This is a genomic window from Litchfieldia salsa (assembly GCF_900104555.1).
Classification (GTDB): domain Bacteria; phylum Bacillota; class Bacilli; order Bacillales; family Bacillaceae_L; genus Litchfieldia; species Litchfieldia salsa.
In genome coordinates, this window is record NZ_FNJU01000001.1 from 57,672 (window position 1) to 115,342 (window position 57,671).

General features: G+C 36.5%; 56 protein-coding genes, 1 tRNA gene, 1 riboswitch and 3 other annotated features (2 of these 61 cut by a window edge). Of the genes, 7 read left to right on the top strand and 50 right to left on the bottom strand.

Features of this window, described 5'->3' with window-relative positions:
• The 17 genes from ilvC to BLQ56_RS00335 form a co-directional block, all read right to left on the bottom strand.
• A protein-coding gene (gene ilvC / locus BLQ56_RS00255; protein WP_090849016.1) for a ketol-acid reductoisomerase crosses the window boundary here: on the bottom strand, positions 1-442 show its 5' portion. The gene continues 590 nt to the left of window position 1, outside the view; 442 of the gene's 1,032 nt are visible here — the first part of the coding sequence; it begins with the start codon at positions 440-442; the stop codon falls past the left edge of the window.
• 86 nt (positions 443-528) lie between these two features.
• A complete protein-coding gene (ilvN, locus tag BLQ56_RS00260) occupies positions 529-1,044 on the bottom strand; it encodes an acetolactate synthase small subunit (RefSeq protein ID WP_090849018.1) in 516 nt (171 codons plus the stop codon).
• Positions 1,041-2,759, bottom strand: a complete 1,719-nt coding sequence (gene ilvB, locus BLQ56_RS00265) for an acetolactate synthase large subunit (protein WP_090850008.1) — start codon at positions 2,757-2,759, stop codon at positions 1,041-1,043. The genes ilvN and ilvB overlap by 4 nt, the downstream gene beginning before the upstream one ends.
• Positions 2,760-2,843: 84 nt before the next feature.
• Positions 2,844-3,106: a binding site (T-box leader), on the bottom strand.
• Positions 3,107-3,146: 40 nt separating this feature from the next.
• Complete coding sequence (gene ilvE / locus BLQ56_RS00270; protein ID WP_090849020.1) at positions 3,147-4,052, bottom strand: branched-chain-amino-acid transaminase; 906 nt, start codon at positions 4,050-4,052, stop codon at positions 3,147-3,149.
• A 528-nt stretch (positions 4,053-4,580) separates the two neighbouring features.
• Positions 4,581-4,657: transfer RNA gene (locus tag BLQ56_RS00275), tRNA-Arg, on the bottom strand.
• 208 nt (positions 4,658-4,865) lie between these two features.
• Positions 4,866-5,378 carry a metallophosphoesterase family protein gene (locus tag BLQ56_RS00280; protein ID WP_090849022.1) on the bottom strand — a complete coding sequence of 171 codons (513 nt, stop codon included), beginning with the start codon at positions 5,376-5,378 and terminating at the stop codon, positions 4,866-4,868.
• 61 nt (positions 5,379-5,439) lie between these two features.
• On the bottom strand, positions 5,440-6,036 hold the full coding sequence (locus BLQ56_RS00285) for an XTP/dITP diphosphatase (RefSeq protein ID WP_090849024.1): 597 nt from the start codon (positions 6,034-6,036) through the stop codon (positions 5,440-5,442).
• Between the two features lie 11 nt (positions 6,037-6,047).
• Positions 6,048-6,794 (bottom strand): ribonuclease PH, encoded by a 747-nt coding sequence (rph, locus tag BLQ56_RS00290; protein WP_090849026.1) that lies wholly within the window; start codon positions 6,792-6,794, stop codon positions 6,048-6,050.
• A gap of 109 nt (positions 6,795-6,903) precedes the next feature.
• Positions 6,904-7,977 carry a GerMN domain-containing protein gene (locus tag BLQ56_RS00295; protein ID WP_090849027.1) on the bottom strand — a complete coding sequence of 358 codons (1,074 nt, stop codon included), beginning with the start codon at positions 7,975-7,977 and terminating at the stop codon, positions 6,904-6,906.
• A gap of 355 nt (positions 7,978-8,332) precedes the next feature.
• Positions 8,333-9,127 (bottom strand): glutamate racemase, encoded by a 795-nt coding sequence (racE, locus tag BLQ56_RS00300; protein ID WP_090849029.1) that lies wholly within the window; start codon positions 9,125-9,127, stop codon positions 8,333-8,335.
• Positions 9,128-9,136: 9 nt separating this feature from the next.
• Positions 9,137-9,595: a MarR family winged helix-turn-helix transcriptional regulator gene (locus tag BLQ56_RS00305; RefSeq protein ID WP_090849032.1), complete on the bottom strand. Its 459-nt coding sequence runs from the start codon at positions 9,593-9,595 to the stop codon at positions 9,137-9,139.
• 424 nt (positions 9,596-10,019) lie between these two features.
• Positions 10,020-10,244 carry a spore germination transcription factor GerE gene (gene gerE / locus BLQ56_RS00310; protein ID WP_078545247.1) on the bottom strand — a complete coding sequence of 75 codons (225 nt, stop codon included), beginning with the start codon at positions 10,242-10,244 and terminating at the stop codon, positions 10,020-10,022.
• Positions 10,245-10,581: 337 nt separating this feature from the next.
• A complete protein-coding gene (locus BLQ56_RS00315) occupies positions 10,582-12,258 on the bottom strand; it encodes a glycerol-3-phosphate dehydrogenase/oxidase (protein ID WP_090849034.1) in 1,677 nt (558 codons plus the stop codon).
• A gap of 81 nt (positions 12,259-12,339) precedes the next feature.
• Positions 12,340-13,830: a glycerol kinase GlpK gene (glpK, locus tag BLQ56_RS00320; protein WP_090849036.1), complete on the bottom strand. Its 1,491-nt coding sequence runs from the start codon at positions 13,828-13,830 to the stop codon at positions 12,340-12,342.
• A gap of 166 nt (positions 13,831-13,996) precedes the next feature.
• Positions 13,997-14,758: a succinate dehydrogenase iron-sulfur subunit gene (sdhB, locus tag BLQ56_RS00325; protein WP_090849038.1), complete on the bottom strand. Its 762-nt coding sequence runs from the start codon at positions 14,756-14,758 to the stop codon at positions 13,997-13,999.
• 2 nt (positions 14,759-14,760) lie between these two features.
• On the bottom strand, positions 14,761-16,521 hold the full coding sequence (gene sdhA / locus BLQ56_RS00330) for a succinate dehydrogenase flavoprotein subunit (RefSeq protein ID WP_090849040.1): 1,761 nt from the start codon (positions 16,519-16,521) through the stop codon (positions 14,761-14,763).
• Positions 16,522-16,622: 101 nt separating this feature from the next.
• Complete coding sequence (locus BLQ56_RS00335) at positions 16,623-17,231, bottom strand: succinate dehydrogenase cytochrome b558 subunit (RefSeq protein WP_090849042.1); 609 nt, start codon at positions 17,229-17,231, stop codon at positions 16,623-16,625.
• Between the two features lie 395 nt (positions 17,232-17,626).
• Between BLQ56_RS00335 and BLQ56_RS00340 the strand changes: the two genes are divergently transcribed.
• The gene (locus tag BLQ56_RS00340) at positions 17,627-18,067 is read left to right on the top strand and encodes a YslB family protein (RefSeq protein WP_090849044.1); all 441 of its coding nucleotides are present in this window, start codon (positions 17,627-17,629) and stop codon (positions 18,065-18,067) included.
• 152 nt (positions 18,068-18,219) lie between these two features.
• On the opposite strand, the gene BLQ56_RS00345 is transcribed toward BLQ56_RS00340, so the two are convergent.
• A complete protein-coding gene (locus BLQ56_RS00345) occupies positions 18,220-19,458 on the bottom strand; it encodes an aspartate kinase (RefSeq protein ID WP_090849046.1) in 1,239 nt (412 codons plus the stop codon).
• Between the two features lie 141 nt (positions 19,459-19,599).
• Positions 19,600-19,777, bottom strand: a riboswitch (Lysine riboswitch).
• Positions 19,778-19,851: 74 nt separating this feature from the next.
• Complete coding sequence (uvrC, locus tag BLQ56_RS00350; protein ID WP_090849048.1) at positions 19,852-21,624, bottom strand: excinuclease ABC subunit UvrC; 1,773 nt, start codon at positions 21,622-21,624, stop codon at positions 19,852-19,854.
• Positions 21,625-22,063: 439 nt separating this feature from the next.
• On the opposite strand from uvrC, the gene BLQ56_RS23775 reads away from it, so the two are divergent.
• Positions 22,064-22,591, top strand: coding sequence for a hypothetical protein (locus BLQ56_RS23775; RefSeq protein ID WP_238457125.1), 528 nt, complete (start codon positions 22,064-22,066; stop codon positions 22,589-22,591).
• A 133-nt stretch (positions 22,592-22,724) separates the two neighbouring features.
• Here the strand turns inward: BLQ56_RS23775 and trxA are convergent, their stop codons facing one another.
• From trxA to zapA, 11 genes are all read right to left on the bottom strand, one after another.
• Positions 22,725-23,039 (bottom strand): thioredoxin, encoded by a 315-nt coding sequence (gene trxA / locus BLQ56_RS00360; protein WP_090849052.1) that lies wholly within the window; start codon positions 23,037-23,039, stop codon positions 22,725-22,727.
• A gap of 172 nt (positions 23,040-23,211) precedes the next feature.
• On the bottom strand, positions 23,212-24,189 hold the full coding sequence (locus BLQ56_RS00365) for an electron transfer flavoprotein subunit alpha/FixB family protein (RefSeq protein WP_090849054.1): 978 nt from the start codon (positions 24,187-24,189) through the stop codon (positions 23,212-23,214).
• Between the two features lie 124 nt (positions 24,190-24,313).
• Positions 24,314-25,087, bottom strand: coding sequence for an electron transfer flavoprotein subunit beta/FixA family protein (locus tag BLQ56_RS00370; protein WP_090849056.1), 774 nt, complete (start codon positions 25,085-25,087; stop codon positions 24,314-24,316).
• A 60-nt stretch (positions 25,088-25,147) separates the two neighbouring features.
• The gene (locus BLQ56_RS00375; RefSeq protein WP_090849058.1) at positions 25,148-25,921 is read right to left on the bottom strand and encodes an enoyl-CoA hydratase; all 774 of its coding nucleotides are present in this window, start codon (positions 25,919-25,921) and stop codon (positions 25,148-25,150) included.
• 52 nt (positions 25,922-25,973) lie between these two features.
• Complete coding sequence (locus BLQ56_RS00380) at positions 25,974-26,570, bottom strand: TetR/AcrR family transcriptional regulator (protein ID WP_090849060.1); 597 nt, start codon at positions 26,568-26,570, stop codon at positions 25,974-25,976.
• 209 nt (positions 26,571-26,779) lie between these two features.
• A complete protein-coding gene (locus tag BLQ56_RS00385) occupies positions 26,780-28,471 on the bottom strand; it encodes a long-chain-fatty-acid--CoA ligase (RefSeq protein WP_090849062.1) in 1,692 nt (563 codons plus the stop codon).
• 277 nt (positions 28,472-28,748) lie between these two features.
• Positions 28,749-29,156 carry a DUF350 domain-containing protein gene (locus tag BLQ56_RS00395; protein ID WP_090849065.1) on the bottom strand — a complete coding sequence of 136 codons (408 nt, stop codon included), beginning with the start codon at positions 29,154-29,156 and terminating at the stop codon, positions 28,749-28,751.
• A gap of 12 nt (positions 29,157-29,168) precedes the next feature.
• Positions 29,169-31,526: an endonuclease MutS2 gene (locus tag BLQ56_RS00400; RefSeq protein WP_090849067.1), complete on the bottom strand. Its 2,358-nt coding sequence runs from the start codon at positions 31,524-31,526 to the stop codon at positions 29,169-29,171.
• A 325-nt stretch (positions 31,527-31,851) separates the two neighbouring features.
• Entirely contained in the window at positions 31,852-33,567 is a 1,716-nt protein-coding gene (gene polX / locus BLQ56_RS00405; protein WP_090849069.1) for a DNA polymerase/3'-5' exonuclease PolX, read from the bottom strand.
• Between the two features lie 247 nt (positions 33,568-33,814).
• Entirely contained in the window at positions 33,815-34,357 is a 543-nt protein-coding gene (locus BLQ56_RS00410) for a CvpA family protein (protein ID WP_090849071.1), read from the bottom strand.
• Positions 34,350-34,655: a cell division protein ZapA gene (zapA, locus tag BLQ56_RS00415; RefSeq protein ID WP_090849073.1), complete on the bottom strand. Its 306-nt coding sequence runs from the start codon at positions 34,653-34,655 to the stop codon at positions 34,350-34,352. The genes BLQ56_RS00410 and zapA overlap by 8 nt, the downstream gene beginning before the upstream one ends.
• 272 nt (positions 34,656-34,927) lie before the next feature.
• On the opposite strand from zapA, the gene rnhC reads away from it, so the two are divergent.
• Positions 34,928-35,878 (top strand): ribonuclease HIII, encoded by a 951-nt coding sequence (rnhC, locus tag BLQ56_RS00420; protein WP_090849075.1) that lies wholly within the window; start codon positions 34,928-34,930, stop codon positions 35,876-35,878.
• A gap of 55 nt (positions 35,879-35,933) precedes the next feature.
• On the opposite strand, the gene BLQ56_RS00425 is transcribed toward rnhC, so the two are convergent.
• The 6 genes from BLQ56_RS00425 to BLQ56_RS00450 form a co-directional block, all read right to left on the bottom strand.
• Positions 35,934-36,188, bottom strand: a complete 255-nt coding sequence (locus BLQ56_RS00425; protein WP_090849077.1) for a hypothetical protein — start codon at positions 36,186-36,188, stop codon at positions 35,934-35,936.
• Positions 36,189-36,216: 28 nt separating this feature from the next.
• On the bottom strand, positions 36,217-37,107 hold the full coding sequence (locus BLQ56_RS00430) for an acyl-ACP desaturase (protein WP_090849079.1): 891 nt from the start codon (positions 37,105-37,107) through the stop codon (positions 36,217-36,219).
• Positions 37,108-37,575: 468 nt separating this feature from the next.
• On the bottom strand, positions 37,576-39,990 hold the full coding sequence (pheT, locus tag BLQ56_RS00435) for a phenylalanine--tRNA ligase subunit beta (RefSeq protein ID WP_090849081.1): 2,415 nt from the start codon (positions 39,988-39,990) through the stop codon (positions 37,576-37,578).
• An 18-nt stretch (positions 39,991-40,008) separates the two neighbouring features.
• Positions 40,009-41,043 (bottom strand): phenylalanine--tRNA ligase subunit alpha, encoded by a 1,035-nt coding sequence (gene pheS, locus BLQ56_RS00440; RefSeq protein ID WP_090849083.1) that lies wholly within the window; start codon positions 41,041-41,043, stop codon positions 40,009-40,011.
• Between the two features lie 85 nt (positions 41,044-41,128).
• Positions 41,129-41,389, bottom strand: a binding site (T-box leader).
• A 55-nt stretch (positions 41,390-41,444) separates the two neighbouring features.
• Positions 41,445-42,173, bottom strand: coding sequence for a YwaF family protein (locus BLQ56_RS00445; RefSeq protein WP_090849085.1), 729 nt, complete (start codon positions 42,171-42,173; stop codon positions 41,445-41,447).
• Between the two features lie 23 nt (positions 42,174-42,196).
• Positions 42,197-42,955 (bottom strand): TrmH family RNA methyltransferase, encoded by a 759-nt coding sequence (locus BLQ56_RS00450; RefSeq protein ID WP_090849088.1) that lies wholly within the window; start codon positions 42,953-42,955, stop codon positions 42,197-42,199.
• Between the two features lie 147 nt (positions 42,956-43,102).
• Between BLQ56_RS00450 and sspI the strand changes: the two genes are divergently transcribed.
• Positions 43,103-43,312, top strand: a complete 210-nt coding sequence (sspI, locus tag BLQ56_RS00455) for a small acid-soluble spore protein SspI (RefSeq protein WP_090849089.1) — start codon at positions 43,103-43,105, stop codon at positions 43,310-43,312.
• Positions 43,313-43,614: 302 nt separating this feature from the next.
• Here sspI and BLQ56_RS00460 read toward each other — a convergent pair whose 3' ends face one another.
• Positions 43,615-44,700, bottom strand: coding sequence for a M42 family metallopeptidase (locus tag BLQ56_RS00460; RefSeq protein ID WP_090849091.1), 1,086 nt, complete (start codon positions 44,698-44,700; stop codon positions 43,615-43,617).
• Between the two features lie 81 nt (positions 44,701-44,781).
• Complete coding sequence (locus BLQ56_RS00465) at positions 44,782-45,270, bottom strand: dUTP diphosphatase (RefSeq protein WP_090849093.1); 489 nt, start codon at positions 45,268-45,270, stop codon at positions 44,782-44,784.
• A gap of 202 nt (positions 45,271-45,472) precedes the next feature.
• Here BLQ56_RS00465 and dcd point away from each other — a divergent pair, with 202 nt between their 5' ends.
• From dcd to BLQ56_RS00480, 3 genes are all read left to right on the top strand, one after another.
• Positions 45,473-45,997 (top strand): dCTP deaminase, encoded by a 525-nt coding sequence (gene dcd / locus BLQ56_RS00470; RefSeq protein WP_090849095.1) that lies wholly within the window; start codon positions 45,473-45,475, stop codon positions 45,995-45,997.
• Between the two features lie 25 nt (positions 45,998-46,022).
• Positions 46,023-46,664 carry a dCTP deaminase domain-containing protein gene (locus tag BLQ56_RS00475; protein ID WP_090849098.1) on the top strand — a complete coding sequence of 214 codons (642 nt, stop codon included), beginning with the start codon at positions 46,023-46,025 and terminating at the stop codon, positions 46,662-46,664.
• Positions 46,665-46,799: 135 nt separating this feature from the next.
• On the top strand, positions 46,800-47,192 hold the full coding sequence (locus tag BLQ56_RS00480; protein WP_386756452.1) for a sigma-w pathway protein ysdB: 393 nt from the start codon (positions 46,800-46,802) through the stop codon (positions 47,190-47,192).
• Positions 47,193-47,324: 132 nt separating this feature from the next.
• On the opposite strand, the gene BLQ56_RS00485 is transcribed toward BLQ56_RS00480, so the two are convergent.
• From BLQ56_RS00485 to BLQ56_RS00540, 12 genes are all read right to left on the bottom strand, one after another.
• Positions 47,325-47,918, bottom strand: a complete 594-nt coding sequence (locus tag BLQ56_RS00485) for a TVP38/TMEM64 family protein (RefSeq protein ID WP_090849100.1) — start codon at positions 47,916-47,918, stop codon at positions 47,325-47,327.
• A gap of 111 nt (positions 47,919-48,029) precedes the next feature.
• Positions 48,030-48,308, bottom strand: coding sequence for a DUF1294 domain-containing protein (locus tag BLQ56_RS00490; protein ID WP_338011829.1), 279 nt, complete (start codon positions 48,306-48,308; stop codon positions 48,030-48,032).
• 75 nt (positions 48,309-48,383) lie between these two features.
• Positions 48,384-48,740: a 50S ribosomal protein L20 gene (gene rplT / locus BLQ56_RS00495; RefSeq protein ID WP_090849104.1), complete on the bottom strand. Its 357-nt coding sequence runs from the start codon at positions 48,738-48,740 to the stop codon at positions 48,384-48,386.
• 38 nt (positions 48,741-48,778) lie between these two features.
• Entirely contained in the window at positions 48,779-48,979 is a 201-nt protein-coding gene (gene rpmI, locus BLQ56_RS00500; protein ID WP_090849106.1) for a 50S ribosomal protein L35, read from the bottom strand.
• 21 nt (positions 48,980-49,000) lie between these two features.
• A complete protein-coding gene (gene infC / locus BLQ56_RS00505; RefSeq protein WP_078545182.1) occupies positions 49,001-49,519 on the bottom strand; it encodes a translation initiation factor IF-3 in 519 nt (172 codons plus the stop codon).
• A 99-nt stretch (positions 49,520-49,618) separates the two neighbouring features.
• Positions 49,619-49,754 (bottom strand) — a sequence feature (ribosomal protein L20 leader region).
• A 338-nt stretch (positions 49,755-50,092) separates the two neighbouring features.
• On the bottom strand, positions 50,093-52,024 hold the full coding sequence (gene thrS, locus BLQ56_RS00510; RefSeq protein ID WP_090849108.1) for a threonine--tRNA ligase: 1,932 nt from the start codon (positions 52,022-52,024) through the stop codon (positions 50,093-50,095).
• Positions 52,025-52,606: 582 nt separating this feature from the next.
• The gene (gene ytxC, locus BLQ56_RS00515) at positions 52,607-53,470 is read right to left on the bottom strand and encodes a putative sporulation protein YtxC (protein ID WP_175490136.1); all 864 of its coding nucleotides are present in this window, start codon (positions 53,468-53,470) and stop codon (positions 52,607-52,609) included.
• Between the two features lie 157 nt (positions 53,471-53,627).
• Positions 53,628-54,416, bottom strand: coding sequence for an ATP-binding protein (locus BLQ56_RS00520; RefSeq protein ID WP_090849112.1), 789 nt, complete (start codon positions 54,414-54,416; stop codon positions 53,628-53,630).
• A gap of 13 nt (positions 54,417-54,429) precedes the next feature.
• The gene (locus BLQ56_RS00525) at positions 54,430-55,125 is read right to left on the bottom strand and encodes a hypothetical protein (protein WP_090849114.1); all 696 of its coding nucleotides are present in this window, start codon (positions 55,123-55,125) and stop codon (positions 54,430-54,432) included.
• A gap of 187 nt (positions 55,126-55,312) precedes the next feature.
• Positions 55,313-56,701 (bottom strand): replication initiation and membrane attachment family protein, encoded by a 1,389-nt coding sequence (locus tag BLQ56_RS00530; RefSeq protein WP_090849116.1) that lies wholly within the window; start codon positions 56,699-56,701, stop codon positions 55,313-55,315.
• A gap of 216 nt (positions 56,702-56,917) precedes the next feature.
• A complete protein-coding gene (nrdR, locus tag BLQ56_RS00535; RefSeq protein ID WP_090849118.1) occupies positions 56,918-57,376 on the bottom strand; it encodes a transcriptional regulator NrdR in 459 nt (152 codons plus the stop codon).
• 117 nt (positions 57,377-57,493) lie between these two features.
• A protein-coding gene (locus BLQ56_RS00540) for a cytosolic protein (protein ID WP_090849120.1) crosses the window boundary here: on the bottom strand, positions 57,494-57,671 show its final stretch. The gene runs 203 nt beyond the window's last position; the window shows 178 of its 381 coding nt (coding positions 204-381); the start codon falls outside the window, past its right edge; it ends in the stop codon at positions 57,494-57,496.

Sequence of the window (57,671 nt, forward strand, 5' to 3'; positions counted from 1 at the left end):
GAACACCTGCTCCTTCAACAAACGTACGACGAACTAAATGACCAGGACCCTTTGGTGCAACAAGGAAAACATCAACGAAATCTGGTGGAACGATTTGGTTGAAATGAATATTGAAACCATGAGCAAATACTAAAGAATTTCCTGGTTTTAATCCTGGCTCAATTTCTTCTTTGTAGATTTTCGGTTGATATTCGTCTGGTAATAACACCATCACTACATCTGCTTGCTCAGCTGCTTCTTTTACTGAATAAACATCTAATCCGTCATTCTTTGCTTGATCCCAAGACTTCCCTGGTCTTAATCCTACAATTACATCTATTCCACTTTCACGCATATTTAAAGTGTGTGCATGACCTTGAGAACCATAACCAATCACAGCTACCTTTTTATTTGTTAGTGCGAAATCATTTGCATCACCGTTATAATATACTTTTGTTGTCATAATTACTCTCTCCCCTAATTGTTTTCTTTTTTTGTTTTATAGTTTTATATTTTTAAAGCGAGTCCGTTTTATAACAGACTTGCAATTTAAACAATTGAATATGGCTTCAATGAAGCATGTTTTTGTGTACCACGTGTGAATGCTGTTGTTCCAGTTCTAGCAATCTCTTTTATTCCATATGACCTTAATAGATCTATTAAAGCTTCTACCTTTTCTGATTCTCCAGTTACCTGGACAACTACACTATCTTTACTAACATCAATAATTGTGGCGCGAAAAGGTTCAATCAATGTATAAATTTCATTTCGATTGGAAGGTGTTGAAACAACTTTGATCAACGCAAGTTCTCTTGCAACAATTGCTTGATCTGTAATATCCATTACTTTTAGAACATCAATTTGTTTATTTAACTGTTTCGTAATTTGTTCTACAACAGCTTCATCATCAGTATGAATAACAAATGTCATTCTAGAAACACCTTCTATCTCGGTGTGACCCACTGTGATACTTTCAATGTTATAGTGACGTTTTGTAAATAACCCTGTAATTCGATTTAATACTCCAGCACGATTATTAACTGTTAAAGTGATAATTCGCTTCAAAATTTAACACCTACCATTTCATGAAGACCTTTGCCTGGTGCTACCATTGGATACACATTCTCATCAGATGTAACCCGGAAATCCATTAGCACTGGACCATCAAATTCAATTGCTTCTTTTAACACCTGGTTTGCTTCTTCTTCAGTTTGTGCCCTAAATGCCTTAATTCCATATGCTTCAGCAAGCTTGATAAAATCTGGCTGATTAGGGATTAGAGAATGTGAATATCTTCCTTCATAGAAGATTTCCTGCCACTGTCTTACCATTCCTAATGATTGATTGTTTACAATCATCACTTTAATTGGAAGTTTTAGTTCATGAATAACCGATAATTCCTGTAAAGTCATTTGGAACCCGCCATCACCAACCAATGACACAACTGTTGCACTTCGATCTGCTAACTGAGCACCAATACTTGCTGGTAATCCGAAGCCCATCGTTCCTAGCCCACCTGATGTAACCCAGTGGTTAGGTTTTTTGAATTTATAATATTGTGCTGCCCACATTTGATGCTGACCAACATCTGTAGTGACGATTGCTTCTCCGTTTGTATATTCATAAACTAGTTCAATTAGTTTTTGCGGCTTTAATGTTTCACTAGATGCTTGATAACATAGTGGGAATTCTTGTTTCCAACCTGAGACCTTATCTCTCCACTCTTGATTATCACCAGGCTTACCGTCTTGATGAATAAGCTGACTCAAAACTTCCTTAGCATCTCCGACAACTGGAATTTTCGTTGTCACTACTTTACCAATCTCTGCGGGATCGATATCAATGTGTGCAATCGTTGCATTTGGAGCAAAATGAGCAAGATTTCCAGTTACACGGTCATCAAATCGTGCACCAATACTTATTAAAAGATCACTTTCGTAAATAGCCATATTAGCTGTATAGGTACCATGCATTCCTGCCATCCCTAAGAATAGAGGATGATCAGCTGGAAAACCGCCTAATCCAAGTAAAGTATGGATGACCGGTACGCTTTGTTGCTCAGCGTATTCTTTTAATTCCTCAGCTGCGTTCCCGTGTAGAATCCCTGCACCAGCTAATATTACTGGCTTTTTCGCGTGGCTTACAGCCTCCACTAACTTGCGAATTTGCAAATGATTAGGCAACACTGTTGGTTGATAACCAGGCAAATTAATTTCTTTGCTGTAATCAAATTCTCCCTCGATAATTGCCAAGTCTTTAGGAATATCGATTAGTACTGGACCTGGACGACCTGTTGTCGCGATATAAAATGCTTCTTTGATAATATTTGGTATCTCACTTACTTCTCGAACTTGATAACTATGCTTGGTTATTGGCATTGTGATTCCTAAAACATCTGCCTCTTGAAACGCATCAGTACCAATCACTGAAGATGCTACCTGCCCAGTAAATACTACTAATGGAAGGGAGTCTATCATTGCATCTGTTAACCCTGTAACAATATTTGTTGCTCCTGGGCCGGATGTAGCAATAACAACCCCTGGCTTCCCTGAAATTCTTGCATAACCTTCTGCAGCATGTATTCCACCTTGTTCATGTCTAGTTAATACATGAAAGATTCCTGCATCATAGATTTTGTCATAAATAGGTAGGACCGCTCCACCGGGATAGCCAAAGATGACTTCAACATTCTCTCTCTTTAGTGATTCTAAGAGCATTTCAGCCCCACTCATTTTAGTTGAAGCTTCTACTTTGCCTTCCACATTCGCTTTTATAGCCATTCCCCTTCTTCCCTTCCTTTGTTTATTTTTTCCAGTTAAAAAAACAAAAGTCTCCTCACCCATAAGACTTAAGTTTCCTTAAGTCAAAGGGGTGAAAAGACTTCATAACACTTTTCACGGTACCACCCTTGTTCATAGCTACATTACTGTAACTACCTTTAGAACAACATAATGTTGCTCGTTTTGATAACGGGTGAGATTACCGTAACACCCGGTCAGTTCTACTCGAACACTTTCAAACTGACACTCGGAGGTGAGTTCATCATTGGAGATATCACCGGCTTCCAGCAACCCGGCTCTCTGAAGATATCAAATCAAAGACTACTTATCCTCTTCTACGTTTTTAAATTTATAAGGCTACTTATCAGCCTATTTTTCAAGCTTTCGTTAAACAGCATTTACATTATCTTGTAGTTCATAGACTTTAACACCGTCTTGAACCACCTTTTCTCTAAATCCTTTTAGGAGTGTTTTAGTATGTTCACCAGGAACTCCTTCTCCTATTACTCTGCCATCCACCTTGATAACTGCAATCACTTCAGCTGCAGTTCCTGTAAGGAATACTTCTTCTGCAGTGTATACATCGTGTCTTGTAAATGGTTCTTCATACACTTCATAATTTAGCTCTCTAGCAATTTCCATGATTGCGTTACGAGTAATTCCTTCAAGTGCACCAACATAAGCTGGTGGAGTGTATAGCTTGCCGTTTTTAATAATAAATACGTTGTCAGCAGATCCTTCTGCAACATATCCTTGGTCATTTAACATTAGAGCTTCACTAACATTTGCTAGATGGGCCTCTATTCTAACTAATACGTTATTCAAATAATTCAGTGATTTTACTTGTGGACTTAGTACATCAGGACGATTTCTACGAGTAGCAACCGTAATAATTTCTAATCCAGTATCGTATAGGTGTTTAGGGAAAATTGCTAGTGGTTCGACAATGATGACCACATTTGCTTTTTTACACTTATTTGGATCTAACCCTAGGTCACCTACACCCCGTGAAATGACTACACGGATATAAGCATCTTTATGATTATTTTTCGCTACTGCTTCACAAATAATATTTGTCAATTCCTCTTGTGTATGAGGAATGGTTAATAAAATTGACTTTGCGGAATTATACAATCGTTTCATATGGTCTTCCATCTTAAATATGTTTCCATCGTAAACGCGTATTCCTTCGAAAACTCCGTCTCCGTATAGAAAACCATGGTCATAGACCGAAATTTTCGCATCTTCTTTTTTAACAAATTGGTCACCTAAGTAGATCCATTGATCACTCACTGATAGACACCCCTTTTTTCCCCTTCGCCGTTAAGACGCTTTAAACTATTGAATTATTAAGGTGCAAAAGATTAATCCTTAACCTATAGCGAACATCAATCATTTGATGTATGAAAAGCGATGGATCCTATTGGTTGCTTTTCGCTTGCTGTTTACCAATTTCTCTTTGCTTTTTTATTATTATTGAGCCTTATATTACGCTCATTTTTGATAAGAGTCAACACCATTTTTTTAATTATTTGATAATTTAGACGAATGGTACAATTTGTATCCGCTTACAATGTTGATTTGTTAGGATTTCTTACTAACAAAAAAATTTCATAATTTTTAAACACGGCTTAAAGCCTTGATGCATCTAGGTATTGAACTGATACGTTATAATTAAGTTCAGGAAATAATTTCTGAAAAAATCCTATTTGATCGAGGTGAATTTTTGAAAATTTCATGAAGGAAATGGTAAGTCTTGGAGTTAAAGTAAAAAATAAAAAAACCTTTCTTCAATTGAAGAAAGGATAGTGTATGTATGAATGGCGTCCCAGGAGAGATTCGAACTCCCGACCGTACGCTTAGAAGGCGTATGCTCTATCCGGCTGAGCTACTGGGACATTTTATGTTTTTATTTTCGCGTTGTTCCCTTAGCGACTTTTTAATTATATAAGCTTAACAACATAAAGTCAACACTATTTGTAAACTTTTTTTAAAAATATAAAAAACCCGATAATGTGTTGATTTTATTGAGGTTGAAGCCCTTTATAGATCAGTGTTCCCGGTCTGAAAAGGGCATATTAAGTAATCCTCACACAAAAAATAGCATTATTCTAACTTAAAATCAGCTGCTAATGTATCAATCAAAGTTCCGTCAAGCTCAAAAAAATCTACTTTCAGGCTATTATCATTCATCTCAAGTATGGCATATGTTCGTTCTTTTCTCATCCTAGGCAAACGTATACTCCCTGGATTAATAAATAATATTCCGTCGATTACCTCAGCCCCTGCTACGTGGGAATGGCCAAAACAAACAATAGTTGCCCCCAGTTCTTCTGCACGATATTTCAGATTCAATAAGGTCATCTTACAATTATAAAGATGTCCATGTGTAACAAACACCGTTCGATTACCAAAGGATTCTGTAATGTCTTCTGGAAAGTTTCGATCAAAATCACAATTTCCTCTTACTTTTGAAAATCCCTTTAATGGTTCAGAAGTATACTCTAATTCTGAATCACCACAATGAATCATTAAGTTAACTTGCTTTTGGTGACGCTCTTTGATCATATTCACTTCATTAGTGAAACCATGACTATCACTTACTATTAATGCTTTCATCCACAAAAACCTTCTTTACTTAAGTTTCCTACTATACATCTCTCAGTTGTTTTCTTAGGTATTAGTTAAACAAATCATTTATCGTTACTTGTAGTTTTTTTAATGCATTTGCACGATGACTAATCTTATTTTTCTCTTCACTCGATAGCTCTGCCATTGTTTTGTTTTGTTCAGGAATGTAGAAGATAGGGTCATATCCGAATCCATTCTTCCCTTCTGGCTTAGTCGTTATAACCCCTTCACATGTACCCTCAACTACATATGTTTCCTGATTTGGAACGGTTACTGAAAGTGCACAGTGAAATCTAGCTGTTCGTTTATCCTGTGGAACACCTTCGAGCCGGTCTAATACTTTTTCAATATTTGATCCATCATTTTTTTCCTCTCCTGCATACCTCGCGGAATATATGCCAGGTTCACCATTAAGAGCATCAATTGATAATCCAGAATCATCTGCAATTACGATACGATTAAATAATGTTGAGATTTGTTGAGATTTTAACTTTGCATTTTCAGCGAACGTTTCCCCAGTTTCCTCAACATCTGTTATTTCGGGGTAATCCAAAAGTGATTTAACAACAAATCCTTTTGTCTTAAAAAGCTGCTCAAAATCCTTTACTTTCCCTTTATTCTTTGTCGCAATTATAATCTCTTTCATGCCATCACCCTCTATTTATTAGCACTGATGAAATTCACCAAATCCCCTAGTGCTTCTTTTTGCTTTGTAACGATTTCAGCAATACCTTTTTCTCCTAAGTCTATCATTTGATCCAATTGGGCCCGTGAAAAGGTTGCTTCTTCACCGGTACCTTGAATTTCTACAAGATTACCTGTACCTGTCATCACAATATTCATATCTACAGCAGCTTTAGAATCCTCAATATAATTTAAATCTAAAATCGCGCCATGCTCTTCATCAATCCCAACAGAAATCGCTGCTAAGTAATTTTCTATGGGAAACTTTGAAATCTTTTGTGTATGATGTAATTTTCCACACGCTAGGACAAGCGCAACAAATGCACCGGTAATAGAAGCAGTTCGAGTCCCACCATCTGCCTGAATCACATCACAGTCTATCCAGATTGTTCTTTCTCCTAGATCCTCTAATTTTACGATTGAGCGAAGAGCACGTCCAATTAGACGTTGAATTTCCATTGTTCTTCCAGTAACCTTACCCTTACTTGATTCACGTATATTCCTCTGTTCAGTTGCTCTTGGAAGCATAGAGTACTCCGCATTAATCCAGCCTTTACCTTGTCCACGCATAAAAGGAGGGATCCGCTCTTCGATACTTGCATTGCAAATTACCTTTGTATCTCCGACATTCACTAATACAGAACCTTCAGGGTGTTTAACATAATTTATTTCAAAATGGATGGGTCTAAGCTCATCTTTTTTTCTTCCATCAACTCGCATACCATTCTCCTATCTTTGATTTTTTTGGTTCCTACAATAATAAAGAAGAGGTGGGCTATTATAGCCTACCTCTTTACCTTTACTTATAGTATATCAAATATGAAATTGATTAAAAACTACCAGTATTGACTTTTTCTGGGCGATTTACAGGCTCAGAAACTGATGTACCAGCTTCATTTACAATTCCTTTTTCACCTTCAACCGTAATCGATACACTTTCGATCCCAGTTTGCTCTGTAAGTGATAATACAATCGTATTTAATACATGTGTTGAAATCATCTTTTCTTCAAAGCTTCCAAAGATTGCCTCATTAAAATCAAGTGTTACTTTTCCATCTGCATAGGATGAACCTAACAATTCTACTTCTCCATGAATATCATTAAATAAATTTCCTGCTAAACCAGGTCCTTTTATCAATTCATTCACAGCTGCGACTACATTATCTTTCTCCGCTGTATCTATTCTTTTCGTAATTGGAACATAATACTCATTTCCATCACTTTCAGCAATAAAATAAACAGTTAGTGGTTTTGTGCTTGTGATGTCAGCTACATCTGAGTTGTCAATATTTATTCCATTTGCACGACTTAACTTTTCTGTAATCGGAGTACCATTTACAGGCATCTCTTCTAACTTATGACCATTTACGCTAATTTCTACATCTTCAATATTTTCAAACTGAGTTAATGTCCAAGTAATGGCTTCTAAAATCTTCTGCTCATCCTCTGCTTTATACTCTGTAAATTCTTTTGAAAAGTCAACAAGTACTGTTGTCCCTTCCATATTTACAGACACCTCAGTATCACGTGGAATTACCGCTCTGAAGCCAGTTGGTAGAATCTCACTGACAGGTCCTCCATCAACAAGGTATTCCACTACTTGTTTTGCTACCCCATCTGTTTTAGGAAGGTCGACCGCTTGAGAAACAACATAACCATTTGCATCGATTAAGTACAATTCTCTAGAAATCGTTTCTTGTGCGGCTTCTTCATCATTCGTTACATCAGTGTTTCCTTCTGTTTTTTCTTGATCAACTGTTTCTACATCATCTGTATAGGACTCATTTTGCGGGGGATCGATCTCCTCCATTGTTTGATCTCCACCAAACAATCCACATCCTGAGAGTAAGACAGAAGATGCGATTACCGTTGAAGCTATTGTATATTTTGTTTTATTACGCATACATATTCCCTCCTAAGCAAGTTTGTACTAATATGTATACGAGCTATTTTTGTTTTTTAGACCAACTTTCAATTTATTTAGGACAAATCCTTTTTTATTGCATTTATAATTACTTAACTTTAACAAGTAAACTTTATTGCCAATTAACTTATTTAGGTTGATCTGCACTCCAGGTGTGTGCTTTCCGCGGGGCAGGTGATGAGCCTCCTCAGAGCGATGCTCCTGCGGGGGTCTCATTCTCCCTGCACATCCCGCAGGAGTCACACATCTTCCGTTCCAATCAACGAACTATACCTATTAAAAATGCAAAAAATCTACTGCTCTCTCTTTGGTAAGAAAGCCAGTAGATTTAGATTTACAGAATAACAGATTTTATATTATTAATTGGTTGTTCGAACCATTTGCTTGCAATTTTGTGAAAAATTTCTTTATCACCTGTAGTTAAAAACAGATGATCTTTTGGTTCATGTGTTTCGTTTAATATAGAGCTATACGAAAGAATTGTACTTACCTCTCTTGCGGTTTCATCCCCAGAACAGATTAACTTGATTTGTCCTCCTAAATAATCCTGGATTGTTTCACGTAATAAAGGATAGTGAGTACAACCCAATATTAAGGTATCTAGTTTCTTTGCCTTAAGTATTACTAATGATTCCGCAACCACTTTGGCCGCTTCCTCTCCTTCGTATTCTCCACTTTCTACAAGAGGTACAAATTTAGGACATGCAAGGCTCTCTACGTTAATTCTTCGGTTAATTGCTTTTAAGGCTTGCTCATATGCACCACTATTTATGGTGCCTACAGTACCAATCACACCTACATGCTTATTTTGGGTGATTTTTAAAGCTGTTCTGGCACCAGGATTAATAACCCCAACCACTGGGATACTTAGCTCATTTTGTATTTCTTCCATTACAAATGCCGTGGCGGTATTACAAGCAATTACTAGCATTTTTATATCATAAGACAATAAATAGTTCGTCAATTCCCATGTGAATTGACGAACCTCTGATTTTGGTCTTGGTCCATATGGACATCTTGCTGTATCACCTAAGTATATAATTTCTTCATTTGGTAATTGTCTCATAATCTCTTTAGCTACAGTTAAACCACCAACACCAGAGTCAATTACTCCAATTGGTCTATCCAAGAAATCCCCTCATTCTTCCTTCATTTCATGATGTAATTTTGATAGGTATTTTTCAAACAGTTGAATATCCTCTTTGCTAAAATCAGTTAACACATCAGAAAGGTAGTCTTGTCGTTTTTTAATAACTTCTTCAATAATGCGCTCTCCTTCTTCAAGTAGATGAATTCTAACAACACGTCGATCATTCGGATCCTTAACTCTCATGACAAGAGTGTTTTTCTCCATACGGTCGACTAAATCTGTCGTAGTACTGCATGCTAAGTACATTTTATTAGATAATTCTCCAATTGTCATGTCTCCATCTTCTAACAACCACTGTAGAGCTATGAATTGAGGAGGTGTAATTGTATAATTACTTAGAATTTCTCGACCTTTTTGCTTAATAATAGCAGAAATATAACGCAATGATTTCTCGATATCTGCAACGACTTTTTTGTCATTTAATATTGTTTCTTCTTGTATCGACATAGCAACCACTCCTAGTTAAAAAATTCTTCTTTTGATGACGTAAGATCCGATGATTAGTACACCCAAGTTGAACGCAACTCACAATCTATTAATTGATCAACAATTGATGTGGAAGCCTCTCATGTGAAAAAAAATTAAATTCACGCCACTTTAATCAGGAGTAAAGAGAGTTTCACTTATCCAATAGGTATATTTACTTTTTAATCTGACCCTAGTTAAGTAATAATGACAAGTAAATAGATATATTATCTTATATTTTCTACTTTTTTCAACAAAATTGCAAGTTTTGTTTTCCTTCTCAAAAATAGTTTGTCTTACCACAACTCCCTTTGCATAGCCCTAGTGTCAAAAACCAGCCATCATTGAAAAGGCACTATAAATAAGCAACCGACTAGCCTAGAAAAAGGATAGTCGGTATAATTGCTTAAAGTTCAAGTTCTCCCATACGAAGGAGCTCTACAACTGCCTGAGAACGCCCCTTAACTCCCAGCTTTTGCATTGCATTCGATATGTGATTACGAACAGTTTTTTCGCTTATGAACAAATCACTTGCGATTTCTTTTGTTGTTTTGTCTTGGACAAGTAATTCGAACACTTCTCTTTCTCTTTTTGTTAGTAATGGTTTAGGTTGAAATTCTTTCTCCTTCAAGTATTGTAACCCTCCTTGCTAAGGTCCGAGCTGAACTACTGGATGGGTATATATTTAGTCAACATATAGTATGTAGCTACCGCTACTACTGTGACTGAAATCAAACACTTTCGGTAACTTATTTATAGTACCTCCAAGTAAAATCAATTCCCTCGGTCACTAAGATTCATCGCTACATGTATTGATATCATATTTAATCTTTAAGGAAATGTGACAAATCTTTAGGAAATCTAATTATTTAATTTATAACAAAAAAAGCATGAATCCCTAATAACGATTCATGCCTAATAAACGATTATTCTAACAAACAACTTATTTTTTAAACTCACCACTCCCATCACCTGATGTTTATTCGTTTATCCATTTTCTGAGTTAAAGCTGCTAGCTCTAAAGCCTTTTCTAATTCGCTTTCATAACATTGCTTTGTTTCTCTTGACCACTTGTAATATGACACCATATAACGTATCACAGGTTGTTTCCATTTTTGAACCCATTCATAATCGAAATAGATGGCTCCTGTTCTCCTTATAAAAAAGTCCACTGGTTTTATTGTCATTTCACATTCAATCGAATACCTAATCATCGCTATTATATATGGGGGCATTCCCACACCTCGTATTTTAGGTACTTCATCCATCATTCTTATAATTTCTGTTATATTGGAACCATACAAACGAACAAGCTTCATAGCAACCTCTTTATCAAGATTAAACTCGACCAATTTTGTGACTTGTTCCGTTTGGAAAGCGTTAAACCCTTGTGATCCTCCTACGTCACCGCCTGATATTGCCAAGTTCTTTGTTTGAGAGCGCTTGTTTATAATTTTAATCTCATCTTTAGATAATGACGCAAGTTGGTCAACCACCATTTCCGCCATTTTTCTGTATCCTGTTAACTTTCCTCCAGCAATCGTAATTAATCCTGAGTCTGATTTCCAGATCTCATCTTTTCTTGAGATTTCTGAAGGATCCTTTCCTTCCTCATGGATCAGTGGACGAAGTCCTGCCCAACTCGACTCAACCTCATCCTCACTAAGGCGAATGCTAGGAAACATATCATGGATCGTTTGAAGCAAATATGTGCAATCTTCTTTTGTAACAGTTGGAGTAGAGATATCCTCTTTGTAAAAAGTATCTGTTGTTCCTACGTAAGTCTTACCATCCCTTGGAATCGCAAATACCATTCGACCATCCTTCGTATCATAATAGATTGCTTGTTTTAACGGAAAGTTTTTCTGATCAATAACAATGTGAACACCTTTCGTTAATCTTAACGTTTTCTTACGTAAGGATTGGTCTTGCTCTCTCAAAGCATCTCCCCATGGACCTGTTGCATTAACTACATTCTTTCCGTATACTGCGTATTGCTCTTGAGTCAACATGTCAATTACATTTACCCCTTTTACCTTCCCATTTTCATAAATTAAGGACTCTACCTTTGTATAATTTAGTGCAGTTACCCCCTTCTCGACACTTTTTTTTATCACTTCAATCGTGAGTCTTGCATCATCTGTACGATATTCAACATAATATCCTCCACCCAATAGTCCTTCACGCTTTATAAGTGGAGCCTTTTCAATCGTTTCTTTTACACTTAGCATCTTCCTTCGTTCTGTTTTCTTCACACCAGCTAAAAAATCATAAACTCTTAACCCAATAGATGTTGTAAATTTACCAAAACTACCACCCTTATGAATAGGTAATAACATCCACTCCGGGGATGTAACATGTGGACCATTTTCATAAACAATTGCTCTTTCTTTCCCTACCTCTGATACTAGTTTAATTTCGAATTGTTTAAGATATCGCAATCCACCATGAATGAGTTTTGTGGATCGACTTGATGTTCCTTCTGCAAAGTCTTGCATATCGAACAATACGGTTTCGAATCCTCTTGTCGTTGCATCTAATGCAATTCCTGCACCTGTAATCCCACCGCCTATAATGAGTAGATCAATTTCTTTTTTTTGAATGGATTTGATGATCTCTGAACGTTTTTTTCCCGAGAAATTCATATCAATCCCTCCTATTGTAGAAATGAAAGAGACCACAAATGACATATTTTTTTCTAGAATGTCGTGTGGCCTCGTTATTCTTTATTTAAATGCCATAGCTGCATTTACGGCTTTTTTCCACCCATTGTACAATTGATCTCTGTTTTCCTCGTCCATCCTAGGCTCAAATCGTTGATCTATATTTCGCTGTAAAGCTATTTCAGAAATATCATTCCAGTAACCAACTGCTAGACCAGCAAGATATGCGGCACCCAATGCCGTTGTTTCCTCAACAACAGGTCGCTCAACTGGCACATTTAGTAAATCACTTTGAAATTGCATTAGAAAGTTATTCTTAACAGCTCCACCATCGACACGTAAGTCTTTAAGAGTAATTCCTGAATCGGCTTCCATTGCCATCAATACATCCTTCGTTTGATATGCAAGGGCTTCTAGAGTCGCTCGAACAAAGTGCTCCTTTCGTGTGCCTCTTGTTAATCCAAAAACAGCTCCTCTAACATCACTATCCCAATATGGTGTACCTAAACCCACAAACGCAGGAACAACATAAACGCCCTCACTTGATTCAACAGCTGCTGCATATGTTTCACTATCACTCGCATGACGAAATAGTCTTAGTCCATCACGTAACCACTGTACAGCAGATCCAGCTACAAAAATGCTACCTTCAAGAGCATATGTTACTTTCCCATTTAATCCCCATGCAATCGTAGTTAATAATCCATGATTGGATGATACTGCTTTTTCACCTGTGTTCATTAACATAAAACATCCAGTACCATATGTATTTTTAGCCATACCTGGATCAAGACATACTTGCCCGAACATTGCAGCTTGCTGATCACCTGCAATCCCTGAAATTGGTATTTGATAGCCAAAAAAGTGTTGTTGCGCTGTTGTCGCATATATTTGAGAGGATGAATGAACCTCAGGAAGCATACTCTTAGGCACTGTCAAGTAGTCTAATAGCTCTTTATCCCATTCCAATTCATGAATATTAAATAATAATGTTCTAGAAGCATTGGAATAGTCAGTAACATGTGCCTTTCCTCCAGAAAGCTTCCAAACAATCCATGTATCAATCGTACCAAACATTAACTTTCCCTTTTCAGCCTTTTCTCTTGCTCCATCAACATGATCTAATATCCATTTTATTTTCGTACCTGAAAAGTATGCATCGATGAGCAAGCCAGTTTTTTTTCGGAAAATTTCATTCAACCCTTTTTCCTTTAAGTCTTCACATATTTTAGTTGTTTGGCGAGATTGCCAAACAATCGCATTATAGATAGGTTGCCCTGTTTCCTTGTCCCAGATTACCGCTGTTTCTCGTTGATTTGTGATACCAACTGCAGCAATTTGTTTTGGCTTCACATTTGCCTCATTTAGGACAGACGCAATCACAGAAAGAATCGAACCCCAAATTTCATTCGCATTGTGCTCGACCCATCCTGGCTTCGGAAAAATTTGCTTAAACTCCTTTTGAGCAGAGTGAACAATTTGTCCTCTCTTATTAAATATGATTGCTCTTGAACTAGTTGTTCCTTGGTCTAAAGATAAAATGAAATTCTCCACATCCATTCCCCCTATGTAGGTGATTTAAATCGTTTCTATGATAACGCTTTTATTTCCAATTCAATTCTACATATACTCTATGAGTCATTATACTTAGAATAGTATAAAAAAACGCTCGGTTCAATAAAATGAAACCGAGCATTTTCTATACTATTTATATGATTTATTACGCTTGATCACTACCAAAGAAATTTCTAAATGATTGAATGGTTGTGTCACGGTTAAGTGCTGCAATAGATGTAGTCAATGGAATACCTTTTGGACAGGATTGAACACAGTTTTGTGAGTTACCACAGTTCGTAAGTCCACCATCGTCCATAATTGCATCTAAGCGTTCAGCTTTATTCATAGCACCTGTTGGATGAGCATTGAATAATCTAACCTGCGATAACGGAGCAGGCCCAATGAAATCTGATTTGCTATTTACATTTGGACAGGCCTCTAAACATACACCACATGTCATACATTTTGAAAGTTCGTATGCCCACTGACGTTTTGTTTCAGGCATACGTGGTCCAGGACCTAAATCATAGGTTCCATCAATTGGAATCCAAGCCTTTACTTTCTTAAGTGAATCAAACATTCTCTTTCTGTCAACTTGAAGATCTCGGACAACAGGGAATGTCTTCATAGGCTCAAGACGAATTGGTTGTTCTAGTTGATCAATCAAAGCTGTACAGGATTGACGCGGTTTGCCATTTATCACCATCGAACAAGCTCCACATACCTCTTCAAGACAGTTCATATCCCAAGAAACTGGTGCAACCTTCTTTCCAGTAATATCAACTGGGTTTCTTCTAAATTCCATCAGTGCCGAGATAACATTCATATTCGCACGGTATGGGACTGCAAATTCAAGGGTGTAAGGGTCAGAATCCGGGCTGTCTTGACGAGTAATAATAAAACGTACTGTTTTATTTTCAGCCATAATTAATTTTCCCCCTTCTTCTTAGAATAGTCACGTTTACGTGGTTGAATAAGTGATGTGTCAACTTCTTCATAATGAAATGCTGGCGCTGTTTTCTCACCAGTAAATTTGGCCATCGTTGTTTTTAAGAAGTCTTCATCATTTCGATCTGGAAAATCTGGTTTATAGTGTGCACCACGGCTTTCATTACGATTTAATGCACCGATCGTTACCACACGTGATAAGTGAAGCATGTTTTTAAGCTGTCTTGTGAACACTGCACCCTGGTTACTCCATTTAGCAGTATCATTTATATTAATTTTACCAAATCTCTCTAACAGCTCTTCGATTTTTTGGTCTGTTTGTTTCAATTTTTCATTATAACGTACTACTGTTACATTATCAGTCATCCATTCTCCAAGCTCTTTATGAAGAACATATGCATTCTCTGTACCGTCTAATGTCATGATTGAATTCCATTTATCTTGCTCTTCTTTCACATGGCGATCAAAGACAGATGATGAAATTGAATCTACACTCTTCGATAGTCCGCTGATATATCTAACAGCATTTGGACCTGCAACCATTCCACCATAGATAGCTGATAATAATGAATTAGCCCCAAGTCGGTTTGCACCATGTTGAGAATAATCACACTCACCTGCAGCAAACAGTCCTGGAATATTTGTCATTTGATCATAATCAACCCATAGTCCACCCATTGAATAGTGAACAGCTGGGAAAATCTTCATTGGTACCTTACGTGGATCATCACCCATGAACTTCTCATAGATTTCAATAATTCCACCGAGCTTAATATCTAATTCCTTTGGATCTTTATGTGATAGATCTAGGTAAACCATATTTTCACCGTTAATACCTAGCTTCTGCTCTACACAGACATCAAAGATTTCACGTGTTGCAATATCACGCGGAACAAGGTTACCATATGCTGGATATTTCTCTTCTAAGAAATACCAAGGCTTCCCATCTTTATACGTCCAAACACGGCCACCCTCACCACGAGCAGATTCACTCATTAGACGAAGCTTATCATCCCCAGGAATTGCTGTAGGGTGAATCTGAATAAATTCTCCATTTGAATAATAGGCACCTTGTTGATACACAATCGATGCTGCCGAACCTGTGTTAATAACTGAGTTCGTTGATTTTCCGAAGATAATTCCTGGCCCACCTGTTGCCATAATAACAGCATCAGCAGGGAACGTTTTAATCTCCATTGTTGATAGGTCTTGTCCTGTTATTCCACGACAAACTCCTTCATCATCAACAACAGCTCCAAGGAATTCCCATCCCTCGTATTTCGTTACAAGTCCTGCTACTTCAAAGCGACGAACTTGCTCATCTAATGCATACAATAACTGTTGTCCAGTGGTCGCACCTGCAAAAGCTGTACGGTGATGTTGAGTACCACCAAAACGTCTAAAGTCAAGTAAACCTTCAGGGGTACGATTAAACATTACACCCATACGGTCTAATAAATGAATAATACCTGGCGCTGCTTCACACATCGCTTTTACAGGTGGTTGGTTTGCAAGGAAATCTCCCCCATATACAGTGTCATCAAAGTGCTCATATGGAGAGTCTCCTTCACCTTTTGTGTTAACTGCACCGTTAATTCCGCCCTGTGCGCAAACCGAATGAGATCGTTTTACTGGAACAAGTGAAAATAAATCAACCTGTACACCAGCTTCTGCTGCTTTAATAGTTGCCATTAAGCCGGCTAATCCACCACCGACAACAATAATTCTTCCATTACTCATGGTAAGTCACTCCCCTATAAAGTGAAACTATAAATAGTGGTTTCCCACGTTATCAATTAGTTTTAATTCAATTTTAATTAAACATATAAGTCTACTGGTAATTAAACAAACGCAAAAATTGCACGTACCCCTACAATTGTTAAAGCAACAAATATACCAAGTGTTACATATGTTGAGATCTGTTGTGAACGAGGTGAAACTGTAAGCCCCCAACTAACACCAAACGACCATAAACCATTTGCAAAGTGGAAGATCGTTGAAATAACACCTACCAAATAAAATCCTATCATAAATGGTGAAGCGAAAATATTAGCCATCATATCATAGTTAACTTCAGCACCAAATGCTGCAGCGATCCTAGTCTCCCAAACATGCCATGTAATAAAAATTAATGTAATTACTCCAGTAATACGTTGTAAGATGAACATCCAGTTACGGAAGAAACTATATTTGCTTACATTGTTTCTCGCTGTAAAAGCAATATAAAGTCCATAAATCGCATGAAATAAAATAGGAATAAAGATAATAAATGTTTCAAGTAAATAACGAAATGGAAGACTTTCCATAAAATGAGCAGCTTCATTAAACGCTTCAGGGCTCTTAGTTGCAAAATGGTTTACAACTAAATGCTGAACTAGGAAAATCCCTACTGGAATTACTCCTAATAACGAATGAAGTCTGCGGTAAAAAAACTCTCGATTTCTTGCCATTGTTTACCCCCCTTAATAATAACCAGTCCCAATTTTTGCCCATTAATATATTCATATTTTTGACTGATAAATGAAAACCTTTGCAAACCGAATTGGTAGTCTAGTAAAAACCATCTATTATACTTATATTCATTAAGACTAACAATCATGAGTTCACAATTTTTCTTTTATCAGTATAACGTAACAAGTTCATTTTACTCTCATAAGTTTTGAGCGTCAAGAAAACGCGTACACAAATTGTTCATTAAAATTTAAATTTTGCAACAATTTTCTTTTAGTCGTGTATTTTAACTACATACTCCTTATAAAATATTTTCCGAAAAATATAGTAAGAAATTCATGTGTTACCCTCTCATTGTTGTTATATAATATATAAATGGAAAGAGGGGATTGCCTTGAAACAAGTATTATCTGACGAATCTGCAACAGAAATTGAGAACCTAACCGTGTCCGCATTTGGGTACGAACTTATACGAGAAGACGTTCTAACTGATCTACTAGGTAAAAATGCCTCACAACTGCTTTATTGGGCAGGTAAGAACCTCGCAAGGAAGCATCCTTTACATTCGGTAGAGGATATTATCTCTTTCTTTGAAAAGGCTGGTTGGGGCTCACTTACAGTAGATCGAATTAAAAAAAATGAAATGGAGTTTCATTTAACAGGTGAACTTGTTGCAGTTCGAATGAAGAAAAAAGAAGAACATTCATTTCAACTTGAAGCTGGATTCTTGGCCCAACAAATTCAACAACAAACCGATCAATTAACAGAGTCATATGAGCAGCATAAGAAAAGAGCTTTTCAAGTCATATTCACTGTTAAATGGGATAAAGCATAGTATAAGTGTTTGTGAAAAAGGATGACTCAAACATAGTTTAACCTGCAACTCTTCTTACTATGAGACGCAAGAGATCTAGTGAGAGCCATCCTATCTTTGCAGATGAACGGCCAGACGGTCAATTTCAAATGGATTGACCGCTGAGTTATAGTTTAAACAGTTACTTCGTTATTTTCCACTACCGAAAGTTGGAAAGCATCGTGTAAAGCTTCAACAGCCTTTACCATACTACCTTTTTCTACTACAGTAGAAACTTTAATTTCCGACGTACTCACCATTTTCACATGAATGTCATGATCTGCTAGTACTTTGAACATCTCTGCTGCTACTCCTGGGTTTGAAATCATCCCGGAACCAACGATTGATACTTTTGCCAGTCCATCTTCCTTTTCAATTCTGTCAAACTTTAAAGCATCCTGATTCTCTTCCAAAACACGTACTGTATCATTTAAATCCGCTGTCTTCACTGAAAATGAGATATTTGTTGTATCCTGATCTGTAGTGCCTTGTATAATAATGTCCACATTTAGTCCATTACTAGCTAATGTTGTAAAAATAGTAGAAAGAGTACGAAGTCCGTTTGGTAGTCCACACACCGTTACCCTTGTCACTTGATCTTCAAACGCAATTCCTCTAACAACTAAATTCTTTTCCATTGATACTTCCTCCTCAATAATCGTTCCACGTTCATTTTCCATACTTGAACGAACTTCTAATGGCATTGAATAATTTTTGGCGAATTCAACCGCTCTTGGATGGAGAACACCGGCTCCAAGGTTAGCTAACTCAAGCATTTCATCATATGATACAGAGTGTAATTTTCTAGCCGTGTTCAGATAACGAGGATCCGTTGTAAACACACCTGTTACATCTGTATAGATATCACATTTATCAGCTTGTAATGCTGCAGCGATCGCAACTGCAGTTGTATCAGAGCCTCCACGACCAAGTGTTGTTATTTCTCCGTCAACTGTAGCGCCTTGAAATCCTGCAACTACAACAATCTTACCTTCATCAAGACTTGCTTTTAACTTAGTTGTTTCAATGTTCGTAATCCGAGCATTACTATGTATAGCCTCTGTCTGAATACCAGCTTGCCAGCCTGTATAGGAAATAGCATCATACCCTTTTTCTTTAATGGCTAACGAAAGTAATGCAATCGTCACTTGTTCACCAGTTGTTAATAACATATCCATTTCACGCTTACTAGGATTCGAGCTAATTTCTCCTGCAAGTCGAACAAGTTCATCAGTTGTTTTCCCCATTGCTGAAACAACAACGACTACTTGATTACCCGCTAGAACTTCTTGACTTACTCGATTAGCAACATTCATAATTCGTTCGACAGAACCTACCGATGTACCACCAAATTTTTGCACAATAATTCCCACGATAAACCACCCTTTTCATTCTATTCATGTGCTCATTCATTCCTGAGTTTAGATCACTATTCACTGTAAATTGGCATTAAAAAAAGCAATGAGAAAAATCTCATTGCTGTGATTAACGAAAATAAATTCATCATATTCACATCGTGAGATAGCTCTCCAAGATATAATACCTTGACAATTCTGCATTTCTTAAACACAGAACCAGCAAAGAATGTAGTGAGTCATCCTTTACTTCGGCAATCTCCCCTTTAGGCAATCGTCATCGGAGCTCATCCTCCTCATATTGCTTACTATTGAAGCTTGCACCTCTATCTTCACTTCAATAGTAATTGAAGTGTATTAAGTTGTTTAAAATTATAACGTGTTATTTTACATAGTGCAAGGATAATATTCTTACTCCTGTAGTTTATGATAAATAAGTTCTGCAGTTTGTCTAGGAATTTTTGCTTCTTGGATTTCCTCGATTGTTGCTTCTTTTAATTTCTTGACTGAACCAAAATATTTCAACAATGCCTTTTTTCGCTTTTCTCCTACTCCAGGGATATCATCAAGAACAGATTGAAAAACAGATTTACTTCGCAATTGGCGATGGAATGTAATCGCAAATCGGTGTACCTCGTCTTGAATACGTTGAAGTAAATAAAATTCCTGACTATTTCGCTCAAGACTTGCAACCATTAATGGTTCACCTATTAATAATTCAGAAGTTCGATGTTTTTCATCTTTTACTAACCCTGCTACTGGAATCTCTAAGCCTAGCTCGTCCTCCAGCACTTCCTTAACAGCAGCTAAGTGTCCTTTTCCCCCATCAATAATAATTAAGTCCGGAAGAGGAAGCTGCTCTTTTAATGCCCTACTATACCTACGCCGAACAACTTCACGCATTGAATCATAATCATCTGGACCGACAACTGTTTTGATTTTATACTTACGATAGTCATTCTTACTTGGCTTACCATCCACAAAAACGATCATTGCTGATACTGGGTCAGTTCCCTGAATATTAGAGTTGTCAAAGGCCTCAATTCTGTATGGTGTCGCAATACCAAGCTGTATTCCAAGATTTTCAGTCGCCTTTATCGTTCTTTCTTCATCACGCTCAATTAATGAAAATTTCTCAGTTAATGCAATCTTCGCATTCTTCGTAGCAAGTTCAATTAAGTCTTTCTTTTTTCCACGACTTGGTTGTGAAACATTAACTTCTAAAAGCTGTTCTGCTAGTTCCTTTTCAATTGAAGCTGGAAGCAAGATTTCCTTGGGCTTAAAATGATTCGTTTTCGTATAAAATTGACCTAAAAATGTTAAGAAATCTTCCTCTGGTTCATTATAAATGGGAAAAAGTGATACATCTCTTTCAATCAATTTTCCTTGGCGAATAAAAAAGACTTGTACACACATCCACCCTTTATCATATGAATACCCAAACACATCACGATCAATAAAATCTGTCATTGTCATCTTTTGTTTTTCCATCGTTGTTTCAATATGTGAAATTTGATCACGGTATTCTTTGGCCCGCTCAAAATCAAGTTCCTCTGAGGCTTTCAACATTTTTTCTGTTAACTCAACTTTAATATCCTTGTACCCACCATTTAAGAACTTGATAATATTATCAACAATTTGTTTATTTGTTTCATCGGTTACTGGTTGTATACACGGAGCAAGACACTGACCTATATGATAGTATAAACAAACCTTATCAGGTAAGGTTGTACATTTGCGCAATGGATAGACTCGATCTAGCAACTTTTTTGTTTCAGTTGCTGCTTGGGCATTCGGATATGGACCAAAGTATTTGCCTTTATCCTTTTTAACATTACGAGTAATGATTAAGCGTGGCTGTTTTTCTGCAGTCACTTTAATAAACGGATAGCTTTTATCATCTTTTAGCATGATATTATACTTCGGATCATACTTCTTGATTAGGTTCAACTCTAAAATAAGTGCTTCTATATTTGAGGAAGTTACAATATATTCAAAGTCAACAATCTCATTTACAAGTCGTAATGTTTTTCCATCATGTGAGCCTGTAAAATAAGATTTCACACGGTTTCTTAATACTTTTGCTTTACCAACATAAATAACTGTTCCTTGACGATCCTTCATTAAGTAACAGCCTGGCTGAGCAGGTAATATGGACAACTTTTCTTTGAGGTGATCATGCATAGTAACAACTCCTTACATCATCAAAATAGCTACCCTTGATTGTATCATGATTTAAGGGAAACTTCCCTGTAAAATAGTTCTATAATACAAAAACAAATCAATATATTATTTAGAAACGTTGTGAAAAAAAATCCAGAATTTATTCTTTAAATACCACCCAATTAACCCCTTTGTTAATAACTAAGCTATTTTTGAAGAAGGTATTATTTGTCTAACTAAAGTAAGTAACAGTAACCCATAATAAACTCGTCTACTTGAAGCTTCACCAGGTAGAACACATTGGAGGTGCATTACCATTAACGGAATGTTCTTCTTTCTGATCTTTATCTTGTTGGCTAGTATCGCATTAGTTTTCTTTGCTAGAGCTGCAAGAAAACCTGCTTATGTTAATGCCAATACAGATGCACTCAAAAAAAATCAATATATGGAGGAATTCGCTATGGAAAACAATTATGAAGAAATTCTAGAAACAGAAGTTGAAACTGCTGAGGAAACTACCCTTTCGAAATTAGCTGCACAAAAAGTAGAAGAGGAAATCGGGGAAGAATTAATGCCTTTAAGAAATCAATTAGAATCCATGCAAAATGCTTTAAACCAGATCCAATCAAGTGGTCAGCAGACTTCACAAACTGGATCTTCAATGAGCTATAATACACAAAGCTCTCAGGAGTTACTAAAACAGATGCAGGATTTTAGCAACCAAGCTCAACAACAGCAGCAAAAGACTTTCCAACAATTACAACAATCAATTCAACAGGCAACACAAATGTTAGGTGGCGTTGAGCAATCACTTCAATCATTTAATATGTTAAATCAGATTTCTCAACAAATTAATCAATCTCAACAACAAATGCAAAAACAAATGCAACAATCCCAATCACAACAGCAACAACAACAGCAAGGACAGGTTCAAGGACAGCAATACCAATCAAACCAAAACTACAGCAGCAGTCAGTATTACCAATAAGTTAAATCATTGTAACAGATGATGTGTTAGTCATCATCTGTTACTTTTTGTTAATAAGACTCCTGTAAACAGATTTTTTTATTTAATTAAAGAAAAAAGCCTAGCAATAGGCTAGACTTTTTGGTATTAACTATTAAACATGTTTAGTTAAAACTTCCGCTAGAGCATCTTTCGGTTGGAATCCAACAACCTTATCCACTACTTCACCATTTTTGAAAACAAGTAGAGTTGGGATACTCATAACACCGTATTTACCAGCTGTTTCTTGGTTTTCATCAACATCAAGCTTAACGATCTTTACTTTGTCGCCCATTTCTGAATCTAATTCTTCAAGAACTGGTGCAATCATTTTACAAGGTCCGCACCATGGTGCCCAAAAGTCAGCAAGTACTACACCTTCGCTTGTTTCTGTATTAAAATTTTGATCTGTTACATTTGAAATAGCCATTTTTATATTCCTCCTAATTACTACTTTGAAATTATAATCAAAGTATATCACCAATGTTTTTTAGATGCTAATTATTTGACTCAAAGGTCATTTTCCCCCATTTTCCAAGGTGATATGTAATAATTTTAATAAGTGCAAAAGCGAGCCATTATAGCCCGCTTTTTACATGATTTTATGAATGAACTTTTAGTTTTTTAAATTCTTCTGTAAGTAATGGTACGACTTCAAATAAGTCTCCCACGATTCCATAGTCAGCAATTTTGAAGATATTCGCTTCAGGGTCTTTGTTTATGGCGACGATGACTTTTGAATTGGACATTCCTGCTAAATGCTGGATTGCGCCTGATATCCCGCATGCTATATAGAGATCTGGGGTAATTACTTTCCCGGTTTGACCAATCTGTAAGGAGTAATCACAATAATCTGCATCACATGCTCCACGAGACGCTCCAACAGCCCCCCCTAAAACGGTAGCGAGCTCTTTAAGTGGTTCAAAACCATCCATACTTTTCACCCCTCTACCACCTGCAACAACAACCTTTGCCTCTGAAAGATCAACACCAGCCGAAGCTTTACGGACAACATCCTTTACAATTGTACGTAGGTCTTTAATTTCGACTGAAACCTCAGCTACCTCACCTGTTAGAGTTGAATCCGCCTCCAGTGGGGCAATATTGTTGGGGCGAATTGTAACAAAGGTGACGCCATCAGTCACTATTTTCTTCTCAAATGCTTTACCTGAATAGATTGGACGTGTGAATACAATATGGCCACCAGCAACTTCAATATCCGTTACATCTGAGATTAACCCTGATTGGAGTCTTGAAGCAATCTTAGGAGCTAAATCTTTACCTAATGCTGTATGTCCAATTACAATCCCTTCAGGTTTCTCTTCCTCAAGTACTGCTAAGAAGGCTTGTGAAAATCCATCAGGAGTATATGTTTTCAACTGATCATTGTCAATGACCCTTACACGATCTGCTCCATAATGGAAAAGTTGATCTGTAAGTGAGTTAACACCATGACCTAATAAAACAGCTACAACCTCTCCACCCTCAGCGACAACCTTTCCAGCTGCAATCGCTTCAAAAGATACATTGCGTAGCGTTTGATCTCGAACCTCTGAAAGTACGATTACCTTTCTTGACATATTCTATTCCCTCCTCGTCGCTATTGCTCCTTTGGTGTCTCACTTTGTCCACTGATCCCGCTGGAGTCTACGTGTATTCATCCTGCTTGTAACTACAATTTCAATGTGTTTAAACCGAGCTTTGTTATACTACTTTTGCTTCCTGATGCAGTAATGACACAAGTTCAACCACTTGGTCAGATATGTCTCCTGTTAATACCTTCCCCGCCTCTTTTTTAGGTGGAAGATAGACCTCAATCGTTTTTGTTTTTGCTGCAACATCTTCTTCTTCAAGATCAAGATCATCTAGTTCTATTTCATCTAATGGTTTTTTCTTGGCCTTCATAATACCAGGTAGTGATGTATATCTTGGCTCATTAAGTCCTTGTTGACATGTAACAAGCAGTGGGAGTGAGGTTTCGATTGTCTCAGAATCTCCCTCTACATCACGAACAACAGTAACCTTTTCACCTTCAATTTCTAGGTTTGTAATGGTTGTAACATAAGGAATACCTAAGCTTTCCGCCACTCGTGGACCTACTTGACCTGACCCACCATCAATTGCTACATTCCCTGATAAAATTAAATCTACTTCTAGCTCACGTAAGTACTCTGAGATAACTTTTGCAGTCGTATATTGATCAGCATCTTCAACATCATCTTCGATATTGATGAGGACTGCTTTATCTGCCCCCATTGCTAACGCTGTTCTAAGTTCTTTTTCAGATTCATCTGTCCCGACAGTGACAATCGTCACCTCTCCACCATGCTTGTCTCTAACCTGTATTGCTTCTTCAACCGCATATTCATCATAGGGATTAATAATAAACTCTGCACCATCCTTATCAATCTTACCTGTTGAAATGGTGATCCTTTCCTCTGTATCAAATGTTCTTTTTAATAAAACAATGATATTCATCCTTTTCCCTCCCAAAATTACAGATTGATAGACTGATAGAATCAAAAAAGCGCTTACAATTTATTTGCCTTTAAAAATCGGTTTTCTTTTTTCAAGAAAGGCTTGAATCCCTTCAACAGAGTCTTCTGTAGAAAAGACTTTGGAGAATAATTGTGCTTCTCGATCAACCACGCCATGGAAATTTTCTTTTTTTGCTAGATTTAGCAACTCAATAGTGGCAGCTAATGTAATCGGACTTTTTAATGCTATTTTTCTAGCAATCTTTAAAGTTTCTTCTAATAAATCTTCCTCATTAAAAGCATGATTAGCTAATCCAAGTCGAACAGCATCTAATCCTGAAATGTGATCACTCGTCCAGAACATTTCAGCGGCCTTTGCTACACCCACATATCTTGGTAATCTTACAGAACCACCAAACCCTGGAATAATGCCTAGTTGTAATTCTGGTAAGCCTAGCTTTGCATCTTCACTTACAATCCTGATGTGACAGCCTAATGCTAACTCTAAGCCACCACCCAATGCAGCCCCATGGATGCATGCAATGATAGGTTTTGGAAATTGTTCAAATCGTTCAAAAATGTCTTGACCACTCTTAGCTAGAGCGGCGTAATCACTTTCATCCCTAAGTGAGGTGAATTCCTTTATATCTGCACCAGCTGAGAAGAAGCGCCCCTCACCATGAATGACAATTACTCTGACTTCATCGTTATTCTCTATTTCATCCAACAGCTTGGTAAGCCCTTTCAAAACTTGAGATGACAATGCGTTAGCCGGAGGGCGATTAATACTAATCACAGCTATTTGATCTTCTATCTTTAATTGCAAATACTCCATCCTGTCAACCTCCCAAAAATGTATTATATATTCTAAGAAGGGAGCTCAGGCCCTATTTAACAGGCTGAGCTACTCCACATCCACTAATTAAAAGGTGATGAACTTGTTTTGACAAGCCAACTAAATCATACCTTTGTTCATTCATAACCCATGTAGTTACTGTTTCATCAATCGTACCGAAAATCATCTGTCGCGCCAGCCTAACATCTAATTCCTCTGAGAATTCGCCAGATTCAATTCCTGATTTAATGATTGAATCAACGACAACTAAATACCCTTTAAGTACATCGTTTATTCGATGCCTTAATTCTTTATTTGATTGACGTAGCTCAAGTTGTGTAACGACTGCTAAATGAAAGTCAGCTGCTAATTGTGAAAAGTGGTTCTCAATTAGAGTTAATAATTTGTCAGCAGCAAATGACTTACCATTAATTTCTTCTTGAATGGTCTCAATAAACGCACCTAGCTTTTCTTGAAACAAAGAAACTAGGATATCTTCTTTATTCTTAAAATAAAGATAGATTGTTCCATCTGCTACCCCTGCTTGTTTCGCAATTTTTGATACTTGTGATTGATGGTAACCATTTTCCGCAATAACAATAACAGCAGCATCAATAATTTGTTTGTACTTTGGCTTAGTTCGATTCATTTTATTATTCTTCCCTTCACATTTATGAATGAATAATCATTCATAAATTAATAATAAAGAGTTACTGTGCTGCTGTCAAGGAAAGACTTATAAGTTCTTAAGGTTAGCACTTGAAAATAGCATAGTGCTAACCACTTGTTGATTTCATATCGTAACATTAACTTCCTTTCTATTATCATAATCAAAACGGATAGTAATTATCAACCATATTATGCTTCTTTTTTCTGTTTTTCCCGTTCTTCATCAATTAAAGCTCTACGTAATATTTTTCCTACCGCCGTTTTCGGTAATTCTTTTCTGAATTCAAATATTCTTGGTACTTTATAAGAGGCTAAGTGCTTCCTTGCGAATTGATCTAGCTCTTCACTTGAGCATGTTACTCCTTCTTTTAGGACAATATAGGCTTTGACTGTTTCACCTCTATATGGATCTGGCACTCCTGCAACTACTACTTCTTGAACTTTCTCAAATTCATATAGCACCTCTTCAATTTCACGAGGATAGATGTTAAAACCTCCAGCGATAATCATGTCCTTTTTTCGGTCCACAACATAAAAATATCCCTCTTCATCCATATAGCCTAAATCTCCAGTTAGTAACCACCCTTCCTTTAATACTGCAGCTGTTTCTTCTGGTCTATTCCAATACCCTTTCATTACCTGTGGGCCCTTCACTACGATTTCACCTATCGTACCTGCTTCAACAGGTTCTCCAGTTTCAAGTGATAATACAATGGCATCTGTATCTGGCCAAGGAAGACCTACACTACCATTTATTCGCTCTCCCCAGAGTGAATTAGAATGAGTAACAGGAGATGCTTCAGTTAAACCATACCCTTCTACCAGTTTACCACCTGTTACCTTCTCAAATTGATCCTGTACCTCAACTGGAAGAGGGGCAGAACCACTAATACAGCAATCTATTGATGAAAGATCATATTTCCCAATATCAGGATGATTTAATAATCCAATGTAAATAGTAGGTGCACCTGGAAATAAGGTCGGCTTTTGTTTTTGAATCGTTTTTAATGTGTCTTGAATATCAAACTTAGGAAGTAATATCATTTTATAACCCTGTAAAACTGATAAATTCATCACAGTTGTCATCCCATACACATGGAAAAATGGCAAAATACCTAGAATTGATTCTTGCCCACGTTTCGACTGATACATCCATTTAGCGCACATTAACGTATTAGAAACTAAATTATAATGTGTTAACATGACCCCTTTCGGAAATCCTGTTGTTCCTCCAGTATATTGTAATAGAGCTAAATCTTCTTTAGCATCAATCTCCATTTCAATTTCATCTATTCTGCCCGTCTCAATAATTTTGGTAAATAGATGATTTGTTCCGCTATGTTCAACTTTAACGACCATTCCATGCTGTTTTTTCTGGATAAAGGGATAGATTAGATTTTTGGGGAATGGCAAGTAATCTTTTATGCCAGTAACAATAATATGTTTTAAAGACTTAATAAGAGGTTTTACTTTGGATACTCTTGGATAAAGTAAGTCTAGTGTAATAATAACCTTTGTACCACTGTCATTTAACTGATACTCAAGTTCTCTTTCCATATAGAGAGGATTGGTCTGGACAACGACTCCACCTGCTAATAGTACACCATAATAAGCAATAACGGCTTGTGGACAATTTGGTAGCATAATGGAGACTCGATCTCCCTTTTTTATACCAATCTCTTGTAAATAGTGAGCAATTTTACAAGCTTGAACGTAAACCTCTTGAAAGGTCAGTTCTTTACCAAGAAAGTAAATTGCTTTTTTATTCGGAAACTCAGTGGCTGCGTCTTTCAAAAACTGTGATAGAGGTTTATTATCATAATTGATTGTGTGAGGAATTTCTTTTGGGTACTGTTTTAACCAAGGCCTTACTACTTCCATATAGATTGCCTCCCTTTTCCCTTTTCTCGCCTACCTCAAGATTATATGCCTAAACTACCCTATAAAAGAATAAGATTTTAAAGCGCTTACATATTCTATATAAACATTATATGATATTGAAAATTCTGTGACAATTAATTCTTTTCAAAAATAAAGAGCCAGAAATGATTCCGGGCTCTTTAATCGTTCTTTATTTAAGTAAAAAACAGCATATATATAACACCAATTAAAACAAACACACCACAAAGGGCCATTAACACTTTAGCTAGTTTTTCCATCAACCTATTCCACCACCGATAACATATGAAAGCCCTACTGATATGACCATTGAAATAAATCCTACCGCACGATTGTCTTTTGCGATTTCCTCATCAATCTTATACTTTGGAGTTAAGAATTCAAATATAAAGTAACCAGAAAGTAACAATAGGAATCCGAACAAACCCCATCCCATCATCGTTAACAAGGAATCATGATTACTAATGGAATAACGGAAGATATTCGATAAACCAAATATTTTCCCACCTGTTGCCATCGCTACAGCCATATTCCCTTTTTTAATTTCATCCCAGTTATGATATTTTGTTACGAGTTCAAAAATAGATAAGAACACAATGATGCTTAAAACAACAACACTAAAATAGGCAGCCGTTTGTATAAATTCATTTTCCCAGAAATTCTCCATAAAATCCCCCAATTATTTCAGCTCTACTACAGTTACCCCTGTTCCACCTTCTCCAGCTTCACCAAAGCGTGCTGATTTGATCGATCGATGCTTTTTCAAGTATTCTTGAACACCCTGTCTCAGTGCACCTGTTCCTTTACCATGGATAATCGAAATTCTAGGGTAACCAGCAAGCAATGCATCATCTATGTACTTTTCTACTCTCATAAGTGCATCTTCAAATCGTTCACCACGAAGGTCGAGTTCAAGTCCGACATGGTAATCCCTTCCCTTAATCGTTGCTAAAGGCTTTGTTTCTACTACCTTAGGTCTACTCACATACTCCAGGTCCTTTTCCTTTACCTTCATCTTCATAATGCCCATTTGAACCTGCCATTCGTTAGATCCTACTTTTTCAATGAGATGTCCTTTTTGATTAAAACTGATCACCTTAACCTCGTCTCCTGATTGGAAACTCTGCCTCGTTTGCTTCTGCCCAGTTTTAGCTTGACTCTTCTCTAGGGAAGGTATGGCCTTTTCTAGTCGTTTCTTTGCATCAATTAGTTCATGTTCTTTTACGGCTGAACGTTGATTCAGCTGCATTTTTCTCAAATCTCGGATCACTTCTTCTGCTTCATTTGTCGCTTTTTCAATCGTCTCAGCAGCTTTTTTCTCTGCCTTTTCATAAAGTTTATCACGTTGTTGATTGAACTCTATGATTTGAGCTTGAAGCTCCTTATGAAGCTGTTCCGAATCTTTTCTGATTCGTTCGGCCTCGTCTAATTCTTCTTCCGCTTCTTTTCGTGATTGTTCTAATGAGGCAATCATATTTTCAACAGTATTACTTTCAATACTTACATGATCTCTAGCTTGATCAATGACTTCGATTTTCAAGCCTAATCTCTTTGAAATTTCAAAGGCATTGCTTCGGCCTGGTACACCGATTAATAATTTATAGGTTGGACTTAGTGTTTCTACATTAAATTCAACACTTGCGTTAATAACTCCATCTCGATTATATCCATATGCTTTGAGTTCCGGATAATGCGTTGTCGCAATAACAATCGCTCCACGTTGATATACCTCATCTAAAATAGAGATCGCTAATGCCGCACCTTCTTGCGGGTCAGTCCCTGCTCCTAATTCATCAAATAAAACTAAACTTTCATTGTCTACTGTGTTGATAATATCAACAATATTAACCATATGTGATGAAAATGTACTTAAGCTTTGTTCGATTGATTGTTCATCACCAATATCAGCATATACATGTTTGAAAACAGCCATTTCCGATCCATCAAGTGCAGGAATGTGTAGCCCAGATTGAGCCATAAGAGTAAAGAGACCTACTGTTTTTAGAGTAACTGTTTTCCCCCCTGTATTTGGACCTGTGATGACAATTGATCGATAATCTTTACCGATTTCTATACTGTTTGGTACAACTTCTGATGGATCAATAAGTGGATGACGTGCTTTTTCAATCCTAATATAGCCATGATCATTCATTTTGGGTTTAGACGCCTTTATTTTTTGACTATACCCCGCTTTTGTAAACATGAAATCAAGCTCAGCCAAAATGGTCACATTGTCTAATAATTCTTGACCGAACTCAGCAACAAATATGGAAAGTTCTTGAAGTATTCGTTCGATTTCTTGTTTTTCTCTTACCTTCGCCTCTGATAGTTGGTTATTCAAGTCTACCACTGATTGAGGCTCAATAAAAAGAGTTGCTCCAGAGGAAGATTGATCATGTACGATTCCACCATACGTACTTCGATATTCTTGCTTTACAGGAAGAACATATCGATCATTTCGTATTGTAATAATGGCATCCGAGAGTGTCTTTTGTGCAGATGATGACCGGATCATATTCTCTAATTTTTCCCGGATTCGTGACTCGCTGGTTCTTAATGTTTGACGAATTGAACGTAGTTTCTCACTTGCTCCATCTAATACATCGCCATTATCATCAATGCAGAACTTGATTTTTTGTTCAACATCAAATAATGGTGTGATTTGTCCAGCGAACTCATCTAAGATGGGGACTCCAATACCATCCTCAACCATGGTTTCAATGAATTTTTTCATATTTCTACCGGAATAAATAGTAGAAGCAATGTCTAATAATTCATTTGTTCCAAGTGTACTTCCAATCATTGTTCTTTTTACGCTTGCTCGTATATCGGTTAAACCACCTAGTGGCACGTTTCCTTTTAACCTTAGTACTTTTGCTGCTTCATCTGTTTGTTCTTGTAAAAGGACTACTTCTTCAAAGTTTGTTGAAGGTGCTAGTTTTTCTACTCTTTCTTTTCCGAGTGATGAAGCTACGTGCATGCTTAGCTGCTCTTTTACTTTGTTAAATTCTAATACTTTTAGTACTCTTTGTTGCATAAATAGAGAACCCCTTTCTGTTTAGCATTTCTCTACTTTGATTTCTTTGGCTACATATTGCTTGCATGGGAGTTACTCTTAAAATAGTTGTCGGAAGACTTTCCATTCGCTACGATCCAATCCCGGGATGCCGCGGGCGGCGCGGTGAGCCTCCTCGTCGCCTATCGGCTCCTGTGGGGTCTCACTCTGCCCCGTACATCCCGCAGGAGTTGAGTGGCTCTCCGCTCATTCCAAGTACCGATTGCTCAGTCATTGGTCATAGAGTTCATACTCCTACTCCCATTCCCTCAAAGGATAGGTACAGAGTAAGGAATGACATATTAGTCTAATTTCTTTTTAAATAAGTAATTAATTCTTCTGCTTCCCATGTGTTTATAACTTGTTCTTTTTTGACCCAGCCTTTTTTTGCTGTGGAGATTCCGTATTTCATGTGATCTAGCATGTCTATATTATGTGCATCTGTGTTAATTACAATTTTCACACCTGCTTCAGCCGCTTTTCTGATGTATTCTGCTGATAAGTCTAGGCGGTGGGGATTGGCGTTTAATTCAAGTGCTGTGTTTGTTTCTTTCGCTAGAGTAATTAATAAGTCAATATCTACATCATATCCTTCACGTCGACCGATGATTCTACCTGTTGGATGTGCAATAATGTCTACATGTAAATTCTCAAGTGCTGTTTTAAGACGATTCATGATTTTTTCACGAGAATGAGAGAAGCTTGAGTGAATTGAAGCAATCACAAGATCCATTTCTCGAATAATTTCATCATCATAATCTAATGAACCATCAGGCAGAATGTCCATTTCTACACCCGAAAGAATTGTAATATCATCATATTTTTCATTTAGATTAGCAATTTCTTGTTTCTGAGCTAATAACCGCTCTGGTGTAAGCCCATTTGCAACCCTCAAGTATTGAGAATGATCTGTGATAGCCATATATTTATATCCTTTTTTACGACACTCCTCAACCATCTCTTCAATCGAGAACGCTCCATCACTCCATGTAGAGTGCATATGAAGATCTCCTTTTATATCAGACAGTTCAACTAAACCGCTACCTGCTGTAAAATAATCAACCTCTGTTCCATCTTCTCTAAGTTCTGGAGGAATGAATGGGAGATTAAAATGTTCATAAAATTGTTCCTCGCTGTCAAATGTGTGGATTTCATTATTTTCTAGGTTTTCAACACCATATTCACTAATTTTCTCTCCACGCTCTTTTGCAAGTTGTCTCATTCTTACATTATGATCTTTACTACCAGTAAAATGATGCAGTGTTGTAATAAACTCATGTGGTTTGACTAACCTAAAATCTACTGATACATCATATAGATATTCTAGTTGAAGTGATACCTTTGTCTCTCCACTAGCAATAATTTCTTTCACACGTGGAAGTGCAAGAAGCTGATCTCTTACCTTTGATGGATCATTTGTACTAATAATAAAATCTAAATCTTTTATTGTGTCACGCATTCTTCTGAGGCTTCCCGCTCTAGAAAACTTTTCAATCCCGTCCATACCTTCTAGCGATTGCTCAAGCTCTAAAGCTAAATCTAGCATCATGCTAATCGGAAGTCGATCAGGTCGTTTTCCAACTTCGTCTATAACAGCTAGGATTTTCTCTTCCGTCTTCTTTCCAAAACCAGCAAGACCTTGTACTTTGTTTTCTAAACAGGCAATCTTTAATGATTCAATATCCTCTACCCCAAGCTCCTTATATAACTTTGCAATCTTTTTCCCACCTAAACCTTGCAGCTTTAATAGAGGAATTAAACCTTCTGGTACTTCCTGTTTCAGTTCCTCTAATACTGATGAGGATTCAGTCTTGATGTATTCTTCAATGACAGATGCTGTACCTTTTCCTATTCCCGCTAGGGTTGTAAAGTCTTCAATTGAAGTGAGACTTCGATCATCATTTTCAAGTGCTGCTGCAGCCTTTCTAAAAGCTGATATTTTAAATGGGTTATCCCCTTTTAGTTCCATATAAATCGCAATTGTTTCTAGTAATTTGATCACATCTTTTTTATTGATTTTCATGTTTGACACCTTCCTACCTTACATACGATTTTCTACTATAAATGATACATTTTTATTTAGATTTCTTCAATTTTCTAGAAGGTTGTTTTCGTTACATTGTAGCTATATAAACATGGTAGTCGATTTGCACTCTATACCATTAATTAATAGACACAGAAAAAAGCTGTCCTAAAGTGCCTAGACGGTTCACTTTTTAAGCTAGTTAGCTAGAGGTGAATACGTGCTTGGCACTAGTTTAGGAACAGCCTTATGATGCTAGATGTGTAAACCATAAATCTTTAATTTTGCCTGAAAAAATAGGTGTATGCTGTACGATTGCTTTAGCCATTGATGATTCGCTAATTGAAGCTTGTACTGCTTCGACTGGCATAAGCGCGCCAATGTAAAGTAAAATAAAGAGAATTAAGTACACTTCGACAAACCCTAATACTCCACCTGCCCAACCGTTCACCTGTTTTAAAATTGGTAGCTGTGCTAGGAAGTCCAACATAGATCCAAAAATTTGCATCAGAATTTTGGTTATAAAGAATAGTATTGCAAATGCAATTGAATGGTAATAGGCAGATTCAAGATCAGTGTTCTCCATTAAAAACTCTAATGGCTGGACACCTGATAATTCTGGATATGGAATCCAAAGCGTTAGCTTTGGTGCCAAATCACCTGAATATAAATAGGCGACAATGAAGGCAACAATAAATCCTGCTAAATGAACAATTTGTAAAATGAAACCTCTTTTCAGGCCAATCAAAAACCCCATCACAAGGATGATAAGTAATAAAATATTAAGCATTATTCGTCCAATCCTTTTCATTTTCTAAATAGTGTTTCAGCTCTTTTTCTACAAGCTCATAGTCTTCTTTTAGTTTTAAGTATTCATGTACGACATTGACTGCAGTAAGAACTGCTAACTTATTTATATCTAAATATGGATTCTTCGCACCAATATCTCGCATTTTATCATCGACCATTGATGCAACAAGGCGGATATGGCTTGTGCTTTCTGTTCCGACAATTGAATATTGTTGTCCATATATATCAACGGTTGTTCTGGTTTTTGGTGGTTGTTGTGACAACGGTTTGGCCTCCATTCATCTGCTGGAAAAACCATCATAGTAGACGATTTTATAAGAACAGATTTATTAAACTTTGATTGATAGTGTATACAATAATCATTAAGAGGTACTTTTGTAACTACTTAAAAACGATTATACTTTTCCTAATTTTAAAATCTATCCATTATGATAACATGAACTGTCCAATTATGGAAAGATATCTCTACATTAGTTATGATAGAAAGTAAGATTTTTTATTTAACATAACATTTCACCAGAAATCATTTTAACCATAGGAGTTGTTAGGATTGTCAAATAGTGTACTTAAAGTTGATATGAGCATGATGAAAAAAATCGAATCTCATTACTCTCAGTATAAAGGAGATAAGCTCCCACCAGGTAGTGTTTTTGTTGCAAAGTTACCGTCCTGTACAATTACAGGCTATAAATCAGGCAAAGTTCTTTTTCAAGGTGGTTCAGCTGAAGCTGAGTCTAGTAAATGGGCAGGTAGTCATTCTGAGCAAACGTCAAAAAGTTCAAAGAACGTAGCAGCAAAAGCTAGGGTAAAACATGAATTCTCTCCTCCTAAGGAAATCGCGACATTATCAATTATTGGTTCAGATGAAGTCGGGACAGGAGATTACTTCGGACCAATGACAGTTGTTGCTTCCTATGTATCTAAGGATCAGGTTCCTTTATTAACAGAATTAGGTGTAAAAGACTCGAAAAATCTAAATGATAAACAAATATGTGAGATTGCTAAAAATATCATCGAGGTAATTCCATATAGTTTGTTAATCCTACATAACCCAAAATATAACAAACTTCAAAGCAGTGGAATGACTCAAGGGAAAATCAAAGCACTTTTACATAATCAAGCCATTAATCATTTATTGGAAAAGATCGCACCTACTACCCCAGATGGGATCCTCATTGATCAGTTTGCTGAGCCTGGAGTTTATTTTAGACACCTCCAGGGTCAGGGAAAGATTGCAAAAGAAAATGTGTTTTTCAGCACAAAAGCTGAAGGTGTCCATCTGTCAGTTGCAGCCTCATCTATCATTGCAAGATATGCATTTGTAAAAGAGTTCGAAAAGTTAAGTAAAAAAGCAGGGGTCGAATTACCAAAAGGCGCAGGCGCAAAAGTAGATGTTGCAGCAGCAAAGCTTATTAAAAAGCTAGGTGTAGAAGCTTTAGGTGACTATACAAAGCTTCACTTCGCAAATACTGATAAGGCGAAAAAGATTGCAAATACATAAGAAAAAGCTGCCTATTAAGGCAGCTTCAGATTGTAACAAAAATCATACTTATGTCTTACACTTCAACTGCAAGAATATCCTCAATCTCGTCTTGGATTTCTTTACTAACTAGACTAAGACGTTTCTTTCTTAATTCAAGATCCGTTTCTTTGTCTATAAACTGATTCGTGTGTTTATCAAAGCAAGAGAAACAGATAGAATAGAAAAGCTTATTTTGTTTCTTTAAGAAATCAAATTCCCATGTTTCTAATTCTAAATAACTTACTCTTTCCTTCGTATCTTTGTTACATATTTCGCATTGTGCTGTCATGATATGGTCCCTCCTTACTGCCATGCTTTTATTTTTTAGCCTGTTGGCGTTCTTTAATCCGTTTTAAACGTCCGTGATATTTCATAATATTCGCTTGTGATTGCTTCGCTTCTTCAGAAGTAGGCTGGAGGTTTTCAATATCCCAGTATGTTACAACTACGTCTAATACTTGATCAAAATACTGTAATGGACCATAATTCGCTTCGAGGGCTATCGTTTTCATTCTCTCATTAAAGTCTGGCATGACAGCTCCAGGCATAGAGAAATTGATAATAACATCTTCGAAAAACACTAGGAAATTGGGATCAAGCTCCAAGTGCGCTTTTACCGTATCGCGATAGAATGCATAATGAAGAGCTTCGTCTTTTGCTAGCCTTCTAAGTAAGGTTGCTAAATCCTTGTCGTGAGGACTAGAAATTTTCGCGACATTGTTATAGAAAACTAAAGTAGCTAACTCTTGCAGGGAAGTATAAGCCATTGTTGCTAGTGGGTTCGTGAAGTCAGGGAACCACCCACTCTCAACCATTCGCTTTCTTAGTTCATGTAATCGTTTCGGATCCACGTTACGCGTCACCAATAAATAAGTTTCAAGTAAACTAGAGTGTTGGTCTTCTTCTGCCGTCCATGTGCGAACAAAATCATTAATGACTTCCATAGAGTTTTTAAACGTATAATCCAAATGAGATGTATACCAAGGTAAATTCACTTCTGTTAGTAACGCTGTTTCTATCGCTACTATCACTGCTTCTGGAAGCGTGACTTGACTCTTATCCCAAGGAACTCTCTTAAATGACATCGCCTTGTCCCACGGTATAAATTCATGGTAACTCCAGTCAACATTTGCTGAACGTTCCTTATGCAATCGATATAATTCCTTAATTTTTGGTTCCAATCGTGTATCCAATTCTGAATTTAACATTGATTAACCCCTTACATCTTTTACTTTCTAGCTTTAAAGAATAAATAGTTTCCATCTTTACTTTAACAGAATTTTTCGACAAGATAAAGAATTATGATACCCCTTGTCTAAATCCAACAAAAAACTGTAGACACAATGTAAAAAGTCTACAGTTTGAAGCTGCCTTTTCAAGGGCAGCTTTTTTAAAAAGATAAGAAAGGATATAATTTTGCACTCAGTTTTAGTGTCTAGCTCCAGCGCCTAGCCCCTCGGGGTCATAAGTCGAATCACTACGGAAAACAAGATTTCCTACGTGATTCGCCTTATGCCTGTCGGGGCTGAACAAGGCGCTTCCGCTTTTCTTGGTGTCTAGCTCCAGCGCCTAGCCCCTCGGGGTCATAAGTCGAATCACTACGGTAAACAAGATTTCCTACGTGATTCGACTTATGCCTGTCTGAGGCTTAACAAGGCGCTTCCGCTTTTCTTACATTATGAACGTAAACTTGCACCAAACTTCTCTTCAACAGAAGCCAGAACTTTACTATGTGCTTTTGTTACTTCTTCATCTGTTAGTGTTCGCTCTGGATCAAAATATCGTAGTGAATAAGCAACAGATTTCTTACCATCCTCCATACGTTCACCTTCATACAGGTCAAATATGGATACCTCTTTCAATAACTTTCCACCAGCTTCAATGATTGCTTCTTTAATAACACCTGCAGCAATCGTTTGATCTACAACCAATGCAATATCACGGGACATAGATGGGTATCTTGGAATGCTAGTGTATGTAGCATCCTCTACTTTTGCCTCAAGTAAATTCTTAAGTGATAATTCATAGACATAGGTTTCATTTAAGTCTAATTCTTTTTGAGCAGTTGGATGAATCTGGCCGACAAACCCAATAACTTCTTCATCTAAGATTACTTGAGCAGTTCGTCCTGGATGCATACCATCTAATTTTGCTTGTTTATATGAAATTCGATCTTGCAATCCCAATAATTCAAATAAGCCATCAAGCACACCTTTTACCACATAAAAATCGACAGACTTCTTTTCACCCTGCCATAGGTTTGATTGCCATAAACCTGTTGCAGCACCAGCTAAATGTTCTTTTTCAGTTGGTAGTCTACTTTCTTCATTTGAAAGGAATACAGAACCGATTTCATATAATGAAATATGATCTACTTTTCGAGCTAAATTATGCGATAGCACTTCTAATAAATGAGGAACAATACTTAAACGTAAGACGCTTCGATCCTCACTCATAGGCATAGATAACTTAATAGGTGCTGCTGTTTCAAGTGCATATTGGTTAACTTTACTACTGCTAGTCAAAGAGTAAGTTACAGCTTGATACGAACCTGTTCCTTCTAAATATCGGCGAATTTTGCGACGCTTCTCTTGGTAGTCCGTTAATTTCCCAGGGAAAGTTTGACCTACAGGCAATGTGGTAGGTAGGTTATCATACCCAAATAAACGAGCTACTTCTTCAACAAGATCCTCTTCAATTGTAATGTCGCCACGTCTCGATGGAACAGTTACAATAAAGGTTTCGTTATCCACTTCTGTTTCAAATTGAAGTCTTGAGAAGATAGTAGAAACCTCCTGAGATGAAATCGAGGTTCCCAGAACTTTATTAATCCGATCTAACGTGATGGTTACTTTAACTGGTTCTGCTGATAATGTATCAACCTCAACGACACCATCAAGAACCTCTCCCCCAGTATACTGTATCATTAATGCTGCAGCACGGTCTGCAGCTGCGCGAGTTCTGCTAGGGTCAATTCCCTTTTCATAGCGCGAACTTGCCTCACTGCGAAGTCCATGGTCCTTAGAAGCTGTACGAATTGTTGGACCTGTGAAATAAGCAGACTCAATTAAAACAGTCGTTGTGTCATTTTGCACCTCAGAGTTAGCTCCACCCATTACACCAGCTAATGCAACTGGCTCAGTTCCATTAGTAATGACTAGGTGTTCTGGTGTCAATGTTCTCTCTGTATCATCTAGTGTAGTCATTTTTTCACCTGATTTTGCACGGCGAACAAGAATTTCCCTTGAACCAAGACGATCATAATCAAATGCATGTAATGGTTGACCATATTCAAGCAAAATAAAGTTTGTGATATCCACAACATTATTATGTGGACGAATACCAGCGGCCATTAAGCGATTTTGCAACCATAATGGTGATGGTGCAATTTTGACATTCTTAACTACACGTGCAACATATAGTGGATTATCTTGATTCTCTTCTACTGAAACAGAAATATAATCTGATGCTTTTTCTGACCCTGTTGTTAGTTCAATCTTTGGAAGTTTTACCTCTCTTCCTAAAATGGCTGCTACCTCATATGCAACTCCAATCATACTTAAAGCATCAGCACGATTAGGAGTAATGCTTAGCTCTAATACTTCATCATCAAGATTTAATTGTTGCAATGCATCATCGCCAGGCTTTACTTCAGTAGGGAAGACAAAGATTCCTTCTGAATATTCCTTTGAAACTAACTTTGACTCAATCCCAAGCTCTTGAAGAGAGCAAATCATCCCGTGTGATTCTTGCCCACGAAGCTTCGCCTTTTTTATTTTGAAATTTCCAGGTAATACTGCTCCTACCTTTGCAACAACAACCTTTTGGCCTTTGCCTACGTTTGCTGCTCCACAAATAATTTGAACAGGCTCTTCGTCTCCAACATCTACTAAACACTTATTCAATTTATCTGCATCAGGATGTTGTTCACATTCTAGCACATGACCAACAACGACATTTTTTATGCCATCACCTAATACTTCAACACCTTCAACCTCTATCCCACTTTTTGTGATTAAATCAGCAAGTTCATTTGCTGAAACACCTGTTAAATCTACGTATTCACTAAGCCATTTATAAGATACAAACATGAAAAGTCACCCTCCTTATTACGCTCGTTTAAATTGTTGTACAAATCTTATATCATTTGTGTAGAAATGACGGATATCATCAATTCCATATTTCAACATGGCAATTCGCTCTGCACCCATTCCAAAAGCAAACCCTGTATACTTTTTCGAATCAAAGCCGGCCATTTCAAGTACATTTGGATGAACCATTCCAGCACCTAAAATTTCAATCCAGCCTGTTTTCTTACAAACATTACAACCTTTTCCTCCACAAATAAAGCATGAAATATCCATTTCAACAGATGGCTCTGTAAATGGGAAGAAGCTAGGACGTAATCGAATTTGGCGATCTTCACCAAACATCTTTTTCGCAAAAACCTCAAGTGTTCCCTTTAAGTCGCTCATTCGGATGTTCTCGTCAACTACTAAGCCTTCAATTTGCATGAATTGATGTGAGTGTGTAGCATCATCACTATCGCGGCGGTATACCTTTCCAGGACAAATAATTTTAACAGGACCTTTCCCTTTATGTTGCTCCATTGTTCTAGCTTGAACAGGTGAAGTATGTGTACGTAATAATGTCTCATCTGTAATATAGAAAGAATCTTGCATATCACGAGCAGGATGTCCTTTTGGAAGGTTCAATGCTTCAAAGTTATAATAATCTTCTTCCACTTCAAAACCTTCAGCGATTGAATATCCCATTCCCAAAAATAGATCTTCAATTTGTTCAACCACTGCTGTTAGTGGATGATGATTCCCTACTTTTACTGGTCTACCAGGTAGTGTAACGTCAATCGTTTCAGAAGCTAATTGTTGTTCAACTGCTGCTGCTTCTAATTTCTCTTGTTTTCCTGTTAATACTTCCGTAATTTTCTCTCTTACTACATTTACAAGCGCGCCCATTTTTGGACGTTCCTCAGCAGAAAGCTTCCCCATACCACGAAGAACCTCTGTTATTGGACCTTTTTTCCCTAAATATGCAACACGAATGTCATTTAATTCTTTTAAATCAACAGCTGCCTCAACCTTTGCTAGTGCTTCTTCTTGAAGCTCTTTTAAACGATCCTGCATCTTACATCCTCCTTAATGTGATCATTTCTCTTATCTTCTTACATATCCGGCGAAAGTTCTTGAAAACACAAAAACCCCGCCCCAAAAAAGGGACGAGGATATCATCGCGGTACCACCCTTGTTAACCGTCAAAATCACTATTTTCGAAAAAAAGACAGAAAATGACTGTTCACTTCATTTTGATAACGGTTCAACCGGAACACCTTTACATTCAATATAGAACGGTCCAAGTGCCAACTCAAGAGGTGAAATTTCACTAAAGTTCTACCATAAAAATGCTTTCAGTCATTGGCATTTTCTCCCTGGATGGAAACATTAAGCTACTCTTCTCTATCATCGTTTTTTAATATGTAAATAATAGATATTATTATAATATAAGAGCAACCTCCATGCAAACCCAATTATGCTCGTGAACGCCTTTTTTCCTCAACCACTGAAAAAGGTAGGTATAAGAGACAGAAAATACCCAGAGCTGCTACCTCTAACGAAAGCAGATACCAAGGATATGGTCCTAATAGGTCAATCAAACTTGGATTAGTTGGCTTCCTTGATAAGAACATATAATTCCCGCCAGTCATCTCATTTACAAAAAACACACCTACTGCAAGTATATTCAATGTAACAAATGCTTTCCAAACAGACCTCATTGTTGGACGATAGCCTTCAAACCAAATCATATAGAAGCTTGCTAATATGATCGCGATGTGAGCTAAGAAAAAATGGAAATATCGATAATGCGGGAAATCATAGACTAACTCTGGTGTTAACATCGCTTGCAAAGCCCCTCCAACACCAAGGAAAAAGGTAACTTCAAATAAGAAGAAATTCCTCCACAACAGCATGACAATACTTAGTATGAGGGAAATTGAGCATAGTTGAAATGGAAGCGAATCGACTGGATTCCATACATCTGTATAGCTATACCACATGTATAATGTTAGTTCACTTAAGATCAGAAATCCAGCTAAGAAATAACGAACAACACCTTTACCTTTTATAGATAATGAGTTACGGAGAAAATACAATGCAAACACTGTTCCAACCAGCAATAGAATCATTATCAAATGTGAAATTGAAAATAATTGAAATCGTTCATCAATTATTTTAAAGCCTGCATACTTTTCAAGCATCCCATCACACTTTCTATTTGTATTTATCGTAAATGATAGACCAAAATTGCAGCAGCGATCGCTACGTTTAGTGATTCACTTTTACCATAAATCGGAATATAAAGATTTTGAGTCGTTTCTACGAGTAAGTCCTTTGCTACTCCATTTCCCTCATTTCCAACAATAAGGGCGAAGGAGCCTTTAGATGAAACCTCTTGATATGGAACAGCATTTTGAAGAGCGGTCCCATAGACAGGGATATTACGTTCTTTTAATCTCCTAATCCACTCGTGTAAATTACCTTTTATGATAGGCAAGTGAAAAATAGCGCCCTGTGTTGATCGGACTACTTTTGAGTTATAAATATCAACTGTGCCTTCACCAATGAAAATTGCGTCAATTCCCGCTGCTTCGGCTGTTCGTATTATGGTACCTAGATTACCTGGATCTTGCACAGCATCTATTAATAGGAAGCGTGGTGATGGTTTGTCCATATTCAGATCATGGGAATCTACTTTCTTACAAACAGCCGCAATTCCTTGTGTTGTCTCCGTATCACAAATTTCTTTCATTATTTCATCTGTTACAACGATTATCGTTATATCGTTTAACTCCCAACGAGAAGGCATTTCAGCATTCTCACTGATGATGATTTGGGTAACTCTATCTGGATATCCTAGAGCCTCTTCTACTAAATGAAAACCTTCTATTAAAAATGATTGAGTTCGTTCTCTTTCCTTTCGTGTTTGAAGTTTTTTCCACTCCTTGACTAGTGGATTTTTAATGGATTCAATTTTTTTCAATGAAGTTTAACTCCTTTTAATAAATCTATGCAGTATATTGATTACTATACACTTACAGTTTCTTCATTATATCCCAATTTAAATACATAATAAAATGCAAACTAGTAAAAGATAGATATGAACAGTTACATAGGAAGGGTGATAATTATGGATTTAAATTTACGTCATGCAGTCATCACAAATGTTTCAGGCAACTCTCAAAGTGAATTACAGGATACAATTGTGGATGCAATCCAAAGTGGAGAAGAAAAAATGCTACCTGGGCTAGGCGTTCTATTTGAAATCATTTGGCAAAATGCTTCACAGGAAGAAAAACAAGAAATGCTTTCAACTTTAGAACAGGGGTTAAAAAAATAATTGCTTGTAAAGCTGCCGATCATTCTCGGCAGTTTTTTTGTGAGATAACAAAATGACTGTTTTCTCAAGGTTTATTGTTTAGAACATCAAACATTGAAATGGTACATACAAGCAGGCTGAATACACGTAGACTCCTGCGGGACCAGTGGCCAAAGTGAGACCCCACAGGAGCATTTGCGACGAGGAGGCTCACTAGTCACCCGCCGGACGCGGAGTGTATTCAGCCTGCGGCTTTAAAAGCAACAATCTATACGAAAAAAGCCTAAAAAAAAGGCGGATTCGAATCCACCTTTTTTTCAACTTTATCCAAATGTAATTTGATCCACTGTTTCACGATCCAAACGCTTAATCACTGCAACAATTAACTTAACTGCATTTTCATAATCATCACGATGAAGAATAGCAGCATGTGAATGAATGTAGCGTGTAGCAATCGTAATGGCTAATGATGGAACCCCTTTGAATGTTACATGAATTGCACCTGCATCTGTTCCTCCACCAGGTACAAAATCAAATTGATATGGAATCTCAAGCTCGTCAGCCACATTTGTTACATAGTCACGAAGCCCTTTGTGAGAAACCATCGATGCATCATAAAGGATAATTTGAGGACCTTTTCCCATTTTACTTAATGCCTCTTTCTCAGTAATACCTGGTGTATCTCCTGCAATTCCAACATCAACTGCAAAGCTTAAGTCTGGTTGAATAAGCTGAGCGGATGTTTTCGCACCTCTTAGCCCAATTTCCTCTTGAATCGTCCCCACACTATAAACCGTATTAGGATGTTCTTCCCCTTTTAATTGTCTCAACACATCGATTGCAATCGCACAACCAATCCGATTGTCCCAAGCTTTTGCCATTAGCATTTTTTCATTGTTCATGACAGTAAATTCAAAGTATGGAACCACTTGGTCTCCTGGACGAACACCAAATTCCATTGCTTCCTCACGACTTGATGCACCAATATCGATAAACATATCTTTAATCTCAACCGGCTTTTTTCGAGCTTCCGGTGATAAGATATGTGGTGGTTTAGAACCGATTACTCCAGTTACATCACCTTTACTTGTTACAACAGTCACACGTTGAGCTAGCATTACCTGTGACCACCATCCACCAATCGTTTGAAATTTCAAGAACCCTTTATCATCAATGTTTGTAACCATAAAACCTATTTCATCTAAATGAGCTGCGACCATGATTTTTGGACCGTCAGCACTACCAACCTTTTTCGCTACTAAGCTTCCTAGTCCATCTGTTGTTACTTCATCAGCGTATGGAGTGATGTATCTTCTCATTACTTCGCGAGGCTCACGCTCATTTCCTGAGACACCCTTTGCATCTGTTAGGTCTTTAAGCATTGTTAATGTTTCATCTAGCTTTGCCATATATCTCACTCCTATTATGTACAGTTATTTATACTCACCATAATTATACAAAAAGCCATGTTAAAAGTACAAAACGTACGTTTAGTAGCCTTGTTCTTGTCTTTCATGGTTTAATTTATTTTTTAATAGATAGGCTTCTTCGATCTCTTTATCACTGTAACCTAACATTTCTCCTAGTAATAAATAATTTGAAAACAATGCTTTATAATCTTCAGTAGCTCTAGTTTTACTGAATTGTAAAATAATATTATAAACAACAATAAACTGTTGTGTAAAATCATTCCCACTATTTATTGTAAATAAATTAATTGAGCTGTCAAAACCTAGATCTAGACCTAAAGACAATATAAAGTGAAAACCGTCTACATATTCTTCGAGAATTGTTTCTCTACTCGATGGTGGTTTAATACTCCAATATTTAAAGAAACGTATTTCATTTACAAGTTCACCAACTTCAACTAATAAAGCTAGCACTTTCTTATCAACAAGATCTTCTGAAATTAAATCATGTTTATTTTCAATTTCAAAATCTAACTCAGCTTGCAGATCAAAGAGTTTAGTTAAATTCATTGTTCCAACTCCTACAGGACGGATTTTAATCTTCTTTTTTAGAAATCCAGTCATAATAAACTATTATACAAAAATAAAGCCATTAGTTCTACTTTGTTTGTCTTTTTTCAACATACATCTACATTTTTTTACATTTTTACTTGTATTAACTTATTAGCCTAAATTATAATACATTTACACGATTCTGATTTGGAGGAAAACGATGATTCTTTCAGGGAATGAAATTAAAGCAAACATAAATAAAAGTATAATAATAACACCCTTTAAAGAAGAACAACTAAATCCTAATAGTTATAATCTAAAACTGCATAATGAATTACTAATTTATAATGAAACAATTTTAGATATGAAAAGGGAAAATAGAACTCAATTAATTATAATTCCCGAGGAAGGTTATATATTAGAGCCTGGGAAGTTATATCTTGCAAGGACCCAAGAGTACACAGAAACTTACAATTATATACCTACTATTGAAGGTAGGTCCTCTATTGGAAGATTAGGTATTTCAATTCACATATCTTCACCATATGGTAATGTAGGATACAAAGGATATTGGACATTAGAAATATCCTGCATACAACCTGTTAGAATATATTCCGGAGTGTCAATCGCTCAGATATATTATCAAACCATTCAAGGTAAATATGATAATTACAACAGTACCAAATACCAGAATAACACCGGTGTCCAAGCAAGCTTATTACATAAAGAATTTAATTTAGATTAATCTGAGGAGAAAGGTTGGCGTTCCAATGTCTATAGTACCGTTTGTACTTTCTGGAGTAAACAAGAGCATAGTTACAAAAACAGCTAATTTTAATCTTAATGGACAATGTATACTTATTAAGAATCTCGATGAAGAACAAATAAATAATGCAGATGACACAAATATATCCTATGATTTAAGAGTCGGGTGTGAATACCGGGATCATAGAGATTTAAATAAAACCGACTTAAATGAAGATGGAACTATTAAATTATTACCAGGAACAGCAGTTATTATTGAAACTCTTGAATACGTCCATTTTCCTGAACACCGATTCGGACAAATTCTTCCAAAAGTTGGTCTATTACAAGTAGGTATTTCAAACACTACTTCAAAAATTGATCCAGGTTATAACGGTAATCTTCTAATCACAGTTTTTAATTTAGGAAAAAGGACCGAATTCTTAAAAAGAAATCAAAAGTTTTGTAGTTTAATAGTTCAAGAAGTAGGTCCAGGAGTCAGAACATATGATAAAGACCCAAAGAAATTACCCGGGAGATCAAAAACCAGTATTATAAGAAATCTTAGAGATGGTATTGACAGTAATGCAGGGTCTATAGCCACTGGTGCACTTCTCATTTCAGCAATCTTGGCAGCTTTTACTTTATACCAAATAATCACAGGATAATTATTATTTTAACAAATATTACAGGACTAAGAAAATTTCCATTCTTTCTTAGCCTTTTTTTTTGGGATATAATGAAACCTTTTGACTTTTCATCCGTAAATTATAGGAATAAGACTGCCCTAGGAGGATTATAGAATGATTGTTATACTTTTAAGATTACTATTATTTGCAGCAATCTTCTTTATTATATTCACGATTATCAAATATTTATTAAGTCCAAGAAGGAAGCTAGAGCTTGCTCATGAGCAGAAAAAAACATACTTTCTAGATGATCAAAAGAATGTAAGAAAGAATTTTCTACTCACATATAAAGGGGTTTTATTCGAGGGAGAAAAGTATTTAGGAACGACAGACAGAGCTTTTGATGTTATTTCAATTTTTGTATGGACGAAAAACACCTCTGAATTAAAAGGACTAACATACGATGATTTTAATGTCATTGAACGCAAAATAAAAAGCGCTTATCCAAATGCAAAAATTGATTGGAAAAGTCCAATAAAAGAATTTCTTATCAAAAAACAGCGATGACTTAGTCTATCGCTGTTTTTGCAATGTTTTTTCAAGCTAATATGGGGTGTGTTGATTTACACCTAATTAAAGGTAATTATTAATTAATACTTAATACAACACTTAGAAAATAGCTTTTTATTCTATTTTAAGTTATTCTCCACTATACGCCTTCCCGACCTTCGGCTTAAAAAACTCATTCCATTTAATGATCACTTGTTTTTCCCTCAAAAGATAAAATAATAAAGTAAGTGAAAGTAGTATGACAAGGATCATCGTTGAAGTGAACTCACGAATAAATTGTCCGAATACCGTATAAAACAACGCAAGAGGAATGTTCGTTACTATTGAGCTTTTTAAATACTGTCTAAAGTTTCTAGTAATCTCGATGATACAAAGGGACAAAAGATGAAAGTTAATGATAGGGATTAATCGTAAAATAGCAATTTGCCCAATTGTAAAATTCACTTTATTCCCTAACCACTTTTCTTTTAAGTTGATCACCTTCTTAAAAGTAGATGGCATCTTCTTAAATAAAAAATAAAAAATAATACTTAAGCAGGAGAGCCCAATTAATGAATAAAGAGTTCCAAATAAAGCCCCAAACAAAATTCCTCCCACAATACAAATGACCTGAACAGGTATTAATAAGAACGGCCGTAAAAGATGTAATAAAATAAAAGCAGCTGGCGCAAGCACTCCAGTTGATTCAACAAATACAAATAACAATGTCATCGTATCATCCAAGTTGGATCACCTCTTCTGTTAGCAAAATGTCCCATTCATCTGTATTAGGTGAAAATCAGAACTTGTGACGCTACTTAAACATATACAATTTTAATCATGATTATGACAACTTTACTTTATAAGGGAGATTAGTATATACATATAGCCCGCTGCAGTAACCGTTGCTAGGACTGGCAAAAACACCCTAAATGACATGTGTTTTGTTTTGTGACGGAAGCGGAACATACCTATTGTTAATCCTAAGGCTCCACCTAAAATGGCTGTAAGCCAAATTTGTCTCTCGCTTATTCTCCATTCATTTCTTTTTGCTTTTTTCTTATCACTGTACATGACAGTATATCCGTAAAAATTAATAAGAATATAAATCATAACTAGTACCCAATTATTCAATTCATTTACCTCCAACATAAAAAAGATCATTCTCTAATGGTACTAGAGAATGATCTTTTGTTCTATCATTAAAAATTATTTAAGGTTGTTTTTTGCAACTGTTGCTAATTCAGCGAAAGCTTTTTCATCGCTAACAGCTAGTTCAGCAAGCATTTTACGGTTTACTTCGATACCAGCTTCTTTTAATCCGTGCATTAAACGGCTATAAGAAAGACCGTTAATACGAGCAGCTGCGTTGATACGAGTAATCCAAAGCTTACGGAATTCGCGTTTCTTTTGACGACGATCGCGATAAGCATACATTAAAGATTTCATTACTTGTTGATTTGCTACTTTATATAAAGTATGTTTTGAACCATAATAACCTTTAGCTAATTTTAATACCTTTTTACGACGTTTGCGTGTTACTGTACCGCCTTTTACTCTTGGCATTGTGTTTCCCTCCTAGATCTATCTTTCAATAATACGATTTATTTGATGTTGTCTAATAAGTGACGAATACGTTTGAAGTCGCCTTTGCTCACTACAGTAGATTTACGTAGCTTACGCTTTTGCTTTTGAGATTTATTACTGAATAAGTGGCTTGTGTATGCGTGTGAACGCTTAAGCTTACCTGATCCAGTTTTCTTAAAACGCTTTGCTGCGCCACGATGTGTTTTCATTTTTGGCATTGGGTGTTCCTCCTCAATTCATTACTTTTCGTTTTTTGGTGCTAACATTAAGAACATACTACGTCCGTCCATTTTCGGTGCAGATTCAACTGTACTCACCTCAGCACAAGCTGCTGAGAAACGGTCTAATACACGTTGACCAATTTCTTTATGTGTAATGGCACGGCCTTTAAAACGAATTGATGCTTTTACTTTATCGCCTTTTTCAAGGAATTTAATCGCGTTACGCAATTTCGTATTAAAGTCATGCTCATCAATTGTAGGACTTAAACGAACTTCTTTAACATTAATAATCTTTTGGTTTTTACGGGCTTCTTTTTCTTTCTTTTGTTGTTCAAAGCGGAATTTCCCATGATCCATAATTTTGCATACAGGCGGTTTCGCATTTGCAGCTACTACCACTAAATCAAGGTTTACTCTAGCAGCAATTTCAAGTGCCTCTTGCTTAGTTTTGATACCAAGTTGTTCACCGTTTTGATCAATCAAACGAACTTCACGTGCACGAATACCCTCATTAACCATCATGTCTTTGCTAATAATTAGCCACCTCCAAGGTAATTTGCCGAATCCCTTATTTGATATGCCGAACACGGCTTCTTCAACCAATGATTTTCATATTCAACCTAATATTCCAGGTTTACAAATAAAAAAGTGTGGATGCATATTACACCCACACTTTACGATTTCAATTAAATAATTAAAAGATATCTCGTAAACCTGTTAACTACATATCATGTGTCATCCAGGTGAGAAGCGGGTGCTTCTGCTTATTACCAAACAAGTATTCAGTTTCCTCAGTTACTATACCATGCATATGTAATGCACGTCAAGTACATCGCTTTTTTTAGCACAAAAATTATTGTAACAGAGTATTTATTTTATATCAAGGTTTTTTATCATATTAATTTTGAATGTTTTCGTAAACAGTGTTGCTATTTAACTAAGTTAGTCGATTTGCACTCCAGGTGTGTGCTTTCCGCGGGGCAGGTGATGAGCCTCCTCAAAGCAAAGCTTCTGCGGGGTCTCATCCTACCTGCACATCCCGCAGGAGTCACACACCTTACGTTCCAATCAACACATTCCACTTAATATTTAACCTAATATAATCTTTTTCTAACGATTTACTTCTTTCTTCAGAACTTCAGCAAATGAGTCAAAGCTGATTGTTTCTGATTTTTGTTCACCATACTTACGAACATTTACTGCATGTTCTTGTACTTCACTATCTCCGACAACCAGCATATATGGAATTTTTTGCATTTGAGCTTCTCTTATTTTATAACCAATCTTTTCATCGCGCTCATCAAGCTCAACTCTGAAACCTTGTGCTCTTAAGTCTTCTTGGACCTTTTTCGCATAATCCAAGTGAGCACCTGGTGATACTGGAATGACTTGAACTTGAATTGGTGCGATCCATGTTGGAAATGCCCCTTTGTATTCCTCGATCAGGAATGCAACAAAGCGTTCCATTGTTGATACAACACCACGGTGGATAACCACAGGTCTATGTTGCTTACCATCTTCACCAACATAAGTTAAATCAAAACGTTCTGGTAGTAAGAAATCTAATTGAACAGTTGAAAGAGTTTCATCTTTTCCTAATGCAGTACGAACTTGAACATCAAGCTTTGGACCATAAAATGCTGCTTCTCCTTCTGCTTCAAAGTAGTCAAGACCAAGATCGTCCATTGCTTCTTTCAACATACTTTGTGCCTTTTCCCACATTGCATCATCATCGAAGTATTTTTCCTTATCCTCAGGATCACGATAGGATAAACGGAAGCTATAGTCATTTAATCCAAAATCTTTATAAACTTCTTGGATTAGATTAACTACTCGGATAAATTCTTCTTTGATTTGATCTGGTCTAGCAAAGATATGAGCATCATTTAAAGTCATTCCTCGAACACGTTGAAGTCCTGATAGTGCTCCACTCATTTCATAACGGTGCATAAGACCAAGCTCAGCAATACGAATCGGTAGCTTACGGTAGCTGTGAATTTCATTTTTATAAACCATCATGTGATGTGGACAGTTCATTGGTCTTAATACTAGTTCTTCGTTGTCCATTTCCATTGTAGGGAACATTCCATCTTGATAATGGTCCCAGTGGCCAGATGTTTTATACAGATCAACACTAGCTAAGACTGGAGTATATACATGGTTATAGCCTAATCTTTCTTCTTTATCAACGATATAACGTTCAATAACACGACGAATTGTTGCGCCCTTTGGTAACCATAAAGGTAAGCCTTGACCAACCTTTTGTGAGTTTGTAAACAAGTTTAACTCTTTTCCTAGTTTACGGTGATCACGCTCTTTCGCTTCCTCTAACAAACGGAGATGTTCATCAAGTTCTGCTTTTTTGAAGAATGCAGTACCATAAATACGTTGTAGCATTTTGTTTTTGCTATCTCCACGCCAATAAGCCCCTGCAATACTTAACAATTTGAACTCTTTAATCTTTCCAGTAGAAGGAACATGTACTCCACGACATAAATCAAAGAAATCGCCTTGTTCATAGATTGATACAGCTTCACCTGTTGGTATAGCTTCGATTAGTTCCAACTTTAAGTTGTCACCTATTTCACTGTATAGCTTTATTGCATCTTCACGACTTATTTCTTTACGAACAATATCAATGTTTTCATTTACGATTTTCTTCATTTCTTTTTCAATCGCCTGTAAATCTTCTGGAGTTAATGAGCCCTCCATATCAATATCATAATAGAAGCCATTTTCAATAACTGGTCCAACACCTAATTTAACATCTTTATATAAACGTTTGATTGCCTGTGCCATTAAATGAGCAGTACTATGGCGCATAATTTCTAAACTTTCTGCACTATCTTGAGTGATAATGGCAATTTCTCCGTCTTCATGAATTTCTGAACGAAGATCTATTTGCTGTCCATTAAAAAGACCGGCAATCGATTTCTTTTTTAAGCCTGGGCTAATTGATCCAGCTATATCTTCAGTTGTCGTGCCTTTAGGAAACTCCTTCACTGCACCATCTGGAAATGTAATTTTTACTACATCTGACATGACATTCACTCCTTCAATAATTTGTTAAAAATAAGGCTATTTCTATTAACTTTTTTGCAATTTAAACTAAGTTACGTTGATTTCCACTCCAGGTGTGTGCTTTCCGCGGGGCAGGTGATGAGCCTCCTCGTGCCTGCGGGGTCTCATCCTTCCTGCGCATCCCGCAGGAGTCACACACCTTACGTTCCAATCAACCGGCCCACCTAAATGCAGCATTTAGAAAAAAGCCAAAATAAAAAAACTCGCCCCCTAAAAAAGGGACGAGTTATTATTTATAAGTTCGTGGTTCCACCCTTGTTCCCTTGTAAGAATCTAATAATCTTACACGGCTCAAGAAAACGATAACGGGTTTTCCCGTCAGTAATTACAGATAGGTATACCTATGTTCACTACTGAAGTTTAAAGGTGGTAAGTGTTGAATCGTGTTAGGAAGTTCTCAGCCTAGCCTTCCCTCTCTTTAAACCGTAAAGCAATCACCCATGTCCTTATCACTACTTTTCACACTATATAATTTCTTTGAAATATGAATATGCTAAGTATTATATTGCTTCTTCACAAAGAAATCAAGAGTGGAAAAGGAAGTTAAATCTTTTTTTGCAATTTTACTTGTTCAAAATAGTTCTTTGAATAGATTTGGACACGTTCTAAAAAAATATTTTGTATTGTTTGGACCATCCCATGATCCACTTCATTCGTATAGATCACGATCGATTTTGGTGAAATAGATACTAATGGAGCGATGATGGTTGAATCGATATACATGGGATGATTTAAAATTAGTTTACGATCAATATGTTTAGTGATATCAGAATACTTCAGTTCAATAAAGGACTCATTAAAGAAATAGAAATGATCATCATGAAAGATATGAAGTCGTTCTATTTTTGGTGAGCGATCAAATGAATAATCTCTTAAATTTTGAACAAAATTTTGATATTCCTGCTCTAACTTATATTCATCAATTGCTAGCTCTACAACCTTTAATAATTCCTCTGAATAGCTGTGTAATCTAAATTTGATAAATGATTCGAAAGAAAACGTAATTGTCGTCCTCAAAAACTCATGAAGGGCCTCTTCAATGACAAGTCTTCTTGACTTCAGTTCTTCTACTTGTGGCATATCATCATAATGCCCTTCTAGAATTCCGTGTGCAATTTGGAGAATTTGATTTTGCTCTTCGATGTCTGTAAAGTAAAAATCACTCTCAATAATCGATAATATCCAAGAGTCTTCAATACAATCAATGATATATTGGGTTAAAACTGGAATAATCAATTTACTAATCGCTACTTCTTTCTTCGCTTGAATTGAGATAAATAGTGTGTTAGTTTGTTCCAAATCATATGTAATGTGTATGTAATTTATAGAAAGAGCTAGCTTCGCCTTATTCAAGCGCTCGTATAATCTTTTTGCTTCTAAGCCTTCTTGAAAAGAAATTTCAATCAAGTTTGTCCCTCCTTTTGCCAGTACCCTGTTTCTATGTATATGAAGCTTGAACAAATTTAGAATGACTAAATAGAAACATTTTTAGATGTAGTTTTATTACCTGGTCCTTAACTAGAACTGGACAAAAAAAAAGTGAAATCAAGAGTGATTTCACTTTTTACTGGTTCATTGTAAGGTTCTTTGAGCGAAAACTATGTGGTGTGTTTATCTTTATAATATGTGTTTCGTCCATCTTATTCTTAATTCGGTCTGCAATTCGACCACCGTATCGATCTTCTAGTTCTTTCAAATCTAGGTTGGAGGTGTAAATTGTACTTTTTCCTTGGCGTTGATTAATTAATAAAAACATAACCTCTTCCACCCAGTCTGTTTTCCTTTCAACACCAATGTCATCAAGGATTAATAAGTCCACTTGCTCAATTGCTGAGAATAAATCATTCTCTGAAAAGTCAACATCTTTTCTAATTATACTTCTAATCACATTTAATAATTTTGGTACATCAAAGAAAAGTGCTGTATAACCTAAGTTCTTCACAAACTTATAGGCAGAAACTGCCAAATGGCTTTTCCCACGACCCTTATCACCGTAAATATAAATGGATTCTTTTTTAGTGAAGGTCTCTAAATAGTGATAAATACGTTCAACTGCCTGATCAAGACTTTCATAATCAGCTTTAAAATTGGAAAACTCAGCGTTTTTCAAGTCATCGTTCAAGATGGAAAAACGTTCAAAGAACCTAATTTTAGCTTGCTTAGATGCTTCTACCGTTTCAGTAGCAAGACGGCAATCACATTCATTTTTTAAGATTTCCCATTCTCCTTTTCTTTCTCCACCAATAATTTTCATACGAACTGTTTTTACCTCTCGATTACACTTTGGGCAGGTATATAAATCGAGAATCTCCATATTTCCCATATCCCCAATTAGTTTTCCAATCCGTTCCATAGGGGTCACTCCTTCACCTACTTAATATTTGCTTAACAACTTCTATATCCACGCCAGACATTTTTGAGATTTTCGGTAATGAATAGGTACCTTTGTTATATAACGATTTTACAATAGCCTCCACATGTTGGAGTTTACCCTCGTCATATTTCCGTTTGTATGATTGATCACCGTTTTGCTTTTTATCCTTATCCGTAATCATTTTTTTAAACGGCACTTCTGATCTTTGCTCATTTGGCTTTGACTGAGCTAGCTTTTGTTCTTTAAGCTTTGATTCAAGATCTAGGAATCGTTTCGCCCATTTGTTATCAGCAGTTGCTTCTACAGTCTTCGTTTTTTCTGGTTGTTTAGGAGGCGCTGATGACAATTCAATTCTCTTACTTTCCTCTAACTCCTTGAATTTTGCAGTTCTCTCTTTCTCTTTTTCTTCTTGTTTCCGTGCCTTTTCTTCCTGTTTTCTTCTCATTCTAATTGCACCATGTTCAATTAATTGTTCTTCTAACAGAGCGAAGAATGATTTAACACTAGTCGTATGGTTAAAACAAAAATGGAGGATCGTAACATATTCTTTTTCTGTAAACAAATCCTTATAAACATCCTGATATTGTAAAATTCCATATAAAAAGTTACCATTTACACTTTCGTATAGCTTAACTTTATCTGAATGAAACTCAATTGCTCGTTCTAAGTATGATTTATGCTGGACCATATGACCCTCCCCTAAGAAAAGCGCAAGCGCCTTGTTCAGCCTCAGGCAGTCATAAGGCAAATCACGCAGGAAATCTTGATTTCTGAAGTGATTTGACTTATGACCCCGAGGGGCTAGGCGCTGGAGCTAAACACCAAAACTAAGTATAAACTTTTATACTTGCTTACCTTTTAAAGAAAGATGCTCACTATTCAGATGAACGAAGCATTTCTTTCAGCTTTGCCATGCGCTCTTGTAATTGATTTTTTTCTTCTGTTAAATCATCAGTAACCTCTTCACTTTTTTCTTCTGGACTTTTCTGCTTTTGATAATTAGTTTTGGATTTACTGCCTTGCTTTTTCTGGCTTGCCCAATTTTGATATTCCCGGGTTTCGTCTTTAGCCAAAAGCATTGCCTCTTTAACGGTCTTGACATTTTTTCTAGCCCAATGACTTGCAATTTTTTCTATATATGCTTTTGTCAATTTCATATCTGTTTTAAGCATGACATAATAAATCAATACATTTACTACACCAGGTAATAGCTTTTGGTGGAACATAATGTCTTCAATTATTTTTAAATCAACAACTGCCGGTTCAACTCCACCCGAAAGGTCTGTTAATAATTGCTTAGGCGATATTTGTTCGAGTTGTTGCATTAGTTCTTCTTCTTTTGTTTTTGGTTGTTGGTCGATCATCGAACGATACGGGATAGGTTGTGTTCGCTCAGTCAAAGTAGGCAGAACATGACCATTTTCAAATTGATACCAATCTCTTGCAGCTTTTCTAAGCCTTTCAATGTCAATATTCTCTGAATGATCAAATGCACTCATCACAATATTCTGCATTTCAATTGGATTAATTCCATAAAGAAAACTAAGCTTTTTTATGGCTTCTTTTACTTTAGATGTGATGGACTTACTTGGTATCATTACCTCTGACATTCCAGAAATTAATAAATCAAAATCAAATACATCATCACCCATTACAATCGATTGGCCTTGATTTCGGGCAAAAAACTCATTTCCGTGTTCAAGATTAAGCCCCTCTTTAGTTTCCTCTGAAATATTCGATACCATGTCCCTTGGATTCACTGATTTAAAAACATGTTCAAATGATTTTGTGACAGATTTAAAAGAACCAAGGTCTAACTCTTTATCAGAGAAAAACTTCTTTAGCTTTAAAAATTTATTCTTTCCAATTAGATGATATAAATAAATATTAAGCATACCATCACTGAAGAATTCCTGTGGAGTGAGCGGTGGTTGTAGTTCGTAAATAAACAATCTTGTTTCACTTTCATCATTTACGAATGTATTTAAGAGTCCAAGTGCTTCAAGCTTTATTCGTTCGTGGTAAATTTCTTTAAGGTTTAATTGTTGTAGGATCATGATACTATGATGAGTATTTTCATCACTCCATAATCGGTTTTGCCGCAATTCACTCCATAAAGTGAAATAAAGACTTAATGCCCTTGCTCCAATTAAAGGCTGGTATAGTAGTGTTAGAATATCTCGGTCATATTCATTATTTAAAATCCCTGCAGACCTCACAAGATATCGATCTACTGGGAGTAGTTCTTTCCAATGTTGCTCCATGCTAAATCATTGCCTTCCCTCTATAGTTACATCTCTTGCCTTAGAGTTTTAAAAGTAAGTTGTATCGCTATTAATTTCCCCTACTTATTGTAAAAGAATCGGACCCAAATGCAAAGTGCCAGGCACCACTTCACAAGTATCTAGTTGGAAAAGCAGAATTTACATCGACTAGATATTGAGGTTTTCGGTGGTGCCAGGCACTTATTGGGACAGCCTCTAACGTTCTTTCTTTATGAGCTCTTTTAGTTCGTCAATAAAAACATTTATGTCCTTAAACTGACGATATACAGAAGCAAATCTTACATAGGCCACTTCATCAATGACCGCTAACCGATCCATCACATGCTCACCGATCGATTCACTTTTCACCTCTGAAATTCCTAGGTTTCTTAGTTCTTTTTCAACTTCATGAGTAATATCTTCTAATTGCTTTAATGCAACAGGTCTCTTTTCACAAGCCTTTATTAAACCTCGGAGAACCTTTTCACGACTAAATTCTTCACGGGTTCCTTCTTTTTTCACAACGATAAGCGGGATTTCTTCCACTTTCTCAAATGTTGTAAAACGATATTGACATTCCTCACATTCACGCCTTCTTCTAATAGCTCGTCCATCATCAACTGGACGAGAATCTAAAACTCTTGTGCCATTATGTTGACATGTTGGGCATTTCATCGCAAACAGCTCCCATCTATTCCATAAGAAGAACATTATTTTCTTCAAGAGTTCATATACTTTTATCTTATAAGAAAGATGTCATAAGTACAAGCTTTTAAAAAGCAGTCCTGTAATTTATTGTGTTCCACCTGCATGAAGAAATGGTAACTTGCGATCAAGATTTTCATAGAGCCCTTTAATCGTTTTTTGACTATGTCCAAAATCAAACGGGATTAACACAGTATTGGTTGTTACAGAGAAATCAACTGATGTTTCAAATGGACGAACACCAATTACTGTAACGACAACAAAT

Coding starts and splice junctions, on each gene's coding strand:
- ilvB (WP_090850008.1), bottom strand. CDS start 2,759: ATGGCTATAAAAGCGAATGTGGAAGGCAAAGTAGAAGCTTCAACTAAA.
- BLQ56_RS00280 (WP_090849022.1), bottom strand. CDS start 5,378: ATGAAAGCATTAATAGTAAGTGATAGTCATGGTTTCACTAATGAAGTG.
- BLQ56_RS00285 (WP_090849024.1), bottom strand. CDS start 6,036: ATGAAAGAGATTATAATTGCGACAAAGAATAAAGGGAAAGTAAAGGAT.
- rph (WP_090849026.1), bottom strand. CDS start 6,794: ATGCGAGTTGATGGAAGAAAAAAAGATGAGCTTAGACCCATCCATTTT.
- BLQ56_RS00295 (WP_090849027.1), bottom strand. CDS start 7,977: ATGCGTAATAAAACAAAATATACAATAGCTTCAACGGTAATCGCATCT.
- BLQ56_RS00305 (WP_090849032.1), bottom strand. CDS start 9,595: ATGTCGATACAAGAAGAAACAATATTAAATGACAAAAAAGTCGTTGCA.
- BLQ56_RS00315 (WP_090849034.1), bottom strand. CDS start 12,258: ATGAATTTCTCGGGAAAAAAACGTTCAGAGATCATCAAATCCATTCAA.
- sdhB (WP_090849038.1), bottom strand. CDS start 14,758: ATGGCTGAAAATAAAACAGTACGTTTTATTATTACTCGTCAAGACAGC.
- sdhA (WP_090849040.1), bottom strand. CDS start 16,521: ATGAGTAATGGAAGAATTATTGTTGTCGGTGGTGGATTAGCCGGCTTA.
- BLQ56_RS00335 (WP_090849042.1), bottom strand. CDS start 17,231: ATGGCAAGAAATCGAGAGTTTTTTTACCGCAGACTTCATTCGTTATTA.
- uvrC (WP_090849048.1), bottom strand. CDS start 21,624: ATGCATGATCACCTCAAAGAAAAGTTGTCCATATTACCTGCTCAGCCA.
- BLQ56_RS23775 (WP_238457125.1), top strand. CDS start 22,064: ATGGAAAACAATTATGAAGAAATTCTAGAAACAGAAGTTGAAACTGCT.
- trxA (WP_090849052.1), bottom strand. CDS start 23,039: ATGGCTATTTCAAATGTAACAGATCAAAATTTTAATACAGAAACAAGC.
- BLQ56_RS00365 (WP_090849054.1), bottom strand. CDS start 24,189: ATGTCAAGAAAGGTAATCGTACTTTCAGAGGTTCGAGATCAAACGCTA.
- BLQ56_RS00370 (WP_090849056.1), bottom strand. CDS start 25,087: ATGAATATCATTGTTTTATTAAAAAGAACATTTGATACAGAGGAAAGG.
- BLQ56_RS00375 (WP_090849058.1), bottom strand. CDS start 25,921: ATGGAGTATTTGCAATTAAAGATAGAAGATCAAATAGCTGTGATTAGT.
- BLQ56_RS00380 (WP_090849060.1), bottom strand. CDS start 26,570: ATGAATCGAACTAAGCCAAAGTACAAACAAATTATTGATGCTGCTGTT.
- BLQ56_RS00385 (WP_090849062.1), bottom strand. CDS start 28,471: ATGGAAGTAGTAAGGCCTTGGTTAAAACAGTACCCAAAAGAAATTCCT.
- BLQ56_RS00395 (WP_090849065.1), bottom strand. CDS start 29,156: ATGGAGAATTTCTGGGAAAATGAATTTATACAAACGGCTGCCTATTTT.
- BLQ56_RS00400 (WP_090849067.1), bottom strand. CDS start 31,526: ATGCAACAAAGAGTACTAAAAGTATTAGAATTTAACAAAGTAAAAGAG.
- polX (WP_090849069.1), bottom strand. CDS start 33,567: ATGAAAATCAATAAAAAAGATGTGATCAAATTACTAGAAACAATTGCG.
- BLQ56_RS00410 (WP_090849071.1), bottom strand. CDS start 34,357: ATGCTTAATATTTTATTACTTATCATCCTTGTGATGGGGTTTTTGATT.
- zapA (WP_090849073.1), bottom strand. CDS start 34,655: ATGGAGGCCAAACCGTTGTCACAACAACCACCAAAAACCAGAACAACC.
- BLQ56_RS00425 (WP_090849077.1), bottom strand. CDS start 36,188: ATGACAGCACAATGCGAAATATGTAACAAAGATACGAAGGAAAGAGTA.
- BLQ56_RS00430 (WP_090849079.1), bottom strand. CDS start 37,107: ATGTTAAATTCAGAATTGGATACACGATTGGAACCAAAAATTAAGGAA.
- pheT (WP_090849081.1), bottom strand. CDS start 39,990: ATGTTTGTATCTTATAAATGGCTTAGTGAATACGTAGATTTAACAGGT.
- pheS (WP_090849083.1), bottom strand. CDS start 41,043: ATGCAGGATCGTTTAAAAGAGCTTCAAGAAGAAGCACTAGCAAAGGTT.
- BLQ56_RS00445 (WP_090849085.1), bottom strand. CDS start 42,173: ATGCTTGAAAAGTATGCAGGCTTTAAAATAATTGATGAACGATTTCAA.
- sspI (WP_090849089.1), top strand. CDS start 43,103: ATGGATTTAAATTTACGTCATGCAGTCATCACAAATGTTTCAGGCAAC.
- BLQ56_RS00460 (WP_090849091.1), bottom strand. CDS start 44,700: ATGGCAAAGCTAGATGAAACATTAACAATGCTTAAAGACCTAACAGAT.
- BLQ56_RS00465 (WP_090849093.1), bottom strand. CDS start 45,270: ATGAATTTAACTAAACTCTTTGATCTGCAAGCTGAGTTAGATTTTGAA.
- dcd (WP_090849095.1), top strand. CDS start 45,473: ATGATTCTTTCAGGGAATGAAATTAAAGCAAACATAAATAAAAGTATA.
- BLQ56_RS00475 (WP_090849098.1), top strand. CDS start 46,023: ATGTCTATAGTACCGTTTGTACTTTCTGGAGTAAACAAGAGCATAGTT.
- BLQ56_RS00480 (WP_386756452.1), top strand. CDS start 46,800: ATGATTGTTATACTTTTAAGATTACTATTATTTGCAGCAATCTTCTTT.
- rplT (WP_090849104.1), bottom strand. CDS start 48,740: ATGCCAAGAGTAAAAGGCGGTACAGTAACACGCAAACGTCGTAAAAAG.
- rpmI (WP_090849106.1), bottom strand. CDS start 48,979: ATGCCAAAAATGAAAACACATCGTGGCGCAGCAAAGCGTTTTAAGAAA.
- thrS (WP_090849108.1), bottom strand. CDS start 52,024: ATGTCAGATGTAGTAAAAATTACATTTCCAGATGGTGCAGTGAAGGAG.
- BLQ56_RS00520 (WP_090849112.1), bottom strand. CDS start 54,416: ATGGAACGGATTGGAAAACTAATTGGGGATATGGGAAATATGGAGATT.
- BLQ56_RS00525 (WP_090849114.1), bottom strand. CDS start 55,125: ATGGTCCAGCATAAATCATACTTAGAACGAGCAATTGAGTTTCATTCA.
- BLQ56_RS00530 (WP_090849116.1), bottom strand. CDS start 56,701: ATGGAGCAACATTGGAAAGAACTACTCCCAGTAGATCGATATCTTGTG.
- nrdR (WP_090849118.1), bottom strand. CDS start 57,376: ATGAAATGCCCAACATGTCAACATAATGGCACAAGAGTTTTAGATTCT.